Source organism: Microcoleus sp. EPA2 (genome assembly GCA_020882975.1).
Classification (GTDB): domain Bacteria; phylum Cyanobacteriota; class Cyanobacteriia; order Cyanobacteriales; family Microcoleaceae; genus Microcoleus.
Window position 1 is genome coordinate 73,949 of sequence record JAHRFD010000018.1, and the last position, 46,181, is coordinate 120,129.

At 44.1% G+C, this 46,181-nt stretch carries 29 protein-coding genes and 1 pseudogene (1 of these 30 cut by a window edge); 9 read left to right on the top strand and 21 right to left on the bottom strand.

Going from position 1 to position 46,181, the window contains the following annotated elements; translation table 11 throughout:
• From AAFP14_RS16760 to AAFP14_RS16795, 8 genes are all read right to left on the bottom strand, one after another.
• On the bottom strand, positions 1 to 1,290 hold the 5' portion of the coding sequence (locus AAFP14_RS16760) for an adenylate/guanylate cyclase domain-containing protein (RefSeq protein WP_341733381.1). The gene continues 360 nt to the left of window position 1, outside the view; the window shows 1,290 of its 1,650 coding nt (coding positions 1-1,290); it begins with the start codon at positions 1,288 to 1,290; its stop codon lies beyond the left edge, outside the window.
• A complete protein-coding gene (locus AAFP14_RS16765; RefSeq protein ID WP_341733382.1) occupies positions 1,265 to 3,892 on the bottom strand; it encodes a response regulator in 2,628 nt (875 codons plus the stop codon). Before AAFP14_RS16765 ends, AAFP14_RS16760 begins: the two co-directional genes overlap by 26 nt.
• A gap of 8 nt (positions 3,893 to 3,900) precedes the next feature.
• Positions 3,901 to 4,293, bottom strand: coding sequence for a response regulator (locus AAFP14_RS16770; RefSeq protein ID WP_341733383.1), 393 nt, complete (start codon positions 4,291 to 4,293; stop codon positions 3,901 to 3,903).
• A 120-nt stretch (positions 4,294 to 4,413) separates the two neighbouring features.
• Positions 4,414 to 5,847: a hybrid sensor histidine kinase/response regulator gene (locus AAFP14_RS16775; protein WP_341733384.1), complete on the bottom strand. Its 1,434-nt coding sequence runs from the start codon at positions 5,845 to 5,847 to the stop codon at positions 4,414 to 4,416.
• A 1-nt stretch (position 5,848) separates the two neighbouring features.
• The gene (locus AAFP14_RS16780) at positions 5,849 to 9,787 is read right to left on the bottom strand and encodes a PAS domain S-box protein (protein WP_472851061.1); all 3,939 of its coding nucleotides are present in this window, start codon (positions 9,785 to 9,787) and stop codon (positions 5,849 to 5,851) included.
• Positions 9,788 to 10,310: 523 nt separating this feature from the next.
• On the bottom strand, positions 10,311 to 13,106 hold the full coding sequence (locus tag AAFP14_RS16785; RefSeq protein ID WP_341733386.1) for a family 10 glycosylhydrolase: 2,796 nt from the start codon (positions 13,104 to 13,106) through the stop codon (positions 10,311 to 10,313).
• A gap of 267 nt (positions 13,107 to 13,373) precedes the next feature.
• Positions 13,374 to 16,112: a DEAD/DEAH box helicase gene (locus tag AAFP14_RS16790; RefSeq protein WP_341733387.1), complete on the bottom strand. Its 2,739-nt coding sequence runs from the start codon at positions 16,110 to 16,112 to the stop codon at positions 13,374 to 13,376.
• 81 nt (positions 16,113 to 16,193) lie between these two features.
• Positions 16,194 to 17,405 carry an RNA-guided endonuclease InsQ/TnpB family protein gene (locus tag AAFP14_RS16795; RefSeq protein WP_341733388.1) on the bottom strand — a complete coding sequence of 404 codons (1,212 nt, stop codon included), beginning with the start codon at positions 17,403 to 17,405 and terminating at the stop codon, positions 16,194 to 16,196.
• A gap of 490 nt (positions 17,406 to 17,895) precedes the next feature.
• Between AAFP14_RS16795 and AAFP14_RS16800 the strand changes: the two genes are divergently transcribed.
• On the top strand, positions 17,896 to 19,029 hold the full coding sequence (locus AAFP14_RS16800; protein ID WP_341733409.1) for a succinylglutamate desuccinylase/aspartoacylase family protein: 1,134 nt from the start codon (positions 17,896 to 17,898) through the stop codon (positions 19,027 to 19,029).
• A 192-nt stretch (positions 19,030 to 19,221) separates the two neighbouring features.
• Here AAFP14_RS16800 and AAFP14_RS16805 read toward each other — a convergent pair whose 3' ends face one another.
• Positions 19,222 to 19,794 (bottom strand): GUN4 domain-containing protein, encoded by a 573-nt coding sequence (locus AAFP14_RS16805; RefSeq protein WP_341733389.1) that lies wholly within the window; start codon positions 19,792 to 19,794, stop codon positions 19,222 to 19,224.
• 714 nt (positions 19,795 to 20,508) lie between these two features.
• Entirely contained in the window at positions 20,509 to 22,623 is a 2,115-nt protein-coding gene (locus tag AAFP14_RS16810) for a phosphodiester glycosidase family protein (RefSeq protein ID WP_341733390.1), read from the bottom strand.
• 498 nt (positions 22,624 to 23,121) lie between these two features.
• On the opposite strand from AAFP14_RS16810, the gene AAFP14_RS16815 reads away from it, so the two are divergent.
• On the top strand, positions 23,122 to 27,837 hold the full coding sequence (locus AAFP14_RS16815; RefSeq protein ID WP_341733391.1) for a glutamate synthase-related protein: 4,716 nt from the start codon (positions 23,122 to 23,124) through the stop codon (positions 27,835 to 27,837).
• 152 nt (positions 27,838 to 27,989) lie between these two features.
• Here the strand turns inward: AAFP14_RS16815 and AAFP14_RS16820 are convergent.
• A pseudogene (locus AAFP14_RS16820) lies at positions 27,990 to 28,280 on the bottom strand (argininosuccinate synthase domain-containing protein); the annotation flags it as partial.
• Positions 28,281 to 28,402: 122 nt separating this feature from the next.
• On the opposite strand from AAFP14_RS16820, the gene AAFP14_RS16825 reads away from it, so the two are divergent.
• Positions 28,403 to 29,017, top strand: coding sequence for a Uma2 family endonuclease (locus tag AAFP14_RS16825; RefSeq protein WP_341733392.1), 615 nt, complete (start codon positions 28,403 to 28,405; stop codon positions 29,015 to 29,017).
• Positions 29,018 to 29,091: 74 nt separating this feature from the next.
• Positions 29,092 to 29,664, top strand: a complete 573-nt coding sequence (locus AAFP14_RS16830) for a Uma2 family endonuclease (RefSeq protein WP_341733393.1) — start codon at positions 29,092 to 29,094, stop codon at positions 29,662 to 29,664.
• A gap of 91 nt (positions 29,665 to 29,755) precedes the next feature.
• On the opposite strand, the gene AAFP14_RS16835 is transcribed toward AAFP14_RS16830, so the two are convergent.
• Positions 29,756 to 30,172, bottom strand: coding sequence for a hypothetical protein (locus AAFP14_RS16835; protein WP_341733394.1), 417 nt, complete (start codon positions 30,170 to 30,172; stop codon positions 29,756 to 29,758).
• Between the two features lie 44 nt (positions 30,173 to 30,216).
• Positions 30,217 to 30,768: a DUF6232 family protein gene (locus AAFP14_RS16840; protein ID WP_341733395.1), complete on the bottom strand. Its 552-nt coding sequence runs from the start codon at positions 30,766 to 30,768 to the stop codon at positions 30,217 to 30,219.
• Between the two features lie 264 nt (positions 30,769 to 31,032).
• On the opposite strand from AAFP14_RS16840, the gene AAFP14_RS16845 reads away from it, so the two are divergent.
• Positions 31,033 to 31,821: a pentapeptide repeat-containing protein gene (locus AAFP14_RS16845; protein ID WP_341733396.1), complete on the top strand. Its 789-nt coding sequence runs from the start codon at positions 31,033 to 31,035 to the stop codon at positions 31,819 to 31,821.
• Positions 31,822 to 31,844: 23 nt separating this feature from the next.
• On the opposite strand, the gene AAFP14_RS16850 is transcribed toward AAFP14_RS16845, so the two are convergent.
• The 6 genes from AAFP14_RS16850 to AAFP14_RS16875 form a co-directional block, all read right to left on the bottom strand.
• Positions 31,845 to 32,180 (bottom strand): XisI protein, encoded by a 336-nt coding sequence (locus AAFP14_RS16850; RefSeq protein WP_341733397.1) that lies wholly within the window; start codon positions 32,178 to 32,180, stop codon positions 31,845 to 31,847.
• A complete protein-coding gene (locus AAFP14_RS16855) occupies positions 32,168 to 32,584 on the bottom strand; it encodes a XisH family protein (protein ID WP_341733398.1) in 417 nt (138 codons plus the stop codon). The genes AAFP14_RS16850 and AAFP14_RS16855 overlap by 13 nt, the downstream gene beginning before the upstream one ends.
• Before the next feature lie 36 nt (positions 32,585 to 32,620).
• The gene (locus AAFP14_RS16860) at positions 32,621 to 32,899 is read right to left on the bottom strand and encodes a type II toxin-antitoxin system Phd/YefM family antitoxin (protein WP_341733399.1); all 279 of its coding nucleotides are present in this window, start codon (positions 32,897 to 32,899) and stop codon (positions 32,621 to 32,623) included.
• A gap of 81 nt (positions 32,900 to 32,980) precedes the next feature.
• Positions 32,981 to 33,571 carry a Uma2 family endonuclease gene (locus AAFP14_RS16865; RefSeq protein WP_341733400.1) on the bottom strand — a complete coding sequence of 197 codons (591 nt, stop codon included), beginning with the start codon at positions 33,569 to 33,571 and terminating at the stop codon, positions 32,981 to 32,983.
• A gap of 47 nt (positions 33,572 to 33,618) precedes the next feature.
• Positions 33,619 to 34,317: a Uma2 family endonuclease gene (locus AAFP14_RS16870; protein ID WP_341733401.1), complete on the bottom strand. Its 699-nt coding sequence runs from the start codon at positions 34,315 to 34,317 to the stop codon at positions 33,619 to 33,621.
• A 300-nt stretch (positions 34,318 to 34,617) separates the two neighbouring features.
• Positions 34,618 to 35,820, bottom strand: coding sequence for an argininosuccinate synthase (locus AAFP14_RS16875; protein ID WP_341733402.1), 1,203 nt, complete (start codon positions 35,818 to 35,820; stop codon positions 34,618 to 34,620).
• A gap of 306 nt (positions 35,821 to 36,126) precedes the next feature.
• On the opposite strand from AAFP14_RS16875, the gene AAFP14_RS16880 reads away from it, so the two are divergent.
• The 4 genes from AAFP14_RS16880 (at position 36,127) to AAFP14_RS16895 (ending at position 44,018) form a co-directional block, all read left to right on the top strand.
• The gene (locus AAFP14_RS16880; RefSeq protein ID WP_341733403.1) at positions 36,127 to 37,065 is read left to right on the top strand and encodes a glycosyltransferase family 2 protein; all 939 of its coding nucleotides are present in this window, start codon (positions 36,127 to 36,129) and stop codon (positions 37,063 to 37,065) included.
• Positions 37,066 to 37,790: 725 nt separating this feature from the next.
• Positions 37,791 to 40,928 carry a PAS domain-containing protein gene (locus AAFP14_RS16885; RefSeq protein ID WP_341733404.1) on the top strand — a complete coding sequence of 1,046 codons (3,138 nt, stop codon included), beginning with the start codon at positions 37,791 to 37,793 and terminating at the stop codon, positions 40,926 to 40,928.
• Between the two features lie 259 nt (positions 40,929 to 41,187).
• Positions 41,188 to 43,302 carry a bifunctional arginine dihydrolase/ornithine cyclodeaminase gene (gene argZ / locus AAFP14_RS16890; RefSeq protein ID WP_341733405.1) on the top strand — a complete coding sequence of 705 codons (2,115 nt, stop codon included), beginning with the start codon at positions 41,188 to 41,190 and terminating at the stop codon, positions 43,300 to 43,302.
• A 191-nt stretch (positions 43,303 to 43,493) separates the two neighbouring features.
• Entirely contained in the window at positions 43,494 to 44,018 is a 525-nt protein-coding gene (locus tag AAFP14_RS16895) for a DUF29 family protein (protein WP_341733406.1), read from the top strand.
• 171 nt (positions 44,019 to 44,189) lie between these two features.
• Here AAFP14_RS16895 and AAFP14_RS16900 read toward each other — a convergent pair whose 3' ends face one another.
• Positions 44,190 to 45,329 (bottom strand): citrate synthase, encoded by a 1,140-nt coding sequence (locus AAFP14_RS16900; protein ID WP_341733407.1) that lies wholly within the window; start codon positions 45,327 to 45,329, stop codon positions 44,190 to 44,192.
• A gap of 113 nt (positions 45,330 to 45,442) precedes the next feature.
• Positions 45,443 to 45,937 carry a phosphohistidine phosphatase SixA gene (gene sixA, locus AAFP14_RS16905; protein ID WP_341733408.1) on the bottom strand — a complete coding sequence of 165 codons (495 nt, stop codon included), beginning with the start codon at positions 45,935 to 45,937 and terminating at the stop codon, positions 45,443 to 45,445.
• Between the last annotated feature and the right edge of the window lie 244 nt (positions 45,938 to 46,181).

Sequence of the window (46,181 nt, forward strand, 5' to 3'; positions counted from 1 at the left end):
GCCCACCACCATGTAAGCATCCCCAATAGTCTTAATCTTTTCCAATCCGTGCGACTCCGACAACCTATCAAACTCACAAAAAATTCCATTCAAAATTTCTACCAACTCCGTCGGACTTTTGTGGGCAGAAAACTCCGTAAAACCCACTAAATCCGCAAACAAAACGCTCACTTCATCAAAATGATCGGCAATCAGTTTTTGTTCTTTTTGCAAGCGGAGGGCGATGGGTTTTGGCAAAATATTCAGCAGCAATCTCTCGGTTTGTTGTTGCTCCAATCTCAGGGCTTCCTCAGCTTGCTTGCGCTTAATCAACGCACCTAGCTGAGTCGCAACAGCACTAAATAATTCCCACAATCGCGGCTGACATTCAAGACTCTTGTCACAATAAAAAATTATCACCGCTAACACTTGATTATCAGCCAAAATTGGAAACCCGAAGGCTGCTTTTAAACCAACATTTTCGGCAATTTGAAAACGCAGAAAAACTTCTGAGTCAACTTGAGAAACATCCTCAATCCATTCAGGCTGCTGGGAGACGAAAATCCGACCAGGCATTCCCACACCAGGGGCAAAAGTTAAAGGAAAACTCCTTTTTCGGAATTCTGCAAAACTCAAATCACTAGCATACATACCTCTAGCACATTTTAAAATTTTGCCATCATTATCGGGAATCCAAGCTTCCGCCAAATTCCAGTTGATTGTTTCGCAAATTAACCTTAAAATTACATCAATCGCCGACTCAAAATCCTCTGCTTTACTAATAGCTTGAGTAGCTTTCAATAACAAAAAAGTTTCTGCTTCAACACGTTTACGCTCGATAATTTCGTCTTGTAATTGGTCGTTTTGTTCGGTCAATTTATGATTTTTTGCTTGCAACTGCATCTGCAAAGAACGGACAATCAGTTGATTGTTAACTCGCGCCAATACTTCTTTCACTTGAAAAGGTTTTGTGATATAATCTGAACCACCAATTTCAAAAGCTTTTGCTTTATTTAATCCATCTTCAAGGGCACTGAGAAAAATAATAGGAATTTCCTGGAAATCCAGGCTAGCTTTTAATTGTTGACATATTTCATAACCGCTAATATCCGGCATCATAATATCTAACAAAATCAAATCTGGCTGGCTAGATTGAATAGCCTCTAAAGCCGAAAAACCGTTAGTTACAGGTCTAACTTTGTACCCCTGTTTTTGCAAAATTCTAATCAACAAACGCAGGTTGTCTGGGGTATCGTCAACTACTAAAATATCTGCTTGATAACGATCAGTTTTGTCCGGCTTCATCTGCATTTTGTGATTCCTCTGCCTCACTAATTAAATTAAATATTTTCTGGTAATCAAAATTATCTAGATGATGTTGAAGAATATCGGCAAATTCAGGACGAGTTATTCTAATTTCCTCGATGGTGCTAGCAATTAAATCCAAGTCGGCACTGCGGATGACCTGCTTCATATTATTTATCCATTCAGCAGGCAGTTTGGGCGCAGAAGCAGGGGCAAAACTGCCTGCTGAATCAGAGAGAATATTTCCCTGGCCGATTTCATCATTTCCACTTAGACTCGAACCAGTGGGGCGATAAATATACTCTATGCCCAAATGTTGGTTGAGGCTATCCAATATATCTACTTTACGGAAAGGCTTGTTGATAAAGTCATCACAGCCAACCAATAAAGCAAAGGAGCGTCTTTCTTCTATTGTACTAGCTGTTAAGGCAATAATCTTCGGAATGGGTAATTCTGGAGTCAAAATATTGCTCTCGACATTTATCTCCACCGCCCCTGGTAGTCCTTCTGTTCTTTGCTGGATTCGGGCTCTAATTTCTCTGGTAGCTTCATAACCGTCCATCACCGGCATTCGCAAATCGATGAAAATCAAATGTGGTTGCCAAGTTTCCCAGATTTCTAATGCTTCCATGCCATGACTGGCTTCTTGCAGTGCAAAACCCAAGGGAGAAAGCATTTTGATTAATAGTTGACGATTGTCTTCCACATCGTCCACGATTAAAATCCGATATTGAGGTTGATTGGGCTGCAAGCCAATAATTTCATAGTTGATTTTCGCAGCCGGCATCGCTGAGGCTTCAACTTGATGGACGGGAATCTCGAATTTAAAAATAGAACCTCGTTCCAGTTCACTTTCTACGTTAATGTCGCCACCCATAAGTCGTACAAATTGGCGGCTAATAGTTAATCCTAAGCCTGTGCCTTTTTGGGTTTTTTGACCTGATGCGGTTTGTACAAAAGCTGTAAAAATATTGCCTAAGTCTTCGGGATAAATTCCCACTCCTGTATCTTCTACCTCAAACACAAGAAAACAAATAGAATCATGCCTACTCTCACTAGCTGCTCGTGTCTGTTTCGGATTTTCCTCCGGGCTATTTTGAGTAAATATACTGGCAGTATTTATGGGGCTTAATTCAGGAATAATTTTATTTTCTCCAACCCTCTCACTTGCATATTTTATTTGACTTTGTTGTCCTTCTTCTAGTCGCTTAACTCTGACTACAACGCGACCAATTTGGGTGAATTTAATTGCATTACTGAGGAGATTAATCAGGACTTGTCTCAATTTTATTTGATCGGTTTTTATGTACTGTGGCACCTGGGGAGAGCGTTCAAAAATTAAGTTCACTTCTTGATTTTCTGCTCGCAGTTGGAACATATCTTCCAACTCTTCTAGGAGTCTGTAAAGGTCAAAACTTGTAGCTTCGATCGACATCCTTCCGGCTTCAATTTTGGATAAGTCTAAGGCTTGGTTGATCAGAGTCAGTAAATGTTCGCCACTGCGGTGAATAATTCTGAGATTGTCTCGGTTTTCGCGGGTGAGATTGGGACTTGGTTCCATGATTTGGGCGAATCCAAGTATGGCATTGAGGGGAGTTCGCAACTCGTGACTCATGTTTGCTAAAAAGGTACTTTTAGCTATGTTTGCTGCTTCGGCTGCTTCTTTTGCTTGTTGTAGTTGTTCTGTTCGTTCCTGAATTTGTGATTCTAAGGTGCGCTGGTAATCTGCTACGACTTTTTCCGCTTGTTTGCGATCGCTAATATCTTGAAAAGTGGCGATCGCATAGGAAATATTGCCGTTGATGTCAAAAATTGGCGTAGTGCTGATTTCCAGCGCCACCGTCTTGTCCTTTTGGCGGATTTCTACGTCATCAACCCTGACAAATTCTCCTCCCAGAGCCCGCAAAATGGGCAGGTTATCAGGGGGATATAGCCGATCGCTATTGGCTACATACAGTTGATAAGTCGCTGCTAATTGTGCCGCCCTACTTTCTGGGATAGTATCTGCACCCAACAATTCCCTCGCCGTGCGATTAAAATAGGCGATCGATCCATCAGCATTATAAACAGATACCCCCACGGGCAAAGCTTCTAAAAATTGATTGAGTTGGCTTTCACTAGCAGATAAAGCCTCATTTACTCTCTTTAACTCCAAATTGGCTTCTTGCCGCTTAATAATTTCGTCTGTTAACTTTTGGTCTTGCAAGTAACTGTGAACTGCTTCTACCACTGTCAACTTCAAATCTTCATTTAGCCAAGGCTTAGGGATATAGCGATACAACTTAGCATACTTAATAGCATTGCTGAGAGCTTCCAAATCTGCTTGACCAGTCAGCATAATTGTCAGGGTATCAGGGGAGCGTTCGTGAATTCGCTTCAGCAGTTCATCTCCCTTAATATCCGGCATGATATAATCTGAAAGCACTAAAGCTATTTCGTATTCATCTGCTTGCAAATCTGCCAGCAATTCTAAAGCATCTTCACCTCCTTCCGCCGTTTCAATAATACATTGATCTCCGATCGCCTTTTTCAGTTCTATTTTTAAACTGTTCAAGACATCAGGTTCGTCATCTATACAAACAATCACAGGTTTTTTACAAACAATCACAGGTTTTTTCATAATTTAGCCAGCCCTGACTTGATAGTTTTTATCAAATCTTCCCCTTTCCAAGGTTTGTACAAACAGCAATATAAATCAGCGTGTTCAACAGCCCGTTGAACTGCTCCTGGATCTGCTTGCCCCGTCAACATTACCTTGACAATTTTAGGATGTTTTTCGTGAATTCTCATTAAAAGTTCGTCCCCTTTAATTCCTGGCATCAACCAGTCAGAAACCACCACTATCACCTGATCTTCTCCCTGACAAGCTTCAATTACTTCTAAAGCTTCATCACCACTTTCAGCTAGTTCGTAAAAGTAATTATCTTTAAATTCATTTTTAAGCTGCATCTTCAGAGTATTCAAGATATCAGCCTCATCGTCCACACAAACAATTACCGGTTTATTCATCTTTTTGTCCCCTCTGTGCTTTCATTTTAGTCGCTCTATTCCGGCTTAGTTTCAATGCACCCGATTGATTCCCGGCCGGCAGCAGCCTAGCTCTCGTCCCTCTTATTTTAATATATCATTTTAATATATTGGTAACGATACTGTAAATATAGTTTCCCCCGGTACAGACTCTACACTAACCTCTCCCTGATGTTTCTCAATAATTTTTCTGACGATATCTAATCCCAACCCGCTACCTTCCCCCGCAGCTTTCGTCGTAAAAAAAGGTTGAAAAATTTTGGGAATAATTTCCGGGGGAATACCTTTGCCATTGTCAATAAATTTTATCAAAATGCGACCATCTAGACACATAGTTTCAATAGTCAAAGTCCCTTTATAACTCATGGCTTGCAGAGCATTGTGAACTAAATTTGTCCAAACTTGATTTAACTCATCTGGATAGCAAACGATTTTGGGTACATCGCCATATTTTCTCACAACTTCTATACCCTGTTTCAGTTGATTTTGATAAAGAGTTAAAACCGTTTCAATTCCCTCATGTAAATTTGATTCTATTTTTTCTTGCTTAATATCAAAATGAGCATAACTTTTCAAGGCAAATACTACTTTTCCCGACTTCGCTGTCGCTCTTTGGATTAAACTAATACTTTTTTTAAAGCTGGTAAATTGATAGGCGGTATTTAAAATTTTTTCCCAATCTGGTAGTTGAAAAAGTGGCAATAACTGTTCGATATCATCGTAGATTTCCATATCAACTAAGGTGTCGGCAATTTCTTCAGCCTTGTCTACTTGGTGTTCGGTCAAATAACCTACTAAGTGCTGCTTAAATTTTCTTTTTTCCTTGCTAGTAAATATAGTTTCGCGCTCGATGGAAGACCTGTACAGCAGGTTTAAAAAATAAACTTGGCTTTCTGAAGAAATTTCTTGAAAAAATTTGGGTAAATTTTCTATATTTGTTTCCCAAAAATTAGCAATGTTATCAATAGAAGAACCGATGATGCCTAGGGGAGTATTGATTTCGTGGGCAATGCCAGCAATCAGTTGTCCGAGGGCAGCCATCTTTTCCGATTGAATCAAATGCTCTTGGGTTGCTTGCAATTGTTGGATCGCAGTTGCTAAATCTTCATTTCTTTCTTGCAAACTGTTTTGCAGAGAACAAATTTTTAAATGAGTTTCAATGCGGGCTAAAACTTCTTCCAGTTGAAAGGGTTTAGTGATGAAATCTACTCCCCCCACGGCAAAAGCTTTAACTTTATCCATCACGTCGTTAATCGCACTGATGAAAATAACCGGAATGTCTTTTGTTGCTTCCTCCGCTTTCAGTTGCTGACACACTTCATAGCCGTCCATCTCTGGCATCATAATATCCAGCAACACCAAATCGGGGGGTATTCTCTGAGCAGCAGAAAGTGCTAGTTTTCCGCTGGGAACAGGGCGAACTTGATAGCCTTTTTTGCTTAAAATTCCTGACAAAAGATGCAGGTTTTCTGGGGTATCGTCAACTACTAAAATATTGCCTTGATGGTTTTTTTTTGAATTTGTAATAAGGTCCACTTTAGTTATCCTCGCTGTTAGTAATTAGGCTCAAAATGGTTTCGTATTCAAAATTATTAATGCTATCTTGCAGGCTGTCAGCTAGAGAGGAGTTAACAGTGCGAATTTGTTCTATGGAAAAGGCGATCGCCTCCATATCCACACTCAAAATATTTTGCTTGAATGCAGCTACCCATTCGGCAGGTAGAGAGGCGATCGCCCCTGATGTCATCACTTCCTGACGATCGTCCCCGGAACCCACCACACTTGCTGCTGCTGGATCTTCATAAATATAGCGTACTCCTAGGTGTTTACTAATTGCCATAAATATATCTTCCTCTCGGAACGGTTTCCGCATAAAATCATCACAGCCCGCCGAAAGAATCACAGCCCGTTCTTCCTCCAAAACACTAGCAGTCAGAGCGATAATCGCCGCTGCTTGCCCTTGAGTAGTAGTTTTTATCTGTTTTGTAGCCTCGTACCCATCCATCACGGGCATTCTCATATCCATCCAAATCAAGTGTGGCTCCCACAGCGCGCAAATATCCACCGCTTCTTGACCATTATTTGCTTCTCTCAGTTCAAACCCTAGGGGGCTGAGAAGTTTGATCAACAATTGACGATTCAGGGGTTTATCGTCCACAATCAGCAAGCGGTAGCGAGGCTGATTTGGTTCGAGAGCCACAACACGAAGTTGATTTTTTTTGCTTTCAATATCAGCAGCTTCCACCAGATGAACTTGGATATCAAACTGAAATACTGCCCCCTTTCCGACTTCACTACTAACGGTAATGTCACCTCCCATCAATTGTACAAATTGACGACTGATAGCTAAACCCAAACCTGTTCCTTCTTGAGAATCTTTACCTGTTTTTGTCTGTATAAATGCTTCAAACAACTGATTGATTTCGTCAGGAGCGATACCAGCACCAGTATCTTGAACTTCAAAATGTATTGAGTAACGACCAGGCTGTTTGTCACTATTGTTATAGGCTTTTTGAGCGCCTTTAACTTGCAGTGACACTCCTCCTTGAGCAGTGAATTTAATTGCATTGTTGAGTAAGTTAATTAAAACTTGTCGCAACTTCACTTCATCGGTACAGATATAGTGGGGAACTTTCGAGTCGCGATCGAATAATAACTGCAAGCTTTTTTCTTCGGCTTTGAGGGCAAACATATCTTCCAAATCGTCTAACAAGCGGAACAAGTCAAAGTTTTTTTCATTGATGGTAGTGCGTCCAGCTTCAATTTTTGACAAGTCTAAAACTTGGTTAATTAAACTCAGTAAATGTTCGCCACTCCGCAGGATAATCCCCACATCTTCTTGATTTTCTGGAGACAGGGTTTTGCTGCGAATCATGACTTGAGCAAAGCCGATGACAGCATTGAGGGGAGAGCGCAATTCGTGGCTCATATTTGCGAGGAAAATACTTTTAGCTTTGTTAGCTGCTTCCGCTGCTTCTTTTGCCCGCTGCATTTCGATTTCCGATTGCTTACTAGCAGTAATATCTTTGATAAAACCTTCATAGTAGAGTAAATTATTTTGGTCATCGTAAACAGCGCGGGAATTTTCTGATATCCAAATAATACTGCCATCTTTTTTGTAAATTTGCGATTCAAAATTTGATATTATGCCATACTTATTTATCAATTCTACAAATTCATCGTGACGCTTAGGATTGACGTAAAGCTGATTATGCAAATTAGGCTGGCCTGCTATGAGTTCGGCGGTGGATTCGTAGCCGTAGATATGGGCTAAAGCTGGATTGGCGCTAATATATTTTCCATCCATCGTGGTCTGAAAAATACCACTTAAGGCATTTTCATAAATGTTGCGGTATTTTTCTTCGGCTTCCCGCAGGGCTGCTTCTGCTTGTTGGCGATCGGTAATGTCGCTAGAAATCGATAAAAAACAAGCTTCTCCCTCAATATCGATGGTTTCTATGGAGAGTAATGCAGCTCTTTCTGTACCGCTTTTATTCCGAAATTTCAACTCATAATTATGAATAGCTGTTTTATTTTTTAACATTTGAATCATGCGATCGCGTTCTGCCAAAGTCGCCCAAAAGTTGAGTTCTACCGCTGTTTTGCCAATAATTTCTGCGTGACTGTAGCCCATCATCCGACAAAAACTTTCATTAACTTCTATGTGGCGACCATCACTGATTCTGGTGAGGGTAATCGCATTAGGACTTAAACGAAATGCTTTAGAAAACTTTTCTTCGGCTTTAGCAAGTTCTGCCGTGCGCTCGGCAACTTTTGTTTCTAAGTTTTGATTGTATTGGATTAAAATTTTCTCGGCTTGTTTGCGTTCACTAATATCTTGAAAAGCGCACATTCCGTAGATGATATTCCCTTGACTTCCGTAAATAGGAGTTCCCCAAATTTGTAAAGGAACTGTTTTGTCCCCTAGGGAAACTTCTATGTCATCCACCGTGACTGTTTTACCCTGCAAAGCATTTAATATCGGATCGCGTTCGGCTGGATAAAGTTGCTCAGTTCCAGCTAAATAAATGCGGTAAGACTCACGTAAATTTTCGGCATTGGAGGCGATAATTCCTTGACCTATTAGTTTTTTACCTATGGGGTTAATATAATAAGGATTTCCCACATCGTCTACAATAAAAACCCCCAAAGGTATGGCATCTAAAAATTGTTTGACTCTATTTTCACTTTCGCCTAGGGATGTAAATGAGTGTTGCAATTGCTCAGCCATACTGTTAAAAGAATCGGCAAGTTCACCTAATTCATCTTGTCGATTGTTAATTAATTTTGTATCCCATTCATTATTAGCCAAAGCTTTTGCAGCCTCATTCAACCTAAAAATCGGCTTTACTACCCATTTAGCAGTCAGAATTCCCAGAATGGTGGCTAAGAGCAAAGCTGCTAACGACAATAACACAGTGATGTGAGTATTGGCATCTATTTGTTCCATAAAGTCAGACTCTGGAACTACCACGACAATCAGCCAATCTAAACCTCGATTGTCTTTAAACGGAGTTACTTGAATAAAATTTCGATGGCGATCGACATCAAAACTAAGCTGTTGAGAATTTTGGATTTTAGCTAAATTACCATAGAATTTTTCTAAATGCTGTGCCGTTTGGCGAATTACTAGATTTTCGCTATCCGCAGCTTTAATCCGCTTGGTTTCTTTATTTTCTATGACAAATTCAGGAGTATCAGTGGAAGTTGCGATTAACATTCCCGATCGTTCCATCACAAAAGTTTGACCTGACTTGCCAATCTTCAGGCTGACCAGAAATTCTTTAATTCTCGAAAATAATAAATCACTGCCAGCTACTCCTAATAACTTGTCATTTTTATCGTAGATTGGTAAGGCTGCGGTAATTGCTAACTCTTTAGTTAAAAAATCTGTATAAATCGTACTCCAAATTGGTTTTTTAGCAGCGGCTGCGGCTATATACCAAGGTCTAATTCGGGGGTCATAAACTCCGGAGGAAATTTCCACTAACTTGACACGGTTGCCTTTAGAGTCAGCAGTGTATCGAGACAATTTATTGCCTGTCGAACTATCAGCAGCGGAGATGAGAGTCCGATCTTCTGTACGAATGGCTCCTGAGTGTTCGCCATTTTCTTTGCCTACATAAATGATGCTGATCGAATCAAAATATTGAATTTGTTCTAGGAAATGAAGTTCGAGTTTTTGTTTGTCTTCTAGATTCAATTGGCCCAATTTTAGGCCTTGAACGTTGAGGTGATTCACAATATGAGGAATTGACATATAATTTTCAATGCGGTCTTTAATGCGATCGGTAATTTCGCGTCGCAACTGAGTAGCCACATCATTAACTGCGCGCTGTCCGTTTTGAAATGACAGCCAACCGACAACTCCGACAGTGCCGACAATTTGCACTAAAAAAGGAACGACCAGGACTGTTTGTAAGGGAGCTTTACCGATTATTTTAGTAACTAACCGATTGAGTTGTTTAGGAAACATATTCATCCTAAATTTTATTGGTATTTAGTAAGTGAAAATAAACTAGGTGATTAAACATGAAGCATTCAGGAAAAAAACTGAAGGAAGATGGAAGATGGAAAAGTAGCTATAGTCATAGTTTCCGCGATCGAGAGTGTCCTAAGCATTTTGGCTGTTACTATATTTGCTGTGGGTGTTTGTTGAAAATAGCAAGTTACTGGTTATTGTAAAGGGTATCAATTTTAATGGCAACAGCGTATTTATACGGATGAGTTTTCCCGAACTACTGAGATAAATGATTAGGTACGATCGCCCTGAGTCCCTTCAAAAATTGTGAGTGACAGTAACCCACCCCAAAAAAATCGAATACCCCTATCCCTCCACCACTGTAAGAAGCTGGGGTTCTAACAGAAGAGTCAAGTCAGCAAGGCTAAGCTGTACTTGAGCGTCTACAACCTATGCTAGCGCCTCAAGTATGTGTATAGGGAATTTTGTGAATAAATTAAGATCGATCGCCCACACCCTTTCGCCAAACCACTGAGATTTACCCGCGATTCAACTCTACCCTTTCGCCATAACGCAATAACATCTCCAAACTATCCAAACGATTTTGCCAAGTTTGAACTTGATAGTTATTTTCGGCAGAATGCAGGCGCATGGAAGATTGAAATTGAGATGAAAAACTCGCCAGCAATCTTTTAGCAATCGTTAAATTTTCGGGAGTGGGAGTGGCGGCTAGTTTGTTCAAAGCTTCGGCTAATTCTGTCGATCGACTTTGCAACACTTTCAATTCCGATTCCGACATCCGCAACTGATTGTTAGCCAACAAAAAACTCCATTCTTGTTTGAGCGCAGTATACCGCGAAACCGCTGCGGCAAAAGGCTGGCGATAAGGAATCGGTTCCTGGGCTGAAGTCGTTAGCGCAGCCCTAGTAGACGATCGCCCTCCCCGCCCTTGAGTACGATTAAAAAATGCCTGCATCCCGCTGCTAATACTTTCGGCAGCAAAAATGGCATAACCCCCTGTCGGTAAATCCCGCAAAGCCTGAATTTGGTCGATCGCCACCACTTCCGGGAGAGTCAACAACTTAACCGACGGAGAAATCAAAGCCGAACCGAGCATTTGTTCCTTAGCCAAAGGCTCAGTAATGCGTTGAAGTCGATTAGTATCCAAAGCATAAGTCATGGGTACAATCAAATCCACAATCCCCTGACGAGCCCAAACTTCCCAATTCTGCTGAATTTTGTAAATCCGTTGACTAGGAGGGTGCGGAAACACAGCCACCGACAAAATTGTCCGCGGATAATTGCGTCGCAACAACTGAGAAACTTCGCTGACAAAACTATTAATTTGATTAGTTTTAAACTCAACCCACTGCCGCCATAAATTACCATCATTAGGCGAAATCCTGATCGGATCGACCCCGGTTAATTGCTGAAACTGCTGCCTCGCCGCCGCACCATAACCATAGGTAAAACCCGCATTATCATCTTGAAAAGGATAGCGAATGTAGTCAAGTTGCAGTCCATCAACTTGGTAGCGGCTGGCAATTTCGTTAACTATTCGGAGTAAATAACTACGGGCTTCTTTATTAGCAGGATCGAGATAAAATTTACCATCATTAATATGTTGTATGCGTCCTTTGTTGTCAATATTTGCCCAATTTGGATAAGCAGAAAGCACCGAACCGGGATAGGAACTAGGCTTGCCAATCAGAGTATTGTGGCGTTTATTTCCCGTGGCAAAAGTCCAAATCCAAGCGTGCAATTCCATACCTCGCTCGTGGGCTAACTTCACCCCAGATTCTAGGGGGTCCCAGCCCAGGGTGAGGGGGTTTTGTTGGGGTGCAACTTGACTGGGATAAATGGGATATCCGGCATTTAAAGTTTCAAAGAAAACGGTATTGATACCAGCGGCGGCGAGGCGATCGAACACTGCTGCTAAACCTTGTTCCGATCGAGCAGCCACAATCGTACCGCGATCGAGCCAAACAGCCCGAATTTCCGAACCCACTCGCTGTCCTTCCTGGGGATAATTTTGCCACAGCAACTGTCGGGCTTCCACCCACTGCTTTCTGGCCTCCGCGTACTTTTGCTCAGCCAGGAGTGTATCGAAACTTTGCAACACCTGGCGGGCACTGGCGATCGCCCTGGCTGTTCCCGCTAGCATCATCGGCGGGCGACTAGCAGCCTGGACTCCACCACTATTGCTTCCGGCCACCAGTTGAGCAGTATTGACAGCATTCAGATTCACCGCAGTATTCGCTGAATTAGCTGCTGTTAAGGCACTTTCAAACCTACCGAGGAGGTTAGTCAATTCTTGGCGCATTAAGTAGGCTTCAATGCTGACGATCGGCGCTGAGGAATTTATCTGCACATCCAAGCCCGCCGGTGCCGACTGATCTGAAGGGTCTGTAAAAGTTGTAGGTACCGGTTCGGGAAGGGGGAGAGAGGGAGAAAGTCTGCTCAGTGGGGTATTACGCGGACTTGGAGGGGTGTTTCTAGGAGTTCTGGAGGGGGGATTTGGGGATCGGGGTCTGGGGGGTGCGATCGCCGTTTGCGGTGGTATGGGGGAACCGACAGTGCCTCCCCAACGGGCGATCGAGGCCCGCAGCCAAGCCGTGTCTACCTTTGCCGAACCGTCGCTACCCCAGCGCCAGCCGAGATAGGTAGCGCGATCGGTAGCGATCGCGGCTGAAGAACCAGAACTATCCTTCCACGTAGCAATAGTTTGACTATTAGCATCAGCCGGAATCAAGACACCGCCTTGAACCAAGATATTTTTCTGTTCCACCGGCACCCAATTGCTAGAAGTAGTGCAAGCCAGATCTCGACAGCGGCTGCGGGGTTGAGGAGTCGCGGGCTGGGTTAACGGAAAAGCCCAATAGGCCCCAAGGAGCGATCGTAAAGATTGACGCACCAAAGCCTGGGAACTGCGCCCCACAGGCCCGGAAGCAATCAATCTACCACCTTGTTTTGCCCAAGATTCTAAAACTTTAAGTTGGGCTGGACTCACCGTTTCAATATTCGGTAAAAACAGGACATTAACCCCAGCCAAATCTCCGACACTTTTGATTTCTTCGAGATTAATTGGTTTGTAAGCAATACCACTGTCCCAGAGTCGCGTGGTAATCTTGAGCCAGTCCGGGGAATTTTCGGAACTGCGAACTACACCCAACAGCACTTGGGCAAAACTGGGAGAGGGAAACCAAAGCGAGAGATTGAATAAACTAATCGCGAGAGTCCCAATTAATACCCTTTGCAAGAAAGTGAAAAAGCGAATTGTTTGAGCCTGGGAGCAGGCTACAGGAATTAGATCGGGCTTTTTGATTTGTTGCATTAATCTTCTGAACTACCCACCACACCAGTCGATCGATTTAAGATTTGAGATTGTAGATTTTAGATTAAAATCTGCGTTCAACTGTCCTATCGTTTCCGGTTGTATCTGAATGATTTTAACCACAGAGAACACAGAGGACACAGAGTCCGATAATAGAGCTCTGAATAATTCAGATTACCGGATTTGATATCAACTATCAACTGTCAACAGCTAACTGCCTACCCCTTCGCGAAGTCGAAGGATCGACAGCCAACTGTTAACTATTATTCAATTAACAGCTTCATTCACCGGGAAACGATCGATTAACTGCATCGCCCGACAAGCATTCCGTCGCAAAGCATCAGATACGTGAGGAACATGAGGAATCTGAGACAAGAAATCCAAAGTCCGGCGCAAAATCCGCACCACATCCCCCTCATCCAAACTCGTATGACTGACCAATTCCAGCCATTCCACGCCCAGGGCCCACTGCTCCACCAAAGTCACCATATCTCGTTCCAGCCAAATCGGGATCGCAGCTTCATGTCGGTACTGCACTTGAAACAGCCTGCGTCGTAAGCCTTTTTGGAGATTGTCCAAAGGTGCTAAAACCTCTGGAGATAGCGAATAGTGAGTCCAACTATCGGGCCTGGAAACCTCTGTCACCAAAGCTGCACAAGCAGCCGCTAGGTGGTGGGGGTCTAGTTCATCAAATTCCGCCGACATCAGGGACAAACCCAACCAGAGTTCATTATCCCCACGAATGGCAGCGCAAGCCTGACCCAATTCTGTAGGAACTAATCTTTCCCAGGTATCAGCCCCCTCAACATTGAGAGAAACTACCCTTTCCAAGCACCCGAAAGTGAGCAAAATGTCAATTAAGTTGATAAATTCTTCCCAGTAGCGGGCTCGTTGTTTTTCTAAGTCCTGCAAGCCTCTGCGTATTTCCTTTTGCAACTCTATCCTGCGTCGCTGGCGTTTGAGCAAAGTACCCGGATTGCCCCATTCTAAAACAGGGTGAATTTCTAGCTTAGCTTCAAGGGCTGCGATTTTTTGTAGTTGATCTTGAGTCTCGGTAGTCGGTTCCAGTGTCGGCAATTCTGGGATTGATTGGGCGATAACAAGAGTTTCCTCAGTGCCCAAACGACACTGGCCCAGTCTCAGGGGCATTTCCGAGGGCGGGTTCATGGTATCGGCAACGCTCAAACGGGGTAATTGAGCATGAAGGCTAGCGACATCGCTAATGGCGACGACATACCAGCGGTTATCTTTGCCCAAACAGACTAAATTTGGAGCTTGGCCCGAACCTGGGACTTTGGCAACGAGTACAGCGGGTACGGGAGATGTGTGCGATCGTTTAGCAGTAGGAACGTGTTTACCTTTGAGGCTGACAATAGTTCCGAGTACGGCAAAAGCCACAGCCACTGACATCTCCTTCATCCGAGCTTCTTCAGCTTGCTGCAACAAAGTTTTGAGTAGGCGTTTCTCTTCCTTGAGTCTGCCCTGCAACTTTTCATAATTGGCCAGTTGTTTTTCCAAGTTAGCCACATCGCCACCAGCAGCCAGAGACTCCTCTAACACCGCCAATTCTGCTTGCAACCGGTCTACCTCCGCTTGCTGTGGCTGCAAGTACAAGGTAGAAAGATATTGACCAAAACTACGCTCTACGAGTTCTTGAGCTTCTTCGAGAGTGTGAGTTTGCAATAAATTCAGCACCATGCCGTAGCTGGGCGTAAATTGACTGGCGAGGGGGTCGGCTTTGGCTGTTGCCAAATACGAGGCTTCCTTTGCCCCTTCAAACCGCGTCTGCACTGCTACTACGTGCCCTAGCTCGTCCATGCCCCGCCGACCTGCTCTACCGGCCATTTGGAGGAATTCCGAAGCATTTAGGAGTCGGTGTCCCTTGTCGGTGCGCTTGGAAAGGGTGGAAATGACTGTGGTGCGGGCGGGCATATTAATCCCGGCGGCCAGGGTTTCGGTGGCAAATACGACTTTAATTAAACCTCTGCCGAAGAGTTCTTCTACTAAGCCTTTCCAAGCGGGTAAAATGCCCGCATGGTGGGCTGCAATGCCTTTTAAAAGTGCTTCTTTTTGGCCAAAGCGTTCTGCTTCGGGATTCCGTTGTAAAAAGTCGTCAATGATACGTTTGAGTTCGGCGGTTTCGGCTTCGTTGACTAGGGAGAAATTGCCAACTTCTGCTACGGCTCGATCGCACCCACGGCGACTGAAGATGAAGTAAATTGCTGGTAGCATATCGCGATCGTCCAACCGAGACAAAACATCCCCCAAAGTGGGAACGGGGATACTACCTCTTTCTAATTTTTGCTGTTTCTTTTTGGGGATTAAACGGATGTTAGGTTTTTTGCCACTCTCGTCTAGCAGAGGAAATATCCCTTTTTGATTGGCGAAGTGAAATTGCAGCGGCACGGGGCGAAAGTCGGAGTAAACTAACTCTGTGGGTCCGTGGACTTTGTTAATCCAGTCTGTCAGTTGGGCGCTGTTAGCAACAGTAGCTGAGAGAGCGAGGAGTTGAATTTCGCTCGAACAGTAGATAATCGACTCTTCCCAAACAGTACCCCGCTGTTTGTCGTTCATGTAGTGACACTCATCGAGAACTACTGTTTCCACTCCGGTTAAGGAAGTACCCACAGCCCCGATCGGCGTACCATAGAGCATATTGCGAAAAATTTCGGTAGTCATCACCAAAATTGGAGCATCCCGATTAACGGAGATGTCCCCCGTCAGTAAGCCCACCATCTCAGTGCCAAATTGCTGGCGGAAGTCGCGCAGTTTTTGGTTGGAAAGGGCTTTGAGGGGAGTGGTGTAGAAGACGCGACGCCCCCGTAAGAGGGCTTGGTGGATGGCGTATTCGCCGATTAAAGTTTTCCCGGAGCCTGTAGGGGCGCAAACGACAACGGATTTGCCTGCATCGAGGGCGGCGATTGCCTCTCTCTGAAAGTTATCTAGCTCGAAGGGGAATATGGTCTTCAGATCCAGCTCTAGGCGGTTCTGGGTGGTATCAGGCACTGGGATTATTATAAGGTTTTAGAGTAGGTGTGCTTCAATCTTGCTTACAGCAAGGCAGCAGAGGACTATGTTGATTATGAACTACCCACCTGCCCGCGCGAGTACGCTATGACGGGGGCTTCCAACTTCAACCGGAATAGCATCTAGCAATACCGAAGTCTTACCAGGTTGACTTACATTCCGTCCATTGGCAGCAGCACTAGTTCCTAATGCAAGAATCCGCAAGGCTTCATCCCTGATATTCCTGGCCGCATTGATATCTCTATCATTGCGACTATGACACTCAGGGCAATCCCAATGACGCAGGTTCAAGGGCATTTCCGATACTTTGTAGAGACAATTATTACAAGTCTTGGAGCTAGGGAAAAAGCGGTCTATCTCAATGTAGATTTTTCCTAATTTCTCAGCTTTATACTTGAGCATTGTCCCAAACATCCCCCATCCAGCATCACTAATCGCTTTAGCTAGACAAGGATTACATACCATGCCTTTGACATTCAGATTTTCTACGGCAATGACTTGGTTTTCGTCCACTATCTTGCGGGATAGTTTGTGTAGAAAATCGACCCGGACTCTTGGGATTTTTGAATGAACTCTGGCTAATAATCGTTTAGCCTTATATCTTGTCTTACTCCCTTTTTGTTTACGACTTAGTTTTTGTTGCTTACGCTTTAGATTGCGGCTATGCTTCTTGAGGTGCTTAGGATTCCCATACTTACTACCATCACTGGTTACAACCAAGTCTATCAGACCAACATCTAAACCAATAGCCTTGCCATTACTATCACTTTCCGGTGTTTTTAGTCCATCGTCAACCAAGATCGAGGCATAGTATTTACCATCAGTATTTTGGGAAATAGTAACGGTTTTGACAGTGCCATCTAATGTTCTGTGGATTATGCAATGCACCTCGCCAATCATAGGTAATTTGATAGAACTTGTACCTACTTTGACATTCTGAGGATAACTAATAGACTGTCTACCATGCTTCGACTTGAAGCGAGGAAAACCACCGCGTTTGTCGAAGAAGTTCTTGTAAGCAGTAGACAGGTTTAGTGCGACTACTTGGAGTGATTGAGAATAAGCATTTGTCAACCAAGGGTACTCTTTTTTGAGATTTGGGAGTAATCCTTGAATTACACTTCTGCTTAACCCTTTGCCCGTATCTTTATAGGTTTGCTGACACAGATTCAAACTATAATTCCAGAACCAACGACAACAACCGAAAGCACCCGCAAAATACGTCTGCTGCTCGGTGGTCGGATAGATTCGGAACTTATAGGCTTGATACATTATCGGCATCGGCGATCGGCTTCTCTGGTAAGATTGTATCAAGGATAATAGAAAAATGCAAAAAATTTGTTCGCTTCCTCATGCACCGCTCATCTACTGCTGGCTGCGCATCACATATAGTGAGCGGCGCAATCGTCTTCTCACGAGCCGCCCGTCCCACCGAAGACACTGAGTACACCTATAGCGGGGGAATTCCCGTCTGTCTAGTTAAACCTTCTCTAGCAAATCGGCTATGTAAACTAGCCACCGCTCATCGCTAGCCGATAGAGCGCTTGCTTCCAGTGTCTATTTAAACAAGGCAGAAGTCACCCACCCGTGCCCCCCGCTGCACGCTACCCCCCCCCTGCCCCCCAAGGGGGGATGAAGGATGGCGGGAAATTCTGGAAGCAAAAAGTCAGGAATAAACTATGCCCAATTCCCAATTCCCAATTCCCGATTCCCAATTCCCGATTCCCGATTCCCGATTCCCACTTTTCTCCTCTGGTTGTCTATGATTCCTATTATTTCGACTATTCCTGTGGTGCAGCTTGCTTCTGGCGATCGACTTTCGCTGCAAGTCTATAAATTCCAAGGTGCGATTCCGGGCAAAAAGGCTTATCTTCAATCTAACCTCCACGGCGCTGAGATTAGCGGTAATGCGGTTATTTACCAATTTATTGAGTTTTTAAGGTGTTTGGACTCCACTGAGTTAATCGGGGAAATTTGGCTAGTTCCTGTTTGTAATCCTGTGGGTGTCAGCCAGCGATCGCACCATTTTTCCCCTGGTCGATACAATCTTTATGATGGGGTAAATTGGAACCGGATTTTCTGGGATTTTGAAAAGCAAGGGGAAGATATTCTGGGCTTTGCTCAGTCTCAGATGAATCTGGATGCCGATACTATTAAAGTTAATTACAGAAAAGCAATGGCTTTGAGTTTTGCCCAAGAGTTGGCAAAACTTAACGCTCCTAGTTGTCGCCCCTACAGGGAACTTTTTCGATACCAGCTACAATCTTTGTGTTGGGATGCTGACTATGTGTTGGACTTGCACAGTTCCACGAATCAAAGTTTAGATTATCTTTATTGTTTTAGTTCTCGCGAGGAGAGTGCGAAAGCTTTTTTACTCGATCGCGCCATCTTGATGAACGAGTATGATGGGGATGCTTTTGATGAGGCTTTTCTCAAACCTTGGCTGGCTTTGGAGAGGATTTTAGCAGAGTTGCGGAGTCCGATTTCCTTTGATATTGAATCTTGGACTCTAGAATTGGGTTCGGGGATGGAAATCAATCCTGCATCGGTGGCCAAGGGCTTACGGGGAATCAAAAATTACTTAGCCAGTAAGGGTTTATTGAAAATAGATGGATTTCCGCTTCCCGAAGCAGAGAATCATCAAGTCATTTTTACCCCCAAGAATTTGGTAAAAGAATATTACGCGCCTGGGGGCGGGATGATTCAAAATCGAGTTAAATTGGGTAGTTTTGTCAAAAAGGGCGATCGGCTTTATCAAATTCTGTGCTTTCACAAACATGGAGATTTTCCCACTTTACTCGATGTGTGTGCTGAGTCGGATCTTTTTATTTTTGATGTTTCGACCAATCAGTCAGTAAATCAAGGAGAATATGTGTTATCTGTGATGGCTGATTGATTTGTGTAAATACCATCGTAAAACCCAGACTTATTTGGTGAATAAGTCTGGGTTTTAGCTGTGATATACTAGGCAATAATTACTGACCTAAGTCGGTCTACCCTGAAAAATAAAATTCTAAAAATCGATTCAAACCACCAGAATATTTCACCAAAACTTTCAGTTTTTTGACTCACAGTCACCAGTCAATAATCATTTGGGTAAAACTGGAACTGATTGGTTACAGCTCAAGATTCTTGATGCGATAGCATCAAAAACAACCCCTCCCAAACCGGCCATGAGCGCACACTGTCCCTCGAAAGAGTCGGAGTTAATTCCCTTCCCCACAAAGCCCACAAACAATCCCACAACTGGGAGGTGAGCTGCTGGTGCTTTTTCACTAAAAGTGAGGTCGTTGTAGTAGAGCCTTTCGCCCTTTTTTAGCCAGCCCACTATGTAACGAAAAGTCTCCCAAACATCGCTATCATATTCATTGTTTCCCCCCAGACTTTGATAAATACGATTTTGTACGCTAAAGCCAAAGTGACCATTGGAATATTCTTCCCAAAGTTGGTCTATGGTATGCAATTCCTCGCAGGGAAATTCTTCAATACTTTCTCTATCCAGCCATCCTTTTTCTTCGCATTTGGCAGCCCGCAGCATCAATTTAGTAGTTTCTTCGTCGGCCTCTTGCCACTTTTTTGCTGCTAATAAATTACGCAGTTTGCTATAATCTATACCCACTGCTGATACTAATTTAACTTCATTAATTTGCAGGTTAAACATTACTAACTCCTACCTTTCTATGGTTTATCGACATTTGTCAATACCGAAGATATCCTCTTAGTCATCAGTTAATTGACCAGGATAATCCGATAATATTACTGTGGCATAGGGATACAGCAGATTGCAAGTTTATGAAGTACAGATCGAAAACCCAGAATCAGGGCGGACACGGGGGCACCGCCCCTACATAAACTGTTTTTTTGTACTTCACTTACCTGGAAAGTGCTGTATATTCCCTAGACTTTCAGCATAGATTGGGTCTGTGAAAGAGAAATTTGTTGATAGTGCCTACTATAGCTTATGTAACTCTAAATTTCATCAGTCTTTTAGGGTAATTCTGGTGATAGTTCCTTGACTAAAGCATGAGATGTTAGTTGTTAGAAAAACATCTTTTTCAGTAACCAGGGCTACTAAAAGTCGCTACTACACTGACGAAATATGACTACATAAGTTATAAAAGTCACAGTCAATTTGGGCAAAGCTAAGTCACTGATACATAGAGAAAATATTCTACACATCTTATACGCTCGCAGTTTATTGTCAACCGGATCATAATTGATGTAGTATCATTTTTAACCAGTAAGTAATGTTGCTCAAAAAAAGTTTTACTTGAGATAGGTCGATCGCCAGAATAAGAATCGTGACGGAGATGATTGGGGGTAGGTTCCGGGGGTTCGGATTAGCGCCAAATTAATGACAGATTTTTCTCCCAAATTAGGGTTGAATGAATATTCCGATCGCATTATGAACTCTCGCCGCCGTTGACAAAGGTCGATCGACTAAATTCCCTCCCAAATACAAACTCGTCGAACTTCCCCCATCCAAATTTAAAGCCTCCACAGCCCCCATTTGCTGCAAGATCTGCGCGAGTTCTGTGAAATTTGGTCCCGCCCCCCCCGCCCGATTGTACACGGTTACAATCAGCAAATTACCCGCTGCATTGTGTCCGATCGCACTCCGAATCGCCGTCTGTCTTACATAGGCATCGCTAAACCCTTCCGCCTGCGGATTCAGCACAACTCTACTGTTTTTTACCAACAATGGCCCGCCACCTACAATGTAAGGAAAAGCACTGAATTCGGACGGAATTGTCTGAGTTTCCAGACGTAATAAAGTGCCTGGTGTCAGTTGAGAGGCGATCGACAAATTGGAACGCAAGGCTAAAATATAACCGTTGGCTGGTACTGGAAAAGCTGTTTTTCCCGTCCCACCAGAGGGAACTTGGCCCACAACGCGATCGCCCACAACAGTCACAACTATTTCATTGTCAGAAAACGGAGTATAAGTCGTTCCCCAATCGGGATTGTAGCGGCCGATTCCAGCTTGCACATAGGCGCTATTGAGGTGAGAAATAGATAAACGTTGGTTTGTCGGAGTAATCAAGGTTTCTTGCAAAGTCAAACGAGCGATCGAGATTTCGCCACCATCCTTCCAGGCGATCGCCCCTCGGTTCAAAATTGGGCCAGCCAGCCATTTGTTGTCGCGCCTAATTGCCCCTAAAGCTAACCGATTGATCCGATTGAAAAATCCCCCATTAATCGCAGCCGCCGTTCCCGAAAGTTCCGCTGTTTCCCTCAGAGGTGCAGTGCCTTTATCGGTGGGAGGATTGCTCAAAATTGGTCGGATTTTGACACCGGTTTGACGGGGATTAACTTCTAACGAAACAACTGGAAAACGCGCGCTTCCTAAGTTTTGATACTGTTGTCGCCACCGGACTCCCCTTGCCCAAACAATATCTTTTTCTACTAGGGAATCTGGCCTAATATCAATCACTAATCGATGGGGATTTCCGAGGCTGAAAACTTGCGGACGCCAACCTAAAGGTATGGTGACTTTGACTCTGGTTTGAGTGTCGGTTGGCTCGATTTTTAGTGCTAGTAATTGTTTGCTGGTTTGAAAAGCGCGCTGAATTATGACGGGTGCAATTTTGGCGTCGAGGTCGATCGACCATTGTTGACCGATAATTGGCGCAGATGGTGCTACCGGGAGCGGGAGGGCTGGTTTGCTGGGGTCGTCTGGTGTTTCGAGGTTTGGCGCTGGGGAGGTTTTAGTCTGGGGAAGAGTGGGCTTTGTGGGGTCGTCTGGAGTGTCTCTAGGTGTGGGTGTTGGCGATGGGCTTGGGGTATCGACAATGTTAACTTGCCACGGAGCACTGCGATCGAGGTCTACCACGATGCGATCGCCCCATTCTCTCTCTGCTTGCCGCACTCCTGTAACATTTGCCACTGGAGATGTGATGCTCAAAGTATTGCCATCGGCAGATATCCGCCAACCCGCAAGTCTGGCAAAATCTGTGATATCTAAGTAACGATATTGTCCCTGCGATCGCGCTGTTATACTTTTATCTGCCGTTAGAGATACCGAAAACCACTGTACGGGCTGTTTAGTGTTGTCGGCGGTGTTGAGCAAATCGACTCCGGCAGATTGCATTAAGCCAATGTCGGCAATCCAAGTTCGGATGTTCGGCGATATGCTATTTGCGGGCTGTTGTGTCCAAGCTAGGGGAAGGATGCGCCCGTTGAGAGAGATTTGGCGGCCTTGTTTGATGGTGGCTGCTGGCGGTAGGGATTGAGTCAAAAAGTTATAGTTAGAGTCCGACAGAAGTTTCCACCCCTGTCTCATAGCTGAAGTCCTCTCAAGAGGACTATCTGTCAATATTGCCGTCGATTGTAACCGACTTTGGCGATCGGCCAGGGGATTCATGCCCTGGCGGGCTGTGGAAGCATCCATCAGCCTAACCATCTCCACCTGTTGTGCTTTCCCAGGAAGATTCCAGGCTAAACCTAGGGCGATCGCCAGTATGGGCGCAATCGAGACTCTACTGTGCATTTTTTTTACCTCTGATAACTTAAAACAATTCACGCTCAAACACGCCATACAGCACAATGGTGAAAAATTCGGATTTTTTTGATAAACTTAATTTCTTTGGCTGTGTAGTTGGCTGTAGTTAGCTGCATAATATTAAGACATGGTTTCATTGGTGGTGCAGGACGCTGCAAGACTGATGGAAGGGATTAAGTAAAAAAAACACAAAACTCGATCGCCTGCAATTTACCTGGTTGCAAGGCAGCGATTTTCCTGAGAATAACTGTGTTTTTTAACAGCAGGGTATTGTATGAGACATCTCGGAGGCGATTCGATCGAGATAATTAAGAAACTGCAAACAGGGTTTCAGAGCTAGGTACTGGCAGTATCAATGTAACTTTTTTATCAAATCTGCTGGCTTTGGCTGTTTGAAGGTTTTCCCGACTCTCACAGATGGGTAGCCTTCTGTTTTCAAGTTATAACGAATCAACCACACAATCACCGAAATAGTATTCAATCAACATGGGCAACACGAGCGATCGAAATCAAAATCAAAATCAGGGTCATCGAGGAATTCCTTATGCCGGCCAAAGCTGGCTAATCGAAGAAAGAGATGCTTGCGGTGTGGGCTTCATTGCTAACCAAAGCGGCCAAGCTACTCACTCCTTAATTCAAAAAGCTTTACCAGCCTTAACTTGTCTGGAACATCGTGGCGGTTGTAGCGCTGACTCCGATTCCGGTGACGGTGCTGGTTTGATGACCGGAATTCCCTGGGAATTGTTGAATGCTTGGTTCGCAGAACAGGGAATAATCCCTCCCAGCCAGGAAAATTGCGGCGTGGGAATGCTGTTTTTGTCTCAAGATGAACGCCAAGCCAGAATCGCCCGACACGTAGTTGAGGAAAACCTGCAAGCGCGGGGGCTGACAGTGTTGGGATGGCGAAAAGTGCCTGTTGACCCGAAAGTTTTGGGTCCCCAAGCGCTAGAAAATCAACCTCAAATCGAACAAGTAATCGTTAGTTCACCCAGATTACAAGGCGACGAACTCGATCGCCAGTTATTTCTAACCCGTCGCGCCATCGGACACGCCCTGTCCAATCTCGCGGACTTCACTCGCCAAGACTTTTACTCTTGCTCTTTTTCCTGCCGCACGATCGTATATAAAGGTATGGTGCGATCGGCCGTATTGGGAGAATTTTACCTCGACCTGAAAAATCCCGCCTACAAAAGCGCCTTTGCAGTATATCATCGACGCTTCAGCACCAACACCATGCCCCGCTGGCACTTAGCTCAACCGATGCGCTTGCTGGGACACAACGGCGAAATCAACACCCTGTTGGGCAATATTACCTGGATGAAGGCGCGACAAGCCAATTTAGCTCACCCCAATTGGAGTGAAGCTGATATCGACACCTTCAACCCCATTGTCAATTCAGAAAGCAGCGATTCGGCAAACTTGGACAATGTGATGGAACTGCTGGTTCACTCCGGCCGTTCTCCCCTGGAATCCCTGACAATTCTGGTGCCGGAAGCATACAAAAATCAGCCGGATTTGGCTTCCTATCCCGAAATTGTCGATTTTTATGAGTATTACAGCGCTATTCAAGAACCTTGGGATGGTCCGGCCCTCCTGGTGTTTAGCGACGGGAAACAAGTAGGTGCTACTCTCGATCGCAACGGTTTACGGCCAGCCCGCTACTGCATTACTAAAGACGGTTTGGTAATTGTCGCCTCCGAAGCAGGTGTGGTCGATATTCCAGAAGCAGATATTGTCGAAAAAGGCCGTTTAGGGCCAGGACAAATGATCGCAGTCGATCTACAAAGTCAGGAAATTCTCAAAAATTGGGAACTCAAACAGCGGATAGCCAAGCGACATCCCTACGGTGAATGGTTGCAACAACACCGAGAAACCTTGGAACCACAACCTTTTGCCGAAAGCCCAAGCCTCGACACCCAAACGCTATTAGCCACTCAAACTGCTTTTGGCTACACCGCTGAAGATTTGGATATGGTGATTGTGGAGATGGCGAGTTCCGGGAAGGAACCCACTTTCTGCATGGGAGATGACATTCCCTTGGCTGTGTTGTCAGAAAAACCTCAGTTGCTGTACAACTATTTCAAACAACGGTTTGCTCAAGTCACGAATCCACCCATCGACCCCCTGCGCGAGGGGATGGTGATGTCTCTGACGATGAATCTGGGATTGCGGGGTAATTTACTCTCAGCAGCGCCGGAAAACGCGAAACGGCTGAAAATAGATTCTCCTGTGCTCAACGAAAATGAATTGTCTTGGTTGCAGGAGCAAAAGTCTTTCCCTGCTAAGGTGTTGTCAACTCTGTACCACATTGTGGCAGGCCCGGAAGGTTTGAAAAATGCCGTGGCTCAACTTTGTCAAGAAGCTGCTGAGTCGGTGCGTTCGGGAGCTAAAATTTTGATTCTGAGCGATCGAGTATCGAAGGAAGAAGGAGGTTTGAGTACAGAATTCACTTATATTCCGCCTTTGTTGGCCATTGGTGCGGTTCATCACCATTTGATCCAGGAAGGGCTGCGGATGAAAACTTCCCTGATAGCCGATACCGCTCAGTGCTGGAGCACTCACCATTTTGCTTGTTTGATCGGTTACGGTGCGGCTGCTGTTTGCCCCTATTTGGCCTTGGAAAGCGTTCGTGCTTGGTGGGCTGACAGCAAGACTCAAAACTTGATGAAACACGGCAAAGTAGCCGATATTACTGTCACGACGGCTCAAGCTCAATACCGCAAAGCGGTGGAAAACGGGCTGTTGAAGATTATGTCGAAAATGGGGATTTCCCTGCTGTCTAGCTATCAAGGAGGGCAAATCTTTGAGGCGATCGGCATTGGTGGCGATTTGCTAGATTTGGGTTTCAAAGGCACTGTGTCTCGCATCGGCGGTTTGACGGTGGCGGAATTAGCCCAGGAAGTGATGTCTTTCCACTCCCAAGCTTTCCCGGAATTGAATGCTAAGAAGCTGGAAAATTACGGCTTTGTTCAATACCGGCGCGGTGGCGAATATCACATGAATAGCCCGGAAATGGCCAAAGCTTTACACAAGGCTGTGACTAGCTTTAAGCTTCAAACTAATGGTAACGGCAAAAATGCCGAACCAGAAATGAGACCCATGGGTCTCAAAAATTCGGAAACTGCCTACGATCACTACGAGGTTTACAAGAAACAGCTTGAAACTCGTCCGGTGACTGCTTTGCGGGATTTGCTAGACTTCGCGAGCGATCGCCCCTCGATTCCCATTGAACAAGTAGAATCTGTAGCAGATATTGTCAAACGTTTCGCCACTGGTGGAATGTCCCTGGGTGCTTTGTCCCCGGAAGCGCACGAAACTCTCGCCATTGCCATGAACCGTATCGGTGGCAAATCCAACTCCGGTGAAGGTGGCGAAGACCCAGTTCGATACAATGTCCTCAAGGATGTCAACGAGGCTGGCTTGTCAGCAACTCTGCCTCACTTGAAAGGTTTGCAAAATGGAGATACCGCCTCAAGTGCCATCAAACAGGTAGCTTCTGGGCGTTTCGGCGTGACTCCAGAGTACCTGATGAGCGCTCAACAGATCGAAATCAAAGTGGCCCAAGGTGCGAAACCGGGTGAAGGTGGCCAATTGCCAGGGCCGAAAGTGAGCCAGTATATTGCCTTTTTGCGCCGCTCGAAACCTGGTGTCACCTTGATTTCCCCCCCTCCTCACCACGATATTTATTCGATCGAGGATTTGGCCCAGTTGATTTTTGACTTGCATCAAATCAATCCGAAAGCGGGAGTTTCCGTCAAGTTGGTGTCGGAAGTTGGCATCGGTACTGTCGCCGCTGGTGTTGCCAAAGCCAATGCTGATGTGATTCAAATTTCCGGCCACGATGGCGGCACTGGTGCTTCTCCACTTAGTTCGATTAAGCACGCAGGTTCTCCGTGGGAACTCGGATTGACAGAAGTTCACCGGGTGCTGATGGAAAACAAATTGCGCGATCGCGTTTTACTGCGCGTTGACGGTGGCTTCAAAACAGGCTGGGATGTGATTGTAGGCGCTTTGATGGGCGCCGAAGAGTATGGGTTTGGCACCGTGGCAATGATTGCTGAAGGCTGCATTATGGCCCGCGTTTGCCACATGAATACTTGTCCCGTCGGCGTTACTACCCAGAAGGAAGAGTTGCGGAAGCGTTTCCCTGGTACGCCGGAACACGTAGTCAATTTCTTCTACTTTGTGGCCCAAGAAGTACGCAGTTTGTTGGCAAAATTGGGCTATAAGTCGATCGCAGATATTATTGGCCGCGGTGATTTGCTGACAATGCGGGCTGGGGTGAAGTTGACCAAAACTCAAGAGATTAATTTGGATTGTTTGACCAAATTACCTGATACTAAGACCGATCGCTCTTTCTTGATCCACGGCGACGTACATACCAACGGGCCAGTGTTAGATGATGATTTGTTGGCGGATGCTGAAATTCAAAGCGCGATCGCCAATCAAACCAGTGTTACTAAGAGTGTAAAATTGGTGAATACCGATCGCACAGTCGGCGCAAGAATCAGTGGTGCGATCGCCAAGCAATACGGTAACACCGGTTTTACTGGACAAATCACCCTCAACTTTACTGGTACGGCTGGTCAAAGTTTCGGCGCCTTCAATTTACCGGGGATGACTTTGGTACTGGATGGCCAAGCCAATGACTACGTTGGTAAGGGAATGCACGGTGGTGAAATTGTCATCAAACCGCCGATGGATGCGACTTATGATGCTTCCGAAAATGCGATCGTCGGTAACACTTGCTTGTACGGCGCAACAGGGGGAACTCTGTTGGCTGCGGGTAAAGCTGGCGAAAGGTTTGCAGTGCGTAACTCCATGGCGAAAGCTGTCATTGAAGGTGCTGGAGATCACTGCTGCGAATACATGACTGGCGGTGTGATTGTCGTATTAGGAAAAGTCGGCCGCAACGTCGGCGCTGGAATGACTGGCGGTTTGGGTTATTTCCTTGATGAAAATGGGACCTTCCCAGCTCATGTCAACGGGGAGATTGTCAAAATGCAGCGGGTTTGTACGGCTGCTGGTGAGTTGCAATTGAAAGAGTTGATTGAGGCTCAACGCGATCGGACTAACAGCAAAAAAGCCGCTAAGATTTTGGCAAATTGGGCCGAATATTTGCCCAAATTCTGGCAAGTTGTGCCACCGAGTGAAGCGAAATCGCCAGAGGCTTCGGAACCAAAAATTGCTGTGGAAGCCTAATTTTGCAGCTAGTTAATTAGACAGTCATGATGAAGAGAGGACTTGATATAATATCAAATCCTCTCTTCATCGTCCTGTATTACACTCTCTCTTCTCTTCCTTCGCGTACTTCGCGCCTTCGCGGTTAAATCATTCCGATCCAACCGGAAACGATATAAGTTGCGATCGATACTGTAAGGCGAAGACTTTTTCACGGGGGATGGAATTCCACATCTCTCCCCGTAGGCGATGGTTTCTTCCCGGCTCATTTTCCATTCCCGCGCCGGTGCTAAGATTTTAATCTTGGGATTTAGTGCGCTGATCGACACATCGAACCGTACTCGATCGTTTCCTTTACCTGTACAACCATGGGCGATCGCATCGGCACCATATTTTTCCGCAGCTTCCACTAACAGTTTAGCAATCAACGGGCGAGCCAGAGCAGTCGAAAGTGGATAGCGATCAGAAACCGGGTTTTTTACGAAATACTTCGTTTGAGGACGCAGATTCGGGGAAAAACCCGGTTTCTTCGATCGGAGCGGGTAAGCCCTATATAATTGTAAGTACGATCGTCCGAGGATTTACTATGACAACATCAACAGAAATTCGCGAAGCAATCGACAAAGCAAAGCCTTATTACTCTCCATTGGAGTATTTTGAATTAGAAGAGGCTGCACAGTATAAAAGTGAATATCATAGAGGTCAAATATTACCAATGGCGCTTGATTGTGCCAATCACAACCTAATAGTAGGCAATTTGATTGCTGCTTTGAACTTCGCTTTGAAAAAACAGAGAGATTATCATTTATTTGCTTTAGGTTTGCGTTTGTGGATACCGCAGAAGCAAGTTTGTACTTATCCTGACGTGATGTTGGTGGCGGGGAACTTGGAGTTTGCTGAGGGCAGGAAAGATACGATTACTAATGCGGTGATGGTGGCTGAGGTTTTATCGAAATCGACGGAGGATTATGACAGGGGCGGCAAGTTTAAACTTTTTCGTTCTATTCCTAGTTTTCGAGAGTATGTTTTGATCGATCAATACGAGATGCACGTCGAACAGTTTTGCAAGACAGATGATAATAAGTGGGTTTTGTCGGAGTATGATGGTGCTGATGCGGTGTTGAGATTGAGTTGCGTGGAGTTTGAGATGCGGTTGGGTGATATTTACGATCGCGTGGATTTCGAGTCGGAGTCTGATTAGCAGCCATAAACAACATGATTAAGTAAGATGGAATTAAGCGAGTAAATTAAATTGTAAAATTCGAGGAAAACGTAATGATTGCCAGCAAAAATCATCCTGAAATTTCAGTTAAAGACTATTTAGAAGGTGAACTGGTAAGTCCGATCAAGCATGAATACAGGAACGGACAAATCTATGCAATGGCAGGGGCTAGTAATCCCCATGTTTTGATTTGTCTAAATTTGGCAACTTTGCTGAGAAATCATCTGCGCGGGACTGGTTGCCTGGTTTTTATGAGCGATACAAAGGTAAGATTGCAGACAATTAATACTTTTTATTATCCCGATTTAGCTGTATCTTGCGATGAACGAGATACTACTTCTGTTGCGGATTTTATCTGCTATCCTTCGCTAATTGTAGAAGTCCTATCTCCAACAACTGAGGCGTTTGACAGAGGAGATAAATTTGCGGATTATCGATCGCTCTCAACAATGCAAGAATATGTATTAATCGGTCAACAACGGATGAATGTAGATTGTTACCGTCGCGATGTGGAAGGACGTTGGGTTTTTTCTTCCTGCGGTGAGGGAGAATGTCTGGAGTTGGCTAGTATCAATTTTCAATGTCCAATCTCTGCTTTGTATGAGGATGTTCCTGGACTGAGTTAAGGGAAGAGAAAGTGCGATCGCCCTCTGTCAGAGAATACTGAAGAAGGGCGATCGTAATTATTTCGCGTGTTAGCCGAAGGGCGATCGATTGCTAAAACCCAAACGCTTTAGCAATCAATGGTAGTATATTATTCCACTCTTCTGCCAGTTTTGCTGCGGCTGGTAAACCAACTATAATTCCTTTGAGCATTGTAGTTGCTTTCTTAGCAAGCTTCTTCATTTCTCCTTCATTAGGATTTTTACCAGCTTCCGCTATAATTTTGATTTGCTGTGAAGCTTCCTTCTTGTCATCATCACTCAAGTTTAGATCGGCTTTAATTGCTGCTTGGAGTTGCGTCAGTAATTCTTTGATTCCTGGTTTATCAGGTTCAGAGGATGAAGGTAACTCGTTGATAGCGAATGAGACATTTCCTCCAACATGACTTGATGAATCGCCTTCAATCTTACCTGTCGTGACAGAACCTCCAACACTTCCGCCGATTTGAATTTTACTTTGTTTATCTTCCATTGTTCCCTCCTAATTTAGTTTATCCTTGAATAACACTGTTATTTTTAGTCGTTTCGCGAGACATCTCTTCCAACGTAACTTGATGAACTGCCTCCAATATTACCTGCTGTGACGGAACCTCCAACACTTCCTTCTATTCGGATCGATCTATCTTCTGCATGGATTACATAAGTACCTTCTGAATTACTTTCCATGAATTTGTATAAGACTGAAACTACATTTTCTAAGCCTGACATATCGCTAGTAATAAATACTGGGGACGGAGAACCTGAATTAAGGTATAATTTAAGACCATACTTCTTTGGTTGTGAAGTGTTTGCATAAAATCCCCATATTGCTAATAAAACCAGTATTATTCCCAATATTCTCCAACTCGAATCAGGAATATTGGCGCAAAAAAGTCCAATTACAAACAATCCTAAAATAAATTGTATTGGCAAGAGATTTTCGTTTTTAACAGGGGCTAACCCAAAACCTGTGACGTTGCGAAATTGATAGACATCTGAGCCAAATCTAACTGTTCGGTTAGTAATTTCTATCGTGGTATTCCTGATCGGTTTGTCAGTCTCTTGTGGCAATATGTTATTGGCAGCCATAATTACTCCTTTTCAAGAAACAGCGAAGCTACCAATTAGTAAGCATCTATCTTATACCTGCTTCAATAAGGTTCTTAAGACTGCTGATGAATGCTATTGATATTGACATCCCTGTGTAGTTAGAAGTATAATAGCGACTTAATAGCAGCTTCAACAGTGAGAAAAAGTAATAAAAAAGTAATAAAAAAGTAAGATTTTTTCCCTGTTGCGGTACAATCTATACTCAGCCTACCTTAACGCTCCGCTAGTAAGGGACTTTAACACATGACCGTTGACGAAGCCATCGCGATCGCAGAAACAGCCCTCAACTACGATCGCCTGAACAAAGTTCAAGAAATAGTGTTTCGTCAATCTTGGGAAGGGCGGTCTTATATAGAAATTGCTAAAAACGCAGGCTATGAATATGATTATATCAAAGATGCTGGTGCTAAACTATGGAAACTACTTTCAAAAGCACTAGAAGAAAAAGTAAAAAAAGATAATCTTAAATCAGTTTTAAAGCGATATCTACGGCGAAGTCAAGTGAATCTACAGCGAAATCTGACCATCGAAGTTAACCTCAGCGGTGCAAATCTCAGCGGCGCAAACCTTAGCGGTGCTAGATTATTCGCAAATTTAAATGAAGCTGATTATGGTCAAGCAGATTTAGATAAAATAATAAATGCTGACAGTGAAACTGAATTATCCGACTCTGAAAGTGAAATTGACTGGAACGGTTTTTGCTTTCACTGCGACGCACAAGTAAAAATTGCCGAAATGCTCGATCGCACTTCCACTCTCTTCATCCCCAACTCCCAACTCCGACTCGCAACACCGGAAGGTAGACAGAATCTACAAGCTGACTTTCTGATATTCCACCAAAACAAGTTAGGACTGCTAAAAATTGACAGCGAATCATTCGATCGCACCGACACAGAAGCGGAAACGGGCGATCGACCTTTCGTAGATTCTAATATTTGTCTTGTCAAACACTACGATACTACCCGATGCAGCGAGCAACCGGATCTAGTCGTGCAAGAGTTTTTGGAAATTTTGAGTCAGCAGCAGGCATGAAAAAAGGTTTACAGTCTTTGGTGTTAAGCAACTGCAAAACCAGTATTAACGCGCATTTCTGGAGGATAAAAAGCCAGCACTATATCCTGCGGTAAAACTCCAGCTTCTAGCAATTCTTGAGTCACTCCCTCCTCAATACCATCCCATTCAATCCAAATCTTCCCTTCGCGAATCCGAAGGTGCAAAACAATATTGTGAATTCTGCCTGTTTGATTCCATCCTGCACCCATCAATAAATAGTTATCATTTTGTCGATCGCAAATTGTCAGACTTTCAATTTCTGGCTGACTGGATTTATACTGTCCGTGAGTACCTACAATTTTTTGAACTATTTGCCGATAATTTTCTAACTTATCCATTCTACTATCTCCTGCGAAATTGAATTAAAAACAATTAACTTAATTTCTTGGTCTTGAACGATGATCTGAATAGAAGCACGACTGAAAAACGTTTGATAAATTTGTTGGGGTACTGCTAAATATAATTCTTTTTCGGGGTGCAACCGCCTCAAAAAGCCTCGGTATATATTGTATTGTCCCACAGCTTTTTCTAGTTCTGAAACTAATGAAGGACTCGTAAAGCTTTTGATTTCTACAACAATTTTTCGGTGATTCCTTTCCGCAGCGAATAGCTTCTCTGCTGCTAAATCCGCATAAAGACGCAGGTCTTGAAATTCAATTGTCAGTGGGTCGTCTGTAATTTCCCAGCCTTCTTTAGCTAAAGCATTTGTAACACAATCGTGATAGATGTCTTCTCGCGGCATGAAAGTAATTGAAATTTTCCCATTATTATAGCATGGTTAATTCAGCACAATATCTTCTTTGGTATCTGCCTTTAACTGTTCTAAGTCTATTGTTTCTCCCCTTTGGGCTTGTTCGATGCCCGATCGCAACTGAGTCATAAACTCGCGATCGGAGAGAATTTCTATCGTTTCTAACAGAGATTCAAATTGTTTAAAACTCAGCGCCACGATCGCCGGTTTCCCATCCTTAGTAACGATCGCTGGCTCTGCTACTAAGTCATCCTGCCAGTTTGGTAGTTGTTGTTGCGCTTCTGTAATTTTCAGGTATTTTGGCATATTTGCAATTCTTTTTTTTGTTAGGAAGCTTCACTATTTCTATTATACCGCACTCACCCTGTTTTTCAGCTCGCAACTCCTTCAATTCTCTATTTCCGCATCGTTTCCTGCAAACACTACATCCTCATAGATAGTATCCATGCTCGTGCGAAAATCAACGCTAGTTAAGTGAATTTCGCTTCCTTGCGTGTAAGAATACAAAACCCACAGCCCCTCTGCATTGCGGCGAAAACACTCCACTCGCTGCCGCTTTTGACTGATTAATACGTACTCTTGAAGCGTTTCTAATTCTTGGTAATCGGCAAACTTATCACCGCGATCGAATCCTTCTGTTCCATCAGACAAAACCTCGACAATTAAACAAGGATGTCTTTTAAAAGATTGAAATGCTTTGTCCCGTTCATCGCACGTTACCATCACGTCGGGATAGTAGTAAATATTCCTAGACTCAATCCTAGCTTTCATGTCTGACATATAAACACGACAGCCATTACCCCGAACATGATTTCTTAACAACGTGACTAAGTTGACACTGATAGTCACATGAGCATCACTTGCACCTGCCATTGCGTAGGTTTCGCCCTGAATATACTCATGTTTAACCGGGCTGAGTTCTTCTAATTTCAGATACTCTTCCGGCGATATGTAATTTCGGCTTTTATTTGCAATCATTCGCTTTCTATGGAGTTTTTGATGATTGTAGATTCCGACCACTTTTATTATACCACGCTCACCCTGTTTTCAAGCTTAGCAATCTGTTGAGCAAACCACATAGCTGCACTGCCATTTGTTTCTGCATTCAAACGTTCTAAAGTTTGATTCAATAAAGAAATTGGCAGCCCTGAAAGTGCGGTAGAAGTTTCGCATTCCTGATACTTGCCGTTTGACTGCAACTGAAAGGCAAAAACTCGCAAACCTTTAACGTCAATTACCCAATATTCAGGAATCCCCAAATCGGCATAGAGATATTTTTTTTCGTCTAAGTCTATTGTTAAAGTTGTGTCAGAAATTTCGCCTACTAAATTTGGGACTCGCCACTGTTCTAGATTAATATAACGCCGTTCTCCTGTTTGCCAAGTTGGGTATTCGCTACCTATGTAAAGCATTAAATCTGGCGAAGCAGCTTGCTTTTTCGGTTTTTCCAGCAAGCAGCCGCCCAGAGAACTGTATATCAGTGCTGGTGCTTGACTAAACCAGATATAAAATAACATTGTGAACAAGTTATTGATGCTGGCGTGATTGATTCCTTCTTTTCCCATATCAATGACTAAGAGCCGATCGCAATTAAAGAACAATCCGATGTTATCATTTTCGCGATCGTCGCGAACAGCCAGGTAGTCTTCCCAAGTCGCGGTTGTCCATTGGGATGAAGTTGCTGTAATATTCGTTTCGATAACTGTCGCAATTGAGGCTGTCATGGCAGTTGCTAGGATTTTTAAATTATTTTATTTATACTTTAGCAAATAAGGTGGGCAATGCCCACCTTAGTCTTAGTCTCGCGTTGCACGGACTTTATATCCAATCCGGTTGCATCGGAATTGTATGGGCGGGGCGGGTTTATCAGATTTGTCGATGCCGATCAAACATCTCGGCGAACCCGCCCCTACGGAACTTAATATGATACAGCCAGAAACCGGGTTTCTTTCTATCTCTGGTTAAGAAAGCCAAGATTCTTGATAGAAACCCGGTTTCTTTGCCTCCATGACTGTTAACACATTCTAACCGCGATTCTTGTCGGACCAAATACGAGTTGGCAATCCCCAAACATAGACAAATCCTTCCGCGGCCTTGTGGTCAAATTCGTCTTCAGCACCGTAGGTTGCTAAGTCGAAACTGTACAAGGAATTTTCCGATTTGCGGCCGACAATTGTGGCGTTTCCTTTGAACATTTTAATCCGCACAGTTCCTGTTACTCGCTTTTGCGTGTCCAGAATAAAGGCGTCTAAAGCTGTTTTTAAAGGATTGTACCACAGGCCGTTATAAATCATTTGGCTGTAGGTTTCTTCGATGCCACGCTTGTATCGCGTCACATCTGCTGTCAGCGTCAAACTTTCTAAGTCTCGGTGGGCGTGCATCAATACTAAAATCGCTGGAGTTTCGTAAATTTCCCGCGATTTAATCCCCACTACCCGGTTTTCAATCATGTCAATCCGGCCGACTCCGTGGTTTCCAACTATTTCGTTGAGTTGCGAAATTAAGGCAACTGGTGATACAGCTTCGCCGTTGAGAGTGACAGGATTACCTTTGTCAAAACCGATTTCAATGTATTCGGGTTTGTCGGGAGTTTGCTCGATCGCTTTTGTCATCAAATAAACTTCCTCTGGGGGTTCCGCCCAAGGATCTTCCAGAATGCCGGCTTCAATTGCCATTCCTAGTAAGTTGCGATCGATACTGTAAGGCGAAGACTTTTTCACGGGGGATGGAATTCCACATCTCTCCCCATAGGCGATGGTTTCTTCCCGGCTCATTTTCCATTCCCGCGCCGGTGCTAAGATTTTAATCTTGGGATTTAGTGCGCCGATCGACACATCGAACCGTACTTGATCGTTTCCTTTACCTGTGCAACCATGGGCGATCGCATCGGCACCATATTTTTCAGCAGCTTCCACTAACAGTTTAGCAATCAACGGGCGAGCCAGAGCAGTCGAAAGTGGATAGCGATTTTCGTAAAGTGCGTTGGCTTGAATTGCTGGAAACGCATAATCTTTGACAAATTCCTCAGTAGCATCAATCACTAAGGATTCCGAAGCACCGGATGCTAACGCTTTTTTGCGGATCGGTTCTAATTCATCTCCCTGTCCCAAATCCGCAGCCAGAGTAATTACTTCTTCTACACCCCACTCATTTTTGAGGTAAGGAATGCAGACGGAGGTATCGACTCCGCCGGAATATGCTAGCACAACTTTTTTAGCGCGACTCATCGGTATGTAGATCCTGTATTTAACTCACATCTTGCACCATTTTGAATCAGCCTTCCGGGGTTCGCCAGAGGTCCACTTCCCAAAAAAAATCTATTCTTGTGGAACAGCATCTTGCCTGTTCTGGAAAATGGTGCAAGATATCAGATTTAACCAACTTTGTATTATCCACCTAATTGAGATCGATTCTTGTCAGGAATGGTACAGATTTAGATATTCTTTTTTGAGCTAGTTGGCTGTTTATCAGTATAATTGCTGCGAAAAATCTGCTACCGTGGGAGACGGTAGCTGTGGCAGTGGAGAAAAGCCGTGTTTTTTAGTGTCGTGATTCCGACGTACAATCGTAAACCAATTTTGGCGAAATGTCTACGAGCTCTGGAAAACCAGCAGTTTGGTAACACGATCGCAGAGTATGAAGTCATTGTAGTAGACGACGGCTCTACAGATGGTACGCTGGAATGGTTAGCCGCTCATGGGGATGAGTTGTCTCATGTGCGATCGATCGTACAGTCTCACCAAGGCCCAGCCGCTGCGAGGAATCTGGGGGTGGAAGATGCCAAGGGCGATACGATTATTTTTATTGATAGCGATTTAGTTGTGACGGAGCATTTTTTGCAAGCTCACGCAGAAGCTTTGTTACAAGGATACAAGGAGAGCGATCGGGTTTTTACTTACGGCAGCGTGATCAATACTTGCAATTTTGAAAATCCTACCTCGGAACCCTACAAAATCACAGATTTTTCCGCGGCTTATTTTGCAACGGGAAATGTGGCAATCGCCCGTCACTGGTTGATGGATGCTGGATTATTCGATACTCGCTTTCAACTTTATGGATGGGAAGATTTAGAGTTGGGAGTCAGGTTAAAAAAATTAGGTTTAAAATTGATTAAATGTCCCGCCGCAGTCGGTTATCATTGGCATCCGCCCTTTAGTTTAGACCAAATCCCAGGTATGATCGATCGAGAAATTCAGCGGGGAAGAATGGGAGTTTTGTTTTATCAAAAACACCCTAGTTGGGAAGTGCGGCTGATGATTCAAATGACTTGGTTGCACAAAATACTGTGGGGAGTTTTATCTCTGGGTGGGCTGCTGAATGAGCGGAGGATGTCGCCTTTGTTACAGTGGTTAATCGATCGAGGTGATTCCCAGTTGGCTTTGGAAATAGCTCGGATTTTTCTGAATTGGTATAATGTGAAAGCGGTATATGCTGCTTACGATGAACTGGAGGCGAGTACCAGTATAAAATAGTGAAGTAATCGCTCTAATTCAATGTCAGATTATCTTATGTTAGATGCCCACAGCACTTAATCTGCTACGGGTATCTGCCTAGGGTGCATTTTAGCCGTTGTTCGCTTAAGAAATGCTTTATCCCAGTAAATATACTGATATAAAGTAGTTCAAAATCCTCAAACCATCAGAATTCGACAAGTCACAGTAAAAATTGTAGGGGAAAGTAATTTTGAGGAAGCTCGATCGACTGTAATGACTTACTGAAAAATGCAAAGATTTTTGATACAATTAATCAGTACATATGGGTGTCCTCTATTTGCCATCTGCCCCATACTCCCAGTGACTCCAACCATAGGTAATACCAATTTCATAAAGTAGCGCTAGATATTACCCCCCCAACCCCCCCTTACTAAGGGGGGGCTAAGACTTCATCAATAGCACATATGAAAGAAAAATGGTATAAGTCGAAGTTGTCAGTAACTCAAGTCTAAAGACACGCTAGCTTGCCAGAAAAGCAGTTATGGCTGGTGCACTATGGAGTTTAAGAGTTTTAAATTTACCTCTGTTTATGCAAACAAAACAAGATGCAAAGTTGATGCCAAGTTGTAGATTTAACTTGCCCTGATTCAATCCAATTATACAAATATTTGACCTACCATCAAAAATAATTACTACCCCAAAGCTTGTGCAATATTAAACAATTTACCTAGCCTCAAGAAATCCTATTTAAAAGGGGTTATTTAATGAATAGAATCGACCGCAAAAAAAAATCTATAAAAAAAATTACTACAGTAAACAATTCCTTGACACCCAACATTTTACTGGTAGATGACAGTCCAGAAATATTGCATCTTTTTTCAACACTATTGTCTAAGCTGGGGTACAAAGTCCGACCAACCAGAGATGCTAATTTGGCTCTAAAATTTGCGCTGAGAAATCCGCCCGACTTGATATTGCTGGACATTATGATGCCGGACATGGATGGCTATGAAGTCTGCGAAAAACTCAAAGCTTGCGAACAAACAAAAGATATACCTGTGATTTTTATCAGCGCTTTAAATGAAGTATTTGATAAAGTTAAAGCCTTTTCTCTGGGGGCTGTAGACTATATTACCAAACCGTTTCAGCTAGAAGAAGTGGTAGCTCGCATCGAAAATCAACTGAATCTTCGTCGTCTTTCTCAACAAGTATTAGTCCAAAATGCCAGACTTCAAGCAGAAATTGAAGAACACAAACGCACCGAAGCCGAACTGCGAGAAAGCCAGCGGTGGTTGTCTGCAATAATTCAAACTAATCCTAATTTGTTGTACGTTTACGATTTAATAGAAGACCGAAATCTTTATCTCAACCGTGAAGTTTCTACCGAGCTAGGTTATACCTTGGAAGAAATACAGCAGATGCCAGGAGCGTTGATTTCTCAATTAATCCACCCTGATGATACCGCTGCATGGTCAGCACACATAGACAAACTTGAGCAAGCAAAAGACGGAGAAAGCTTTGAATTTGAGTATCGACTCCAACACAAAAATGGTGAATATTGGTGGTTTTTCAGTCGAGATACCGTATTTGCTAGAACTGAAGATGGCAAACCTTGTAAAATTTTGGGAACTGCAACTGAAATTAGCAGTCGCAAACAAGCAGAACTGGAACGTAAAACAGCATTGACTGCTTTAGAAAGGCTGATTAAGCAAAGATTTTTGCTAGAAACCATTACTCTAGAAATTCGCTATAACTTAAACCCCGATCAAGTCTTTCAGACAGCCGCCGCCCAAATCGGTAGAGTTTTTAACGCTGATTGCTGTTTAATTCACACTTACATAGTAGACCCTCCTTGTATTCCTTGTGTTGCTCAGTATCAAAAATTAGGAGTAGAATCCGTAGCCTTGATGGATGTAGAAATTCCCATTGATGACAATCCTCATGCTGAATTTGTATTATCTCAAGATAAAGCTGTAGTGTCTGAGGATGTTTTTACGGAACCACTGCTAGAATCTACCAGGCATTTAGTCGAACAAATAAATTTAAAATCTATGATGGCAATTCGTACCTCCTATCAAGGAAAAGCGAATGGGCTCATGGCATTACATCAGTACGATGGTCCTCGAAGTTGGACGCAAGATGAAGTCAGATTATTTGAGTCCGTGGCTGCACAAATGGGAATTGCCATCGCTCAATCCAATCTTTTGCAACAAGATAAACAGCAACGAATTCAACTTCAAAAAAGTGAAGCTAGTCTAGCAGCAGCCCAAAAACTTGCAAGGCTAGGTAGTTGGAAATTTGATCCCTTAGCCCAGAAATATAGTTGGTCTGAAGAAGTATTCCGCATTTTTGGTTTCGATCCAGCTCAACCTGAACCCCCCTATGCCCAAATCGACCAGATGTATCATCCCGATGACAAAGAGTGTTTTATGGAAACTGTAAACCGGGCTATTTCCGACAGAAAACCCTACAAACACGAGTTACGAATTTTGCATGATGATGGTCAAGTTCGATATATAGAAGTGAGGGGAGAAGGTGTTTTTAATGAAACGGGGGAATCGATTGAACTCTTAGGTACGGTCATGGATATTACTGAACGTAAACAAGCAGAATTAGCTCTTAAAATTAGTGAAGAACGTTTTTATTTAGCCTTTGAAGCTAGTGCCATGGGATTGTTTGATTGGAATATTGCAACCGGAGAAGTATATTTTAATCAGCAGTGGAAGACTATGTTGGGCTATGAAGTAGACGATATTAAAAATACTCTTAAATCCTGGGAGGAACTGATACATCCAGAGGATTTTCCATTGACTCAAGAGGCGTTGGCATCTCACATTTCTGGGAACAGTCCACTTTACGAAGTAGAATTTAGGATGCTGGCCAAATCCGGTGAATGGAAGTGGATTTTGGCTCAAGCTAAGGTAATGGAACGGGATTATGCGGGCAATCCGCTGCGGATGACTGGTACTCATATCGATATTAGCGATCGCAAACAAGGAGAAGTGGCTTTGCGAAGCAGCGAACAACGAGAACGGGAAAAAGCCCAACAGTTAGAACAAACTTTAGAAAAATTAAAACGCACTCAATCTCAACTCATTCAAGCCGAAAAAATGTCAGGTATCGGGCAAATGGTGGCGGGAGTAGCCCACGAAATTAATAACCCAATTAGCTTTATTTATGGTAATATTAATCCAGCTTCAAGATATGCTGGAGATTTGCTAAGCTTAATAAAATTATATGAGAAATATTATCCTGAACCCGCTCTAGAAATTGCCGATAAGTTAGAAGAAATAGATGCGGAATTTATTGCGGAGGACTTTCCTAAAATCTTGGGTTCTATGCAGGAAGGTGCTAACAGAATTAAGGAGATTGTCTTGTCTTTGCGAAATTTTTCGAGACTGGATGAAAGAGACCGCAAATTAGTAGATATTCATGAAGGGATTGAGAGCACTTTAGTAATTTTGCAGCACCGATTGAAGGAACAGCCCAAACGTGGAGAAATTGCAATTATTAAAAAGTACGGAAAACTGCCCCAAATTCAGTGCTATCCAGCTCAACTCAATCAGGTTTTTATGAATATAATTTCAAATGCGATCGATGCTTTGACAGACTTAGCAACTAATAGCAACGATGACATATCTATGGAGATTCGCATTACTACGGAAGTCAGTGGCGAAAATCAAGTATGCGTGCGTATTGCTGACAATGGACCCGGAATTAGTGAGGAAATTCAGTCCAGAATATTTGACCCATTTTTTACTACTAAACCTGTGGGTAGTGGTACTGGTTTGGGATTGTCGATTAGTTACCAAATTGTCAAAGACAGACACTGCGGTGAATTGAGATGTTATTCTGAACTTGGTAAGGGTACGGAATTTGCGATCGCAGTCCCAATTTTTTGAACCAAGGAAGAAACCAGAGGGAAGAATTGGTTGAGCAATCCTTCCCTCTGCTTCTGAGTACCTGGATGCTTTGTCAAGGTTTCATTACTTCTGGGCCTTGAAATATTTAATCGAAATAGGTTTTTATGTGATATAATTAAAAGTTACTTTTTTCGCCGTGAGATGTTGCACTCTTTCTGCGACGAGCCAACATAGTAGTTTTTCTCTAGGAAACTCTGTCAACTTAAGTCTGTAGCATCTACAACATTTTAACTGAATTATGACTGACTCAATTCGCTTTCTGATGTGCGCTCCCGACCACTACGATGTGGACTACGTGATTAATCCGTGGATGGAGGGCAATGTCCACAAATCATCGCGCGATCGCGCCGTCGAACAGTGGGAAAAACTGTACCACGTCCTCAAAGAAAATGCCATTGTAGACCTCGTACCGCCTCAAAAAGGCTGGCCGGACATGGTTTTCACCGCCAACGCGGGTTTACTTTTAGGTAATACCTTTGTGCTGAGTCGTTTCTATCACAAAGAACGTCAAGGCGAAGAACCCTATTTCAAAGCATGGTTTGAGGAGAAAGGTTTCACGGTTCACGAACTACCGAAAGACTTGCCGTTTGAGGGTGCTGGTGATGCTTTGCTCGATCGCGAAGGCCGCTGGTTGTGGGCCGGATACGGCTTCCGTTCGGAACTCGATTCTCACCCATTGCTCGCCAAATGGCTGAATATCGAAGTGCTTTCTCTGCGTTTAGTAGACGAACGTTTCTATCACTTAGATACCTGTTTTTGTCCCCTCACAGGTGGCTATTTACTCTACTACCCAGCAGCATTTGATTCCTACTCAAACCGCTTAATTGAAATGCGGGTAGCGCCGGAAAAACGGATTGCCATTGAAGAAGCGGATGCCGCAAATTTTGCGTGTAATGCTGTCAATATTGACAAAATTGTGGTAATGAATAAGGTCAGCGAAGGCTTGAAAACACGCATCACTAAAGCTGGGTTTAAAGTAATTGAAACCCCGATGAGTGAATTTCTGAAAGCTGGCGGTGCTTGTAAGTGTTTGACGTTGCGGGTAACGGAGCCGATTCAAGAAGATCGATCGGCAAACGTGATGGTAGAAAGCCGCACAATTCGCATGGAAGGTCATTTGCTGGATGCTGGTTTAATTAGTCGTGCTTTGGACTTAATTGTCGATCTTGGTGGCAGTTTCCAAGTGCTGAATTTCAATCTGGGAGAGCAGCGTCAAAGCACATCCAGTGCTGACGTTAAAGTTTCGGCTCCTTCCCATGATGTGATGGAAGAAATGATGGGAATGCTGATCGACTTGGGTGCAGTGCCTCCACCCCAAGAGATTTGCGATGCTATTTTAGAACCTGTAGTGCAAGATGGCGTTGGACCGGACGACTTTTATGTTAGTACGATTTATCCGACGGAAGTGCGGGTAAATAACCAGTGGGTGAAAGCGCAAAATCAGCGGATGGATGGGGCAGTCGCAATTACTGAAACTGCTGATGGCCCAGTCGCTACCTGCAAATTATTGCGGGATTTAAAAGTAGGAGAAAAGGTGGTTGTGGATGTGGTTGGCATTCGCACTATTCGCAAAACAGAATCGCGGGAACAGCGGAATTCTCAGGAATTTAGCTTTATGTCGGGGAGTGTTTCTAGCGAACGCCGCGTCGAATTGGTGGTGGAACAAGTAGCGTGGGAATTGCGCCAAATTCGCGATCGCGGTGGTAAAGTTGTTGTTACCGCCGGGCCTGTGGTCATCCATACTGGTGGTGGCGAACATTTAGCGCATTTGATTCGGGAAGGTTACGTGCAAGCGTTGTTGGGTGGCAATGCGATCGCGGTGCATGACATGGAACAATCGAACATGGGAACCTCTTTGGGGGTTGACATGAAACGGGGTGTTGCTGTGCGCGGTGGACACCGACACCACTTGAAAATAATTAACACTGTGCGGCGTTATGGCAGTATTGCTAAAGCTGTTGAAGCAGGGCTGATTACTAATGGTGTAATGTACGAGTGTGTCAAGAACAATATACCGTTTTCCTTAGCTGGTTCGATTCGCGATGATGGTCCACTTCCTGACACGCAAATGGATTTAATTAAGGCTCAAGAACATTATACTGAACTGTTACGCGGTGCAGATATGGTGTTAATGTTGTCCTCTATGTTGCACTCGATTGGTGTGGGAAATATGACTCCGGCTGGTGTGAAGATGGTCTGTGTGGACATTAATCCGGCGGTGGTGACTAAATTGAGCGATCGGGGTTCGATCGAATCTACTGGTGTGGTTACTGATGTGGGATTGTTCCTGAGTTTGTTGGTGAATCAATTGGATAAATTGACTAGCCGTCATCATTTAACTCAATCTGTTTAGATTTAGCTAGTAGGGTGTGTTTTGAAACCCGGAGATCCCCCCTAGCGGGCGGGCACGGGGGCACCGCCCCTACAAGGGGGGACTGGAAGCACTCAAAGTCCCCCTTTTTAAGGGGGATTTAGGGGGATCGAGACTAGGCTACAACCCTAATTTAGAGTGCGAAATCCCGATAAATCTTGAGGGCAAAATCCATGGTACAGGAATTAATTGACCTGAAAACTTGCATTTTGGAAGGCAGGAATGAAGATGCTCTAGCAATTGTCGATGAATTAGAGGGCATGAGCAAACAAGCAACTCTGCGGAATATAGGGTCTTGTTTGCTGATTCTACTCATCCACCTAATTAAAAACCAAGTTGAGCAGCTTTTAACAAATTCTTGGGCTGCTTCTATTGCTAATTCAATCCGAGGTATTAAAAAGCTCAATCTCAAGGATAATAAAACATCCTACTACATCAATGATTCGGAGTGGGAGCCTTTTCTAGAAGATGAACTGGAAGCGGCAATTCGTGAGGCTAGTAGGGAAGTGTTGGAAGGCAAATTAAACCGCGCTCAACTGAATTTAAGAGTGGACAGAGAGCAAATTATGGCGATCGCCACTGGGCTACTATTGTTGACTTACAATTATTCAAGGAAGGAATTAGAAGATGCGATCGATGAATATTTGTCGCAGTTGCCTGGGGGTGAAGATTGGAATTTAGAGATTAAATTACAATAAAAAGCCTCAGACTCCCTAGTCTGAGGACTGGATTTCCTGAAAATCGTCACTTAATAACATTGTGGCGAACGAACAGGAGATAATACAAGGGGGTGCAACCCATCACTGCATTTTTTGGATAAGGCAGAAGGCTGTTTCGAGTTTTGAGTGGTGGGTTTTTAATTCCCAACTTTAGGATCTTTCCCCGATCGCAATATAAGGAGCACCGTGAGTCCCCGTATATATTTGAGTAGGGCGGTAAATGCGGTTTGCCTCTAACTGTTCCTTCCAGTGAGCTAGCCAGCCAGCAACGCGGGCGATCGCAAAAACTGGTGTAAACAAGTCTGTAGGAATTCCCATTTTCCGATAAACCAAACCAGAATAGAAATCTACATTGGCATAAATTCCTTTCTGACCCAGTTTTTCTTCCACCACTTCTTCCAACTTGACAGCAATGTCGTAATAATCATCGCTACCGAAGTTCTCAAATAACTGTTCTGCTAACCCTTGGAGAATAGTTGCTCTGGGATCTTTCACCTTGTAAACCCGGTGGCCGAAACCCATGATTTTTTCCTTGTTTTCAACGCAGTTTTCGACAAAAGGTCGCACGTTTTCTACGGAACCAATTTTCTCCAACATCTCAATCACTTCTTCATTCGCCCCCCCATGCAATGGCCCGGCTAAAGTCCCAACTGCTGAAGCAATTACCCCATAAGGGTCTGTCAGCGTCGAAGCTGTTACCATTGCCGAAAATGTAGAAGCATTGATGGTATGTTCCGCGTGGAGAGTCAGACAAGCATCAAAAATATTAGCCAACAGCGGATCGGGTTCTCGCTCGTTGAGCATATAAAGAAAGTTAGCCGAGTAGTTCAAGTCGTCCCTCGGTAGCAGAGGGTCATTACCCCGTCGCATTTGTTGGAATGCTGCCACCATTGTCGGAATTTTGGCTAGCAGTCGCACTACAGCTTCTCGAATGTATGCTGGGTTGGCTAGAGCTCGGCGCGAGTAAAACAAACCCAAGGCCGCTGCTGAAGCTTGCAGAGCATCCATGGGATGTCCTCTTTCGGGGAAGCATTTCATCATGTCCCGGATGCGATATTTGATCCGGCGATGATACCGAATTTCATGCTCGAAGGCTTCTAGTTCTTCCTTTGTCGGAAGTACGCCCCAGATTAATAAATATGCAGTTTCCACAAAGGAACTTTTGAGTGCTAGTTCCTCGATGCTAATACCACGATATTCTAGTACCCCTTTTTGTCCATCTACAAAGCTAATGCTGGATAAGGTAGCAGGAACACCTTCTAAACCTGGCTTGAATTCGCCGACGACCATTGCGATACCGTGTTGTGTGAGTGGAATCTAATCTATTCAAAGTACATTAGCAGAAAGCAAGATAGTGTCGCCGCGTTAACAAACAATAATCAATTAATGTGGCTATTGGCTTTCTACCCCAGCAAAAACTTGGGCGACAGTAAACAGAACATTTGGCTGCGGCCGACTGGGGAGCCTGTTTCGGGGAGGATTAAGCCGATCGCACCTGCTTTCTTGAGGATGATGGCATCTTGGGTTCTGCCCCAGAGCAAAGTTTCTGCCCAGTTGCCTAAGTCTGGTTGGTGCCCCACTAGAGCTAAGCTACGGCTTCCTGTTTCCTGCCACTGTTGGTACCATTCTAGCCAGTTGTGGATGTCTCCTGATGGGGCTAGGACTGCTGATTCGGCGATTTGGGAACTCAAACCTGCTGTTTGCAGGATTTGGGCGGTTTGGGTGGCACGTAACAGGGGACTGGTGAGAATTAGGTCAAACTGAATTTCGATTTGATACAGGCGCTGGGCGACTTTTCGGGTTTTGGTCGCGCCCTCTTTAGTCAGTGGGCGTTCTTCGTCTGTCGCGTAGGCTTCGGGTTCGGCTGCGATGCCGTGACGGATCAGGTATAGATGCACTGTGGCTGTCCTGTTTATTGCTGTTCGATCGCACTTTATTCGATATTTCGGGCGATCGAATTTCCGCGCTATTATACAGCTACTTTGAAATCCGCGATGTTATCTAGTTTACTTAGGGTTGACACTCCCCGGCCTTGAAGGCGCGGGGATTCTTGGATCAATCAGTCGATTTGCTCGTTGATGCTGCCATCAAAGAGTAGAGATCGGTCTGTCCCCAAGCGTTGATTTCGGTGTGCCCCACCGT

What these genes read in the sequence shown, in the direction of transcription:
- AAFP14_RS16770 (WP_341733383.1), bottom strand. Translation starts at nt 4,293, where the DNA reads ATGAATAAACCGGTAATTGTTTGTGTGGACGATGAGGCTGATATCTTG.
- AAFP14_RS16780 (WP_472851061.1), bottom strand. Translation starts at nt 9,787, where the DNA reads ATGTTTCCTAAACAACTCAATCGGTTAGTTACTAAAATAATCGGTAAA.
- AAFP14_RS16785 (WP_341733386.1), bottom strand. Translation starts at nt 13,106, where the DNA reads ATGCAACAAATCAAAAAGCCCGATCTAATTCCTGTAGCCTGCTCCCAG.
- AAFP14_RS16795 (WP_341733388.1), bottom strand. Translation starts at nt 17,405, where the DNA reads ATGTATCAAGCCTATAAGTTCCGAATCTATCCGACCACCGAGCAGCAG.
- AAFP14_RS16800 (WP_341733409.1), top strand. Translation starts at nt 17,896, where the DNA reads ATGATTCCTATTATTTCGACTATTCCTGTGGTGCAGCTTGCTTCTGGC.
- AAFP14_RS16805 (WP_341733389.1), bottom strand. Translation starts at nt 19,794, where the DNA reads ATGTTTAACCTGCAAATTAATGAAGTTAAATTAGTATCAGCAGTGGGT.
- AAFP14_RS16810 (WP_341733390.1), bottom strand. Translation starts at nt 22,623, where the DNA reads ATGCACAGTAGAGTCTCGATTGCGCCCATACTGGCGATCGCCCTAGGT.
- AAFP14_RS16815 (WP_341733391.1), top strand. Translation starts at nt 23,122, where the DNA reads ATGGGCAACACGAGCGATCGAAATCAAAATCAAAATCAGGGTCATCGA.
- AAFP14_RS16825 (WP_341733392.1), top strand. Translation starts at nt 28,403, where the DNA reads ATGACAACATCAACAGAAATTCGCGAAGCAATCGACAAAGCAAAGCCT.
- AAFP14_RS16830 (WP_341733393.1), top strand. Translation starts at nt 29,092, where the DNA reads ATGATTGCCAGCAAAAATCATCCTGAAATTTCAGTTAAAGACTATTTA.
- AAFP14_RS16835 (WP_341733394.1), bottom strand. Translation starts at nt 30,172, where the DNA reads ATGGAAGATAAACAAAGTAAAATTCAAATCGGCGGAAGTGTTGGAGGT.
- AAFP14_RS16840 (WP_341733395.1), bottom strand. Translation starts at nt 30,768, where the DNA reads ATGGCTGCCAATAACATATTGCCACAAGAGACTGACAAACCGATCAGG.
- AAFP14_RS16845 (WP_341733396.1), top strand. Translation starts at nt 31,033, where the DNA reads ATGACCGTTGACGAAGCCATCGCGATCGCAGAAACAGCCCTCAACTAC.
- AAFP14_RS16850 (WP_341733397.1), bottom strand. Translation starts at nt 32,180, where the DNA reads ATGGATAAGTTAGAAAATTATCGGCAAATAGTTCAAAAAATTGTAGGT.
- AAFP14_RS16855 (WP_341733398.1), bottom strand. Translation starts at nt 32,584, where the DNA reads ATGCCGCGAGAAGACATCTATCACGATTGTGTTACAAATGCTTTAGCT.
- AAFP14_RS16860 (WP_341733399.1), bottom strand. Translation starts at nt 32,899, where the DNA reads ATGCCAAAATACCTGAAAATTACAGAAGCGCAACAACAACTACCAAAC.
- AAFP14_RS16865 (WP_341733400.1), bottom strand. Translation starts at nt 33,571, where the DNA reads ATGATTGCAAATAAAAGCCGAAATTACATATCGCCGGAAGAGTATCTG.
- AAFP14_RS16870 (WP_341733401.1), bottom strand. Translation starts at nt 34,317, where the DNA reads ATGACAGCCTCAATTGCGACAGTTATCGAAACGAATATTACAGCAACT.
- AAFP14_RS16875 (WP_341733402.1), bottom strand. Translation starts at nt 35,820, where the DNA reads ATGAGTCGCGCTAAAAAAGTTGTGCTAGCATATTCCGGCGGAGTCGAT.
- AAFP14_RS16885 (WP_341733404.1), top strand. Translation starts at nt 37,791, where the DNA reads ATGAATAGAATCGACCGCAAAAAAAAATCTATAAAAAAAATTACTACA.
- argZ (WP_341733405.1), top strand. Translation starts at nt 41,188, where the DNA reads ATGACTGACTCAATTCGCTTTCTGATGTGCGCTCCCGACCACTACGAT.
- AAFP14_RS16895 (WP_341733406.1), top strand. Translation starts at nt 43,494, where the DNA reads ATGGTACAGGAATTAATTGACCTGAAAACTTGCATTTTGGAAGGCAGG.
- AAFP14_RS16900 (WP_341733407.1), bottom strand. Translation starts at nt 45,329, where the DNA reads ATGGTCGTCGGCGAATTCAAGCCAGGTTTAGAAGGTGTTCCTGCTACC.